General features: G+C 34.6%; 43 protein-coding genes (2 of these 43 cut by a window edge). 5 read left to right on the top strand and 38 right to left on the bottom strand.

The genetic code is table 11. The features are described 5' to 3' along the window. The 3 genes from AC4BBR_RS07555 to AC4BBR_RS07545 all read right to left on the bottom strand — a co-directional run. A protein-coding gene (locus tag AC4BBR_RS07555; protein ID WP_490461924.1) for a PD-(D/E)XK nuclease family protein crosses the window boundary here: on the bottom strand, positions 1-2,510 show its 5' portion. 1,069 nt of this gene lie to the left of the window's left edge; 2,510 of the gene's 3,579 nt are visible here — the first part of the coding sequence; it begins with the start codon at positions 2,508-2,510; the stop codon falls past the left edge of the window. A 137-nt stretch (positions 2,511-2,647) separates the two neighbouring features. Continuing rightward, the gene (gene lepB / locus AC4BBR_RS07550) at positions 2,648-3,187 is read right to left on the bottom strand and encodes a signal peptidase I (RefSeq protein WP_490461923.1); all 540 of its coding nucleotides are present in this window, start codon (positions 3,185-3,187) and stop codon (positions 2,648-2,650) included. Between the two features lie 507 nt (positions 3,188-3,694). Next, complete coding sequence (locus tag AC4BBR_RS07545; RefSeq protein WP_490461922.1) at positions 3,695-4,846, bottom strand: hydroxymethylglutaryl-CoA synthase; 1,152 nt, start codon at positions 4,844-4,846, stop codon at positions 3,695-3,697. Between the two features lie 184 nt (positions 4,847-5,030). Between AC4BBR_RS07545 and AC4BBR_RS07540 the strand changes: the two genes are divergently transcribed. Next, on the top strand, positions 5,031-7,451 hold the full coding sequence (locus AC4BBR_RS07540) for a hydroxymethylglutaryl-CoA reductase, degradative (protein WP_490461921.1): 2,421 nt from the start codon (positions 5,031-5,033) through the stop codon (positions 7,449-7,451). A 150-nt stretch (positions 7,452-7,601) separates the two neighbouring features. Here AC4BBR_RS07540 and AC4BBR_RS07535 read toward each other — a convergent pair whose 3' ends face one another. The 10 genes from AC4BBR_RS07535 to AC4BBR_RS07490 all read right to left on the bottom strand — a co-directional run bounded on the left by AC4BBR_RS07535 (position 7,602) and on the right by AC4BBR_RS07490 (position 19,973). Next, a complete protein-coding gene (locus AC4BBR_RS07535; RefSeq protein WP_490461920.1) occupies positions 7,602-8,894 on the bottom strand; it encodes a hypothetical protein in 1,293 nt (430 codons plus the stop codon). 22 nt (positions 8,895-8,916) lie between these two features. Further along, a complete protein-coding gene (locus AC4BBR_RS07530) occupies positions 8,917-11,691 on the bottom strand; it encodes a hypothetical protein (protein WP_490461919.1) in 2,775 nt (924 codons plus the stop codon). A gap of 28 nt (positions 11,692-11,719) precedes the next feature. Continuing rightward, positions 11,720-12,400 carry a hypothetical protein gene (locus AC4BBR_RS07525; protein WP_490461918.1) on the bottom strand — a complete coding sequence of 227 codons (681 nt, stop codon included), beginning with the start codon at positions 12,398-12,400 and terminating at the stop codon, positions 11,720-11,722. 49 nt (positions 12,401-12,449) lie between these two features. Further along, the gene (locus AC4BBR_RS07520) at positions 12,450-13,259 is read right to left on the bottom strand and encodes a hypothetical protein (protein ID WP_490461917.1); all 810 of its coding nucleotides are present in this window, start codon (positions 13,257-13,259) and stop codon (positions 12,450-12,452) included. A gap of 82 nt (positions 13,260-13,341) precedes the next feature. Beyond that, on the bottom strand, positions 13,342-14,040 hold the full coding sequence (locus AC4BBR_RS07515; RefSeq protein WP_490461916.1) for an LPXTG cell wall anchor domain-containing protein: 699 nt from the start codon (positions 14,038-14,040) through the stop codon (positions 13,342-13,344). Positions 14,041-14,069: 29 nt separating this feature from the next. Beyond that, the gene (locus tag AC4BBR_RS07510) at positions 14,070-15,284 is read right to left on the bottom strand and encodes a hypothetical protein (RefSeq protein ID WP_490461915.1); all 1,215 of its coding nucleotides are present in this window, start codon (positions 15,282-15,284) and stop codon (positions 14,070-14,072) included. A gap of 51 nt (positions 15,285-15,335) precedes the next feature. After that, a complete protein-coding gene (locus tag AC4BBR_RS07505) occupies positions 15,336-16,148 on the bottom strand; it encodes a signal peptidase I (RefSeq protein WP_490461914.1) in 813 nt (270 codons plus the stop codon). 67 nt (positions 16,149-16,215) lie between these two features. Next, on the bottom strand, positions 16,216-16,920 hold the full coding sequence (locus tag AC4BBR_RS07500) for a DNA-binding response regulator (protein ID WP_490461913.1): 705 nt from the start codon (positions 16,918-16,920) through the stop codon (positions 16,216-16,218). A 391-nt stretch (positions 16,921-17,311) separates the two neighbouring features. Continuing rightward, a complete protein-coding gene (locus tag AC4BBR_RS07495; RefSeq protein ID WP_490461912.1) occupies positions 17,312-18,439 on the bottom strand; it encodes a tyrosine-type recombinase/integrase in 1,128 nt (375 codons plus the stop codon). Positions 18,440-18,965: 526 nt separating this feature from the next. Beyond that, entirely contained in the window at positions 18,966-19,973 is a 1,008-nt protein-coding gene (locus AC4BBR_RS07490) for an alpha/beta hydrolase (protein ID WP_490461911.1), read from the bottom strand. Between the two features lie 342 nt (positions 19,974-20,315). On the opposite strand from AC4BBR_RS07490, the gene AC4BBR_RS07485 reads away from it, so the two are divergent. Together AC4BBR_RS07485 and AC4BBR_RS07480 are read left to right on the top strand one after the other, a co-directional pair. Next, the gene (locus AC4BBR_RS07485) at positions 20,316-21,809 is read left to right on the top strand and encodes a helix-turn-helix domain-containing protein (RefSeq protein ID WP_490461910.1); all 1,494 of its coding nucleotides are present in this window, start codon (positions 20,316-20,318) and stop codon (positions 21,807-21,809) included. 907 nt (positions 21,810-22,716) lie between these two features. Then, positions 22,717-23,004 carry a GFA family protein gene (locus AC4BBR_RS07480; protein WP_490461909.1) on the top strand — a complete coding sequence of 96 codons (288 nt, stop codon included), beginning with the start codon at positions 22,717-22,719 and terminating at the stop codon, positions 23,002-23,004. A gap of 645 nt (positions 23,005-23,649) precedes the next feature. On the opposite strand, the gene uvrC is transcribed toward AC4BBR_RS07480, so the two are convergent. The 19 genes from uvrC to AC4BBR_RS07385 all read right to left on the bottom strand — a co-directional run bounded on the left by uvrC (position 23,650) and on the right by AC4BBR_RS07385 (position 49,534). Then, a complete protein-coding gene (gene uvrC / locus AC4BBR_RS07475) occupies positions 23,650-25,449 on the bottom strand; it encodes an excinuclease ABC subunit UvrC (RefSeq protein ID WP_490461908.1) in 1,800 nt (599 codons plus the stop codon). A gap of 101 nt (positions 25,450-25,550) precedes the next feature. Further along, the gene (gene trxA / locus AC4BBR_RS07470; RefSeq protein WP_490461907.1) at positions 25,551-25,865 is read right to left on the bottom strand and encodes a thioredoxin; all 315 of its coding nucleotides are present in this window, start codon (positions 25,863-25,865) and stop codon (positions 25,551-25,553) included. A gap of 126 nt (positions 25,866-25,991) precedes the next feature. Further along, a complete protein-coding gene (locus AC4BBR_RS07465; protein WP_490461906.1) occupies positions 25,992-28,358 on the bottom strand; it encodes an endonuclease MutS2 in 2,367 nt (788 codons plus the stop codon). A 41-nt stretch (positions 28,359-28,399) separates the two neighbouring features. Continuing rightward, positions 28,400-28,948, bottom strand: coding sequence for a CvpA family protein (locus AC4BBR_RS07460; protein ID WP_490461905.1), 549 nt, complete (start codon positions 28,946-28,948; stop codon positions 28,400-28,402). Between the two features lie 17 nt (positions 28,949-28,965). After that, positions 28,966-29,409: a cell division protein ZapA gene (zapA, locus tag AC4BBR_RS07455; RefSeq protein WP_490461904.1), complete on the bottom strand. Its 444-nt coding sequence runs from the start codon at positions 29,407-29,409 to the stop codon at positions 28,966-28,968. 349 nt (positions 29,410-29,758) lie between these two features. Then, positions 29,759-34,111: a PolC-type DNA polymerase III gene (locus AC4BBR_RS07450; RefSeq protein ID WP_490461903.1), complete on the bottom strand. Its 4,353-nt coding sequence runs from the start codon at positions 34,109-34,111 to the stop codon at positions 29,759-29,761. A gap of 330 nt (positions 34,112-34,441) precedes the next feature. Then, positions 34,442-36,154: a proline--tRNA ligase gene (locus tag AC4BBR_RS07445; protein ID WP_490461902.1), complete on the bottom strand. Its 1,713-nt coding sequence runs from the start codon at positions 36,152-36,154 to the stop codon at positions 34,442-34,444. 71 nt (positions 36,155-36,225) lie between these two features. After that, entirely contained in the window at positions 36,226-37,494 is a 1,269-nt protein-coding gene (rseP, locus tag AC4BBR_RS07440) for an RIP metalloprotease RseP (RefSeq protein WP_490461901.1), read from the bottom strand. After that, positions 37,491-38,651 (bottom strand): 1-deoxy-D-xylulose-5-phosphate reductoisomerase, encoded by a 1,161-nt coding sequence (locus AC4BBR_RS07435; RefSeq protein ID WP_490461900.1) that lies wholly within the window; start codon positions 38,649-38,651, stop codon positions 37,491-37,493. Before AC4BBR_RS07435 ends, rseP begins: the two co-directional genes overlap by 4 nt. A 57-nt stretch (positions 38,652-38,708) precedes the next feature. Next, positions 38,709-39,509 carry a phosphatidate cytidylyltransferase gene (locus AC4BBR_RS07430; protein WP_490461899.1) on the bottom strand — a complete coding sequence of 267 codons (801 nt, stop codon included), beginning with the start codon at positions 39,507-39,509 and terminating at the stop codon, positions 38,709-38,711. Next, on the bottom strand, positions 39,506-40,309 hold the full coding sequence (uppS, locus tag AC4BBR_RS07425) for an undecaprenyl pyrophosphate synthase (protein ID WP_490461898.1): 804 nt from the start codon (positions 40,307-40,309) through the stop codon (positions 39,506-39,508). The genes AC4BBR_RS07430 and uppS overlap by 4 nt, the downstream gene beginning before the upstream one ends. Before the next feature lie 586 nt (positions 40,310-40,895). Continuing rightward, on the bottom strand, positions 40,896-42,467 hold the full coding sequence (locus AC4BBR_RS07420) for a PASTA domain-containing protein (protein WP_490461897.1): 1,572 nt from the start codon (positions 42,465-42,467) through the stop codon (positions 40,896-40,898). Next, a complete protein-coding gene (locus AC4BBR_RS07415) occupies positions 42,460-43,134 on the bottom strand; it encodes an ABC transporter ATP-binding protein (RefSeq protein WP_490461896.1) in 675 nt (224 codons plus the stop codon). Before AC4BBR_RS07415 ends, AC4BBR_RS07420 begins: the two co-directional genes overlap by 8 nt. A gap of 12 nt (positions 43,135-43,146) precedes the next feature. Beyond that, positions 43,147-44,613 (bottom strand): ABC transporter permease, encoded by a 1,467-nt coding sequence (locus AC4BBR_RS07410; protein ID WP_490461895.1) that lies wholly within the window; start codon positions 44,611-44,613, stop codon positions 43,147-43,149. 232 nt (positions 44,614-44,845) lie between these two features. Next, positions 44,846-45,403 carry a ribosome recycling factor gene (frr, locus tag AC4BBR_RS07405; protein WP_490461894.1) on the bottom strand — a complete coding sequence of 186 codons (558 nt, stop codon included), beginning with the start codon at positions 45,401-45,403 and terminating at the stop codon, positions 44,846-44,848. Between the two features lie 4 nt (positions 45,404-45,407). Further along, complete coding sequence (gene pyrH, locus AC4BBR_RS07400) at positions 45,408-46,130, bottom strand: UMP kinase (protein WP_010761216.1); 723 nt, start codon at positions 46,128-46,130, stop codon at positions 45,408-45,410. A gap of 277 nt (positions 46,131-46,407) precedes the next feature. Then, positions 46,408-47,289 (bottom strand): translation elongation factor Ts, encoded by an 882-nt coding sequence (gene tsf, locus AC4BBR_RS07395; protein WP_490461893.1) that lies wholly within the window; start codon positions 47,287-47,289, stop codon positions 46,408-46,410. Positions 47,290-47,521: 232 nt separating this feature from the next. Beyond that, the gene (rpsB, locus tag AC4BBR_RS07390; RefSeq protein WP_069640757.1) at positions 47,522-48,310 is read right to left on the bottom strand and encodes a 30S ribosomal protein S2; all 789 of its coding nucleotides are present in this window, start codon (positions 48,308-48,310) and stop codon (positions 47,522-47,524) included. 453 nt (positions 48,311-48,763) lie between these two features. After that, positions 48,764-49,534, bottom strand: a complete 771-nt coding sequence (locus AC4BBR_RS07385) for a TrmH family RNA methyltransferase (RefSeq protein WP_490461892.1) — start codon at positions 49,532-49,534, stop codon at positions 48,764-48,766. A 119-nt stretch (positions 49,535-49,653) separates the two neighbouring features. Between AC4BBR_RS07385 and AC4BBR_RS07380 the strand changes: the two genes are divergently transcribed. Next, complete coding sequence (locus tag AC4BBR_RS07380) at positions 49,654-49,929, top strand: acylphosphatase (protein ID WP_490461891.1); 276 nt, start codon at positions 49,654-49,656, stop codon at positions 49,927-49,929. Positions 49,930-50,049: 120 nt separating this feature from the next. Then, positions 50,050-50,967 (top strand): membrane protein insertase YidC, encoded by a 918-nt coding sequence (yidC, locus tag AC4BBR_RS07375; RefSeq protein ID WP_490461890.1) that lies wholly within the window; start codon positions 50,050-50,052, stop codon positions 50,965-50,967. Positions 50,968-51,014: 47 nt separating this feature from the next. Here yidC and AC4BBR_RS07370 read toward each other — a convergent pair whose 3' ends face one another. The 6 genes from AC4BBR_RS07370 to glyS all read right to left on the bottom strand — a co-directional run. Continuing rightward, positions 51,015-51,584, bottom strand: a complete 570-nt coding sequence (locus AC4BBR_RS07370) for a TetR/AcrR family transcriptional regulator (RefSeq protein ID WP_490461889.1) — start codon at positions 51,582-51,584, stop codon at positions 51,015-51,017. Positions 51,585-51,629: 45 nt separating this feature from the next. Beyond that, positions 51,630-52,439, bottom strand: a complete 810-nt coding sequence (locus AC4BBR_RS07365; protein ID WP_490461888.1) for a TspO-related membrane protein — start codon at positions 52,437-52,439, stop codon at positions 51,630-51,632. Between the two features lie 13 nt (positions 52,440-52,452). Then, positions 52,453-53,226 carry a DUF1295 domain-containing protein gene (locus AC4BBR_RS07360; protein WP_490461887.1) on the bottom strand — a complete coding sequence of 258 codons (774 nt, stop codon included), beginning with the start codon at positions 53,224-53,226 and terminating at the stop codon, positions 52,453-52,455. 1 nt (position 53,227) lies between these two features. Then, a complete protein-coding gene (locus AC4BBR_RS07355; protein ID WP_490461886.1) occupies positions 53,228-55,036 on the bottom strand; it encodes a DegV family protein in 1,809 nt (602 codons plus the stop codon). 7 nt (positions 55,037-55,043) lie between these two features. Next, a complete protein-coding gene (locus AC4BBR_RS07350; RefSeq protein WP_490461885.1) occupies positions 55,044-55,448 on the bottom strand; it encodes a DUF2177 family protein in 405 nt (134 codons plus the stop codon). A gap of 152 nt (positions 55,449-55,600) precedes the next feature. Next, on the bottom strand, positions 55,601-57,671 hold the 3' portion of the coding sequence (glyS, locus tag AC4BBR_RS07345; RefSeq protein WP_490461884.1) for a glycine--tRNA ligase subunit beta. The gene runs 11 nt beyond the window's last position; the window shows 2,071 of its 2,082 coding nt (coding positions 12-2,082); the start codon falls outside the window, past its right edge; the stop codon is at positions 55,601-55,603.

The following is a 57,671-nucleotide window of genomic DNA, read 5'->3' as shown; positions in this document are numbered from 1 at the left end:
AAAACATCTCTTTCTTTTAAACCTAAGCCAAAGCGTGAGAAATATTGATACTGACAACGATAAAAACTTTCCATTCTTGATACAGATGTGTAAATATTCTTAGTATATAATTCATCTGCTAGATGTTCTTGTAGATTTTCGGGCAGATTTTGATGTCCAAGGCTTTCAAAAACATGACGTGCAAGCGTTGCTTGAGACTGTTTCATCAAAACACGTTCTAACACTAGCCAAAAGGACAAAATCCCTTCTTGCGATTCCTTCTTTTGACGCTTGAGATTTGTTAAGTCACTGATCAAGGTTCTATATGTCCCGACATGTTCTAGACTTGCTCGCTCATCATCTAAGATCGTAAGTGCATTTCTTTGTTGCAGATGCACGTTCAAATTATTTTGAATATTTGTTAAGTAGCTTGATACTTTAACATCTTTAACAGTGTCTTTTACACTTGAATAAGATAAATACAATCGTTCTGTTGCAGAAGTAAACATAATATATGCATTAAATGGTTCTTTAGCGATACTTTTTCTCGTATCTTTTAATAAAAATTGTCCATCATCTAAATGGCCATTAACGAACTGTCTTTCTTCATCTGAAAGTAACGTTTTATTGTCAAATTTTTGTGGTAAAACCTGATCCGTCAAGCCAATTGCAAATACCACTTTGGCTTGTCCTGGTCTAGCGAGATCAATCGAACGAATTTGTACCTGATCAATTGCTGTCGGTACTTTATTGTAACGTAATCCTTCAAGACCACTAGAGAAAATTTCTTCAAACAAGTCCAAATCAAATGTCTCTTTACCATAAATTGTCACATATTCATCTAATAAATTCATTAATGCTTCCCAAGTTTGTTCATGATTACGGGCATCTTCTAATTGTCCGCGCTCAATAGCTTGATTCCGCCACATCATCAATTGCTTTTCTATGCCATTATTGACTAAGAAACGATAAAAATGATCAGCTGCTTCAACTCCAGTTTGAGCGTTTAAAATTTGTTTGAAAAAGGTTGGTACACTTTGTTGAATCATGTTTCGCACAGCATTTGAATCTTTTTCAATTAGTTCCGTATCATCTTGCTGTTCTGCTTCAAAATCATATCGGATAAAATGCCAGTCTTTATTTTTCTCCCAATGATACCCTTCATAACCATAAGCCAAAACGACATTTTCAGCTACATCAATTTTCCTGCGCCATTCGTTACGTACTATTCGCCACTGTTCAATAGAAATTTCCTCTTCGATCGGAAAAAACAATTCTGTTCTTAAAAAACGCAATACATCTCGATAACGATAATGGTACGCATGAATAGCAAACAAAGATTGAATAAATTCAACTAAGGGATGTTGTTCCATTGCCATATCTCTATCTAGATAAACAGGAATTTCATGCATCGAAAAGAGCGGTTGAATCATCGTTTCATAGCTATCTAGTTCCCGTGTCAATAACTGAATATCACTGTATCGATAATTTTCTTCAACAACTAATCTTCTGATTTCTTTTGCAATATGATTTATTTCTTCCTTAGGATTTTCTGCACACCAAACTTGCAAATGATTATCACTGATTTCTTGTTTCTCTTTTTTAGGATGATTTTCTTGCGCCGTAATCCAATATTTGCCTAGCGTTATAAGACTGTTATCAGCGGTCAACGATTTACTTTTTTCAACATAATCAGGCAATATTTCCACATTTGAATTTCTAGCTAATTGATACAACTTATGGTAAGTCACACCTGTTTCATAAAATAAATTCATCAACGACGGTGACTCATTCGGGTATTTTTTATCCAACACTAAAGAGATTTTCACCTTGCCACCTCGTCGCATCAGTGTATCAATCAATTTTAATTCTCTTGCAGAAAAATGATGATACCCGTTAATTACGAATAACACCTGACTTAAATCTTTTCTTTCTAGATAGTCTGTCAAATAATTAATAATTTCTGCAGATTTAATTCCATAATTCATCATTGTTGCTTCAAATTTTGAAAAAACTAATTTGATATCTTGTATTTTTAATTGCAAATCCTGTTCTTTATTATTGGAATCTTGATTCGACAATTGACCAAATAACTCGTCTAAATTAATGTTTCCTTCTTTCATTTCCTGATATAAGTCAAATAACTGTTGGATAAATCCCGACTTATTCACTTCTCCACGAAAGACTTTTAATGATTCTTCATTTTCAGATAAAATCTTTCTGAAAACCATTGCAGCTCCTGCTTCCGAAAGAACTTCTGAGCTATAGTACTGCGTATGCTGTAAATAATACCAAGCCAAACGATAAAAACTAAACACTTGAAACCGCATCGTTGCAATTGAATCATTGTGATTTTCTTGGATACTTTTTATTCGTTTAAGTGCACTAATCTCTTGCTCAAATTTCATATGGTTTGGAACTAAATAAAAAACCTCGTGTGAATCATCTTCAGATAACCACTTTACAGAAGCTTGTAAAAGAGCTTCTTCTAAATCCATTTCGCCCGTTCCACGGATAAATTGTAAACTCATTTTGTCACATCCTTTATAAATGTTTCATGTTCTTAGTTTATCATAAATTGAGCGTGAAGACGGCTTTCATTATTTAACAAAAAAACCCTCTTAGTTAAAAGAGAGCTTTCATGTATTATTATAAATGAGACTAATTTCTAAATCGTTCCAAAACGATTTAACGGCCACAAAACAAACTTAACGTCACCAGATATTTTATCCTTATCAATAAAACCAATCATACGTCCATCCTTTGAATTCCGACGATTATCACCCATCACGAAATATTCACCGTCCGGAACTTTCTTCTTGCCAGCAACTTCACTCAATGTAAAGTCTAGCGTCAAGGGTAACCCATCGGTTACTTCCTCTTTGAATTCATCTAGATAAGGTTCTTTTACTTCTTTACCGTTGATATATAAAACATCATCTTTAGATTCAATCGTGTCACCTGGCAAGCCGATCACTCTCTTGATATAATTCTTTTCGGGTTCGTCTGGCGCAGGAAACGTCACAATATCAAAACGTTTGATTTCTGTATTTTTTAAAGCGATAACTCGTTCACCGTCCGCCAGTGTAGGGTCCATAGAATGTCCTTTGACCACAACAGGTGTAAAAACGAACTGTCGCAATAAAAATAGTAACGTAGCTAAACCAACAAAAAATAATATTGTATGTAATAACTCTTTAGACTTCAAATTTCATTCCTCCAAAAACTTGCTTTTTATAGTTTACCACAGAAAAAGAAATTTCTACAGATTTCTTTTCTATTTATTCAAAATTTTAAATCATCGTTAAAAAATTTATGCATTAGGGTTTTATTAATAAAGAAAAAGTTGAAATTAAGACTAATTTTATGAAGGTTGTTCCAATTTTACTTCTTCTGATTAACACAAACAATACTCATTTATTTTAATGTTCAAAGAATAAAATTGCTCTGCTAAGAATAAAAATTGCCACAACTATACAAAGATACATTTATTACAAACAGACGTTTAAGCTATCGTAGGAATGAGCGTGGGACAAAACTAAAGATCAGTTTTGTCCCACGCTCTTGAATTTCTGCATTTACAGTGATTAGAACAAAGTTAAAAAATAAAATGTCTTCCATGACGTGCACATATTGTCCATTCCCAGCAAATCAACAATTTGAAGCTGCTTTGAGTATCTTGATTCAATTAGTTACAATAGATTATTCTTGTAGGTTATTTTTCTTTATAAGATCTAACTGTATTTGAGATAGATGAGATACTAAAAAGAAGTGAATCTTCGTAAACAGCATCTATATTACTGTCTAATACATCATTAAACATCTCTTCATATTCAGTAATAGATAATACTTTTCGTTCAGCTAATTGTTTTTGATGTAGGTCAGTGAGTAATTGTTTCTCGTAATCTTCAACAAGTACCCCACTAAAAAATTCTGCTACAGTACCTGAACCATAACTAAACAAGCCAATCTGATCTCCAGCTTTCAACTGAGTATTATCTAACAACGAAATTAATCCAAGGTATAAAGACCCCGTATATAAATTCCCCACTTGTCGACTATACATTATACTTGCCTCATATTTCGTTAAAATACGTTCTTGCTCTTCTTCCGATTCATCTTCCAAAGCAACTAATAATGCTTTTTTCCCCATTTTTGTATACGGTATATGAAATGTTAATGCATGAAAATCAGCAATCGATTTGTTGTATCTACGGCAGTATTCCTCCCATACTTTTTGAAAAGCTTGGATGTAAGTTTCATTAGATAATTGCCCATCTACCATTGGATAATCGTGACCCACTGGTCGCCAAAAATCATAGATATCTTGCGTTAGTGCGACACTATCATCGTTTAATAGTATAATACTTGGATCTGCCGATACAAGCATAGCAACAGCTCCTACACCTTGTGTTGGTTCGCCTCCAGAAGCTAAGCCGTATTTTGCAATGTCAGATGCGACAACTAACACCTTGCTTTCAGGATGACTTTTAATATGAGCTACTGCATATTGTAAAGCCGCAGTTCCTGCATAACAAGCTTCTTTTATTTCAAATGCGCGAACAAAAGGTTGAATCCCCAACAAGCGATGTAAAACTACCGAAGAAGCCTTTGATTCATCAATACCAGACTCAGTTCCTACGATTACCATATCTATTTGTTCTTTGTCTTCATTCGTTAAAATATTTTTTGCAGCATTTGTCGCAAATGTGACAATATCTTGCGTCTTTTTATTCACTGCCATTTTATCTTGTCCAATTCCAATATGAAATTTATTTGGATCTATCCCTCTGGCTAAAGCTAAATCTGTCATATCAACATAATAAGGCGGTACAAAAAAACTGATTTTATCTATCCCAACATTCATTTTATATCTCCTTTATCAATATTCTCTTTCAGTACTTAGTATAATTTATCATAACTTCAGTCAAAGTAGGTAGAAAAAAGAATCGTTCAAAATTTGTTAAAGTATTTCAGAAGTTTTTTTATTGCGATTTATAGAGTATTCTTTTTTCACAAAGCATGGTATATTTCATAGTGGAGGTGACGTCGTGGAAATCGTAATAATCGACGCTTTGAGAACGCCCATCGGCAAGTATCGAGGACAATTAAAATCATTATCTGCAGTTGAGCTAGGGACAGCTGTTACAAAAGAGTTACTTACAAGAAATACAACAGTCGTCGAACATATAAAACAAGTTATTTTTGGAAACGTATTACAGGCGGGGAATGGTCAAAATCCCGCACGACAAATTGCTATAAACAGCGGTTTAAACTTTGAGATCCCAGCTTTTACTGTAAATGAAGTCTGCGGATCAGGAATGAAAGCCATTAGCTTAGCACGGCAAGCCATTCAATTAGGTCAGGCTGATGTTATTATAGCTGGTGGAACAGAAAGTATGACAACAGCTCCTGCTATCACTTATAAAGAAAAAGAAACTTATTCAAAACCTGCGCCTACTATGATGGTAGACGGCTTAACAGATGCTTTTAGTGGTAAAGCGATGGGCTTAACAGCTGAAAACATTGCTGAGCAGTTTAACATTACACGAAAAATGCAAGATACCTTTGCAGCGCATTCTCAAACGAAAGCGGCCAAAGCACAAGCAGAAGATAAATTTGCACCCGAAATAGTTCCTTTATCCCTCGATGGTAATATTTTTAAACACGATGAAGGGGTTCGAAACGAGACAACTTTAGAAAAATTAAGTTCATTAAAAACTGTTTTTAAAGAAAATGGCTCTGTTACAGCTGGTAACGCTTCAACGATTAATGATGCGGCTTCTGCAATGATACTGGCTTCAAAATCGTTCGCTGAAAAACATCACATTCCTTATATGGCTGTGATTAAAGATGTTACAGAAATTGGAATTGATCCAAGTATAATGGGTATTTCACCGATCAAAGCTATTCAGATCTTATTACAAAGAAACAACATGGACGTTTGTGATATCGATTTATTTGAAATCAATGAAGCTTTCGCTGCTTCTTCGCTTGTCGTTCAAAATGAATTGAAGATTCCTGAAGAGAAACTGAACATTTGGGGTGGTGCCATTAGCTTAGGTCACCCAATAGGTGCAACTGGTACTCGAATTGTATCGACTTTAGCACACCAATTAGAAGACACAAATAATCGATACGGAGTAGCTTCGCTATGTGTTGGCGGAGGTCTTGGACTTGCCATGCTCATTGAGCGCCCACAAAAAGATACAACAAATAAAAAATTTTATCAACTATCTAAAGAAGAACGTTTAACTTATTTACAAGAGACAGGCAGTCTTTCTATAGAAAACAGACAAGAATTGGAAAATATGTCGTTAAATGAAGATATCGCCAATCATTTAATTGAAAATCAAATCAGTGAAATGGCGTTGCCAATGGGAGTTGTTCCAGATGTTTTAGTAAACAACAAAAGTTATCAAGTTCCTATGGTTACAGAAGAACCGTCTGTCATTGCTGCATGTAGTAATGGAGCTAAAATAATTCGGCATTCTGGCAGCATTCAAAGTAACTTGTCTGAAAGTCTTTTACGAGGTCAAATTGTTTTTATGAACATCATAGATTCCATACCCATAGAAGAAAAAATTAACCAGTTCACAGAAGAAATTTTCTCTCAAGCAGAAAAAAGTTATCCCTCTATCGTAAAACGAGGCGGTGGATTAAAAAAAATCCAAGTACGGCATTTTCCAGAAACTGATAATTATTTATCAGTGGATTTACTAGTTGACACGAAAGAAGCTATGGGAGCTAATATCCTCAATTCTATTTTAGAAGGTGTCGCTGATTTATTCCGTCAGTGGTTTGATGATGAAATATTATTTAGCATCTTAAGTAATTACGCAACGGAATCCTTAGTGACCGCAACTTGTGACGTTTCTTTTGCTCATTTAAGCAAAACAGGTGATTTAAAAACTGGAAAAGTAGTTGCAGAAAAAATTGTAGCTGCTTCACGACTAGCTCAGATAGACCCCTATCGCGCTACAACACACAATAAGGGCATTATGAATGGTATAGAAGCTGTAGTTTTAGCAACTGGTAATGATACTCGTGCTGTAGCAGCTGCCGCTCATGCTCATGCTGCCAAAGGGAGTTATCATGGATTAAGTCAATGGGAACTTGTTGAAACTGGCTTAAAAGGCACGATAGAATTACCTTTGGCTATTGGAATAGTTGGAGGTGCAATTGGTATTTTACCCAAAGCCCAGGCTGCTTTAGAGATTTTAAATGTAGGGAATGCAAAAGAATTAGCAGAAATAATCGCAGCTGTCGGTTTAGCGCAAAATTTGGCTGCTTTACGCGCATTAGTCTCAGAAGGAATTCAGCAAGGTCATATGTCTTTACACGCTCGTTCCTTAGCTATGTCTATCGGTGCAACAGGATCAGAGATTGAAATCATCTCGGATAAACTAAAATCGGGATTGATGAATCAAGAACAAGCTTCCGCTTTTCTATTAGAATTAAGACAAACATAAATACATTGTAGAGTCGCTGATTCTTTTTTTCCAATTAATTTATGCGCGGATAAGAAAGAGAGGGACAGACACTAAGAGGCTATCGCCTTTACGAGTGTCTGTTCCTCTCTTTTTCAAAGTCTTATTTCTATTACAAATCATTTACTGAGTTTATCGAACAAAACGCATATTACTTATTCTTCCATAATTTTGCAATGAAAACTGCACTTTAAATTGATCATTGTCAGCATAATCTATTGTTGATCGAGCAATGGTTGAAGATCTATTTTCTGTGTCTAAAGTTAAGCTAATGTTAGAAATAGGTCGCCAAATATTTGAAGGTGTCGGAGTAGTCGTTTTTCCTCTATTCACCCACCCTTCAATAAAACCGCTATCCATATTAATATTCATAAACCCAATACTTGTATTTCTCACAGAAATAGGTGTACATCTATAGTATTGATTATTAAAATCGAATCCTCCCTGATCAATATCAATTGATCCATATTCACCTAAATCAATATTTCTGACATTAATTCTATTGGGAGAGGTCACAGTCAGCTTACCATTGTTTCCCGCAACACCTGTTCCTTGTACAGAAATATTCTGAATAGACAAGACGCTATACAGTGTCCCCGCCCGCATTTTGCTTCCATCTGATTTGATAACGACATTTGCTCCATCAGATACTGATAATGTTCCTTTTGGGGCATAAACACCATTGGCTGTAGCATTAACATTTAGTTTTGCACTATTATTCGCAATTATAGAATGATCTCCATTGAGAACGATACTTCCATGGTTCATTCCCGTTGATCCATAGGTTCCTATGATTGTTAGCTCGCCTGAATTAACAGTCAAATCACCTTTATTCACTTTTATTGGTCCTGAAGTTGTCTCTGCACCTTGATAGTTGATAGATCCCGCGTCAATCGTAAAATTATCATATTTTGATTGTATTTCTAATTTGTTGTTTCCGAATATCGTTACATTTCCTGGGACTTTTACTAATGGTCTATTGCCAGAATAGGTTACCGAATCAATCTCAATTGTTCCCATTTCATTAAAACTATCTTCTATCAAACTTTTTGTTCCGCTAGTTGTAACACTTATATTTTTCAAAACTATTTTAGTAAAATTACCGTAGTCTGTATTTAATCCGTAGCCATTTGTTATTAATCTTCCAGAACCATTAATTTCTAAATCCCCATCCACATAAACATCGTCCGTGAAAAGAATGGTTCCATTCACTGTGATTACAGATTCACCTGATTCTATTAGTTGTTTAAACTGTTTAAAATTGTTGGCTACAACTCTTGATGATTTGGGGGAATTTGTATTCCCGTTCACTTCGCTTGTCGATTCTGCATTCGCCGTCATTGTATTGTTGAACAATAATACCCCCATTGAAAATAGAGCTACAGTTAGAACACTTTTTTTAACAATCCCTTTAGTATATTTCATTTTATTCTCCTAACGTATTTCATTAATTTACTTTTCCGATTTGATTAAACTTTAAAGAACCACTGAACGGTTTTTCAAAGTCCAAAGATGTTTTATTTACAGGTTCGTAAATAAATGTTACATATTTTGTATTTGAGATATCACCAGTCCAAGTAGCACTCGCTATATCTGGTAAGATACTTTGATTTTCATTTGTTACTCCTTGCGGTACAGGAAGTTGATCTTCTACTTTCATTCCGACGAAGCGATAATACATCGGTTGCTCTAACGCGCTGATCGATACGTCTTTCATCGATAGAGCATTACCTGCAACCTTACTTGGAACAATCACTTCTGTAAAATTGCTCGGTAACCCATACTGCCCTCCAAAAGTAACACCAGTAATATTATAGTTATAGCTGACTATTGGTATAGAAAAAGTATAGCCATTATTTGCAGTGATACGAGCATAACCTGGTGTTGGAATAGGTAAGGTTGGTTTTACCACTATCGGTTTTACACTGTTTTCATCCGTTCGCATAACCTGTCTTAAAAATAGATGCGTATCCTTTTGAGTTTCTTTCAATAAGGTCACTTCAGCATCAGTCAATTTTGTATTTCCCGTTGCGTTTATTCCTTCGTAATCTGTATCAAAATCTATTTGAGCTTCATTTTTTTTGATGACTTGATTTCCATCTTCTGTTTTGAAGGTATAGACAGATTTGACATAAAACTCGACTACAACTTTGTCACCAGGATTTAAAGGATAAGGAAACCCTTTTTGTCCCCCTTGATAAGATGGCCATTCGAATTGATCTAATTTAGCATTAGCTACGCTTGACTTCCAAAAATTGTCAGCTTGTTGTCCGGTAATTGGAAAACCCGACTTTACAACGCCACTTGCATTCATTATCTTGATCGTTGTTCCTGAACTTTTATTATTCGAATCATACGGAATGTATTCAAAAGGCGTATCCGTAATAGTAGATAAATCATCTAAAATATTAAACTGAGTAATTTTTTTGTTATCGGATGCATCATTTTCAAATTCGATTGAAAACTTACTCGTTTTTTGGGATACGTCGTTTGGCGGTGTATCTTCGGTATAAACTAAGTTATCAGGAGCAGCAGTTTTCTTAACATTTGTTTTTGGTTCATTATTCAAATTATTGGTTCCACGTCCGGGTATGATTGTAGGTAAAAGGTTTTGATTAACACTCCCGCCAGCTCCAAATCCTGCAACTCCTGTGGAAGACGTTACTTCAAAGTACACAGTATTATCTGAAGTCTTAAACTCTTGTTGAATATTGATCCTAGCTGGTTTTTCAAACCTTGCAATTACTCCTTTGGAACTTCTATCAATGTTAAGATATTTAATTGTTGGAATGCCACTTGCCGCTCCCAATTGAGGATTTATGCCTGAGCGATTAAAATCAGAATCTAAAGCGTATACTGCTGCTGATAAATCCCCTTCTGTAACTGGAGCAGAGGGATTAGCTTCATTTTGGATTGGCTCCCACGTAACTTCCATATAACGCCACGCACGTCCACCTTTCAAAAGTCCTTCTGACTTAGTAGGAATTACTTTATCCCAAATTGGTCCTACTGGCGATCCATCTGCTGCAGAAAAATAATTATGATACGCATTCGATTGTGGCTCTACATTCGTGATAATGCCCGATTTAAACTGTTCTGGCTTGATCATTGCCATATGACCTGAAAGAGGAGATGGTGCATCAGAATAAATGTACTGATTATAGGCACTTCCTATTGGGCCATTTGAACTTGCTTCCGGATTTTGACCACCATTAAAATCAAGTTCTATAGAAACGGCATTTTCAATGTAGTCTGTTTCATATTTTTTTGCACTAAGGTTGCTATTCCAGCCATTTAATCCCCATGTACTATTGGTATTCGCCCCAGCCACTGAATTAGCATAGCTTTTTTCGATATAAGTTAAAGGATACGCTCCTAGTCCAAAACCGCCACCACCAATAGGACCAAACATACTTTCAACTAATGGATCTGACAATTCGTTCCCTGTCGAAGGTTTAAAGTTAGTGTCATTGTGTAAGGTTGCAGTGAATCCTGGTCCGTCAATACTACTGCGATAATAAAATCCCATAACTTGTTTTTTATTTAAATCTAGTTTCTGTCTATAGAGCGCTCCAGCAGGTCTATAACCTAAATATTTACTTGAAATAGCATCAACTTGATATGGCATCGTCCGATACATTTTGTACTCTGCATTGACATTGAGAAATTTATGGCCGATTCCGGCAATTTGAACGTATTGATATTGCCAATCATTTCCAAGATCTCCCGCCTTACCAGTAAAATAATCAGTTCCATATTTTCCTGAGTAAATACTGTTATAAGGAGGCCATTCTCCTTCAAATCCAGAAGGACTACCTAATGAAACCCCATTATACTTATATAGATCAGGTACATAATCATAGTAATGACCTGCATAAATACTAAAAGGAGTAATTGAAGTAGGATTATCAATGCCTTTCTTTATTTTATCAGGCGAAGTAGTTTTTTTTGCAGATTTTTCTGAATCTTGTGTAGACGCTGAAGTAGAAGAAGATGACATTTTTTTCTTATCTAATTCTTTTTCTGAGGTATTGCTTTTTTGATTCTCTGAAGTTTGTGTCGAACTTTGTTTCACTGTTTCTTCTGAAAAAACAACTGAACTTTTGAAAAAGCAAATAGAAGCTAAAGATAGAGCTAAAATTACCATCAAATAAGCTATTTTTATCTTTTTACTTATGAAAAAGAAGCGTGTAAATAGATTCTTATAAGAATGATGTTTCACGTTTGATTCACCTCCAATTCTTTATTGCTTAATTTGCTAATCCGTCTAATCGACTTTTAACGGTTAGATCTGTCGGTCCATTCCATGCATCAATAAACGCTTTTTGTCCATCTCGTTTGCTATATGCACCAATAGCTTCGATTTTAACATCCATATTCAATTGGTAACCTTTAAAATCAGTCATATTAGTCGGTTTAGTCAGCCCATTGATTAAATTATCCGTAGACTCTCCTTTATTAAGGATCGCTAAATAATAATAATAACCGTCACTGCCAAGATACCATTTCGTTCCTTGACTGTTCAAAGCGATCGTATTCTTCCCTGCAGAGTTGTCAATTGCAACAGGCAAAACCGAAGACTGTTTTAAGAGATCGTTTCTTTCTTGACTTGATGTTTCCGCTTTTTGAAAAGTCGGAATCACCAAAGCTCTAACAAAGACTGCTGTCTCACCAGTATTGGTTGCTTTTGCTTTCTTACTTGCTAACATATTTTCTGTATTACCATTTGGATCAGTTACAAAACCTTGTTCATCAAGTATGACTTGCGTTGTTGGTATCGTTAATATATTTTCTTTTTGATCTTCACTGACTTGCAAAGCATAAGCAATACCTACTGAAAAAAATAGTAATAAAACCATACTGCCAATCACGATAAGAAATTTTTGTCTTTTTTTCCCTCTTTTTCTTTTTTTATTAACAAAACAATTCATTGACCCACCTACTTTAATTTTGTTAATCAGCTTTAGGTGCTCTATCTTATTACCACGAATCATTTTTCGGTATTCCTTCTACTTTAACCGTCAAATCATATAAAGAACCTTTAACATAATTTGGTGTTTCATTGGATAAAGTTAAGCTTCTTAACAATGGTGTTTTTGTCTTTTCTCCTGGCTTGAGTACAGTGGAATAGTAGAAATAACCATTCTTATAATACCAATAGTCTCCTCCACCATTTTGATTTGATTGGACGTAGGGTCCAAAATTAATTTTAATCCATTTTGAGATTTCAGTTTCTCGGTTTGCTCCATTAAATCCAATTTCTGTAGCACCTGTACTTGGAAATCTCTTATGCCCTTCATAAAAATGTTCTTGATTCTTTTCATCTAAAGCTTTATACTTCTGTCCTACAATCCAAGTCTGACTATTCTTTTTTTCTATAGTCGCTGTGCCATTTCCAGCTTCATATAAATCACCATAATTATAACTTTCTTTAGCATATTCAGACCTTGGGTAAACTTCATAAGTCATTTTAAATTGTAACGATACTTCTTTTAACGATACTCTAACTTGAGCATCCGTCTCACCAGTATTGGTTATGTTCACTTCTTTTTTTGTTTCTATGTCTGGTGCCCAATTAGGCTCAAAATTTTCTTCAATTTTTACTTCTAAACGCTTCTCTGTTCCTTCAGATTGGATGTGGTTTTTAGCCCACTCGGCATAACTAGTCCATGCTAAGGTCGCCCCGACAACTAATACTAAGGAAAATAATAGCGAAAAACTACCGAAGAAAAGTTTATTTTGACTTAATCTCAAGCCTATTTTAAAAAAACCTTTTTTTCTATTCTTCAACGTTTCACTCCCTTTCTCTGAATCAAATTCTTACAATGCTTGTAGAATTTCAAAAATCAGATAAGAATCAACCGTATATTCTTTAACGGCGCCTATTCCTATTCCTTTTTATCGTTGCGACAATCACTAAACTAATAAACAACAAGCCTAGGATGAAACCTAAAAGAATATTACTTACATCTTCACCCGTTTGAGGTAATATACCGAAAGGCTTAGATAGCTTGGGATCTTGTTTTAATTTAGTGTCTTCACTTGCATAAAATATCAAATAAAAGTCAGATTGGCTTATTTCACTCCAATCATCGGCACTGTCATTTCTTACAAAGAAATCCGCTTTCAACGTTTCTGTTTGTCCTGGTTTAAAATTACCTAGATCAATGGCTATATTTTTTGCATCCGGTAATCCATTTCCAATTAAATCACCAGAATATAAAGTTTTACCATTCATTGTCATTGTGACAGAAATCGCTCTATTCAAGTCTACTTTACCTTCTTTTAAACTTGAATGTGTCTCATCTCCTTCAGAAAATCTTAAAGACAGGCGATATGTTTGATCTTCAATACCGTAATTACTGATCATAATATTTCTTTCAAATGTTAGTCCAGGCTTAATTTCATTATGTTCGATAAAATATTTTCCCTTTGCAGTCGCATGGAACCCATTTTCATCCGCAATAACTAATCCAGGAGGAAGACTCTCCGCGGCATTTGCGGAAAGTCCGAATCCAGTGAATGTGATTAGTCCTGCGACTAAAATGATAATAGCATGAATTCGCTTCATAATTGTTCCTCCCAGAAATTGTTACTTAATTATTCGGCCATGCCTGATAAAGCTGTAAAGTAAGCTTTTGCTTGAGAAGACATATTACTCCAACCTGATGAACCTGATCCAATTTGAGTGCCATCGAAAGTAATATCTAGGGCAGCTTTACTTGCTGGAATAGAATCTAGACCCACCCATAAATCATAAGAAGACAATTTCCAAGTATTATCTACAGCACCAATATTAATGTTTTCTAGAACTGAAGATTCTGTTTTAGCACCATCTGCAAGAACTTTATCATAATAGAAATAACCATCATTATAGAACCATTTCCCTTGTGGTGAGCCTGGAATAGTTGTTACAACACTTGGCATATCAAATGTGATATCGTTAGTTAAAGCAGATACCATAGCTGAGCTTGGAGCTGGAGTTGTTGTACCGACTGTTCCTGAAAATCCTGGATAATTTGTGCTATTAAGATTTACATTAGGTGTTTTCCAGTCATTTGCTGTATCTGTATAAGTAGATGCATATGTGTAATATTTAACATCACTTAACTCGTAGCTACCTGTTGCGCCTGTTCCATCTTTCAAAGTAGCTTTTGCAGTAACTTTTTGTTCAACAGTTGCACCTGTAGAATCTGCCCATTTTGTTCCATTGATTGTTGGAATTGTATACTCTGGCCCGGATGTTTGGAAAGCTTTTGGTAAAACAACATTGCTATTATTTGGATCATCTGCATAATATATCAATCCGCTTGTTTGGTTTACTAACATTGTGCTATTTCCATTGACGAATAATTTCAAATTAGCTGGTTTAGTAGTAGATGAACCATTTCCAGCAAGAATTGTTACTGGACCCGTAACTTCTGTCCAACCTGATGCATGAGAAGCAGGATTTACAATTACAGGAAAACTAGTTTTAACTGGTGAGTATGGTGTATCCCCAGCAGTGGTATCTCCTGAAGTTAATTTACTCAACATTTCTTCAAATGAAACGCGAACAATAACATCATTTCCTGATGCATTTTGAACATCAACTTTCTTTTTGATTTTTGCATTTGCATCTAGCTCTTGCCCTGGTGGGAAGACCTCGACAATATTTACTGATCCTTTTTCATACCCAGCAGATTGCATGTGATTTCGAACCCACTCAGTGTAGGATGTGAAGGCAAATGTACCTGCAACTACCAACAAAATAGCGGAAGCTGCTGCTAGTGACCCCACTTTCTGTTTTTTACTTTTGTTTTTCCATTTTTTCATTGAAAAAACCTCCTATGTTTTTTATTTATAAATCCTCGAAATTCAAGGAATTTACACTGATTTGGATGATACTGTTGGAAGACTTAAATAGTATTTTATGGTTAAACTAAAGGCGAAAATCGCACAAAGTAAAACAAGAACTATTATTAATTTGTCTCGGATAAATTGAATAATTCTTCCTATATAATCAATATGAAACATTACTTTACCAACATATTGATTTGATCGAATTGGAGAATCGGGATTATTGTTGGCATCACCTTGTGTAGTAAAGAATAGACCTTCTTCTCCATTTAATTCTTTATCTATTTTGATCAACCTATGAGTCAAATATACTTCTTGCTCGCCTTCAAAAGGTTTATAGGTAATAACGTCTTCCACTTTCAATTCTTCTGGTGGAATGCTTTTCAAAAAAATCATCGCTCCTGCTTCAAATCCATCTTTATACTTTGGTCGATCTTTTTTTTGAGCCATTGAATTTGTTTTAACTGTCATAAATCGGTAGCCAAAGAATGATTTACTATCGCTATCATTGAATGCAAACATCACAGCTCCTAATAGCATAACTGCAATAAAACCATAAAAAATGAGGTTCCAACCTTTTTCTAAAACCTGATTTCTTTTATTTCTCTTGATAACTGTTTTCTTTTTCCTTTTTTTCTTGGGTCTATTTCTCTTCATTTCAGGATTTATCGTTTGTTTTTTTTCTTGACTACTTTTGTGTGAGGTTCCTTTTTTTTTCCGATTTTGATTCACACGTTCTTTCTTTGACTTTTTAGTAGAATTGTCTGAATGAGTCATTTTAGGAGATAAATTCCTTTTATGAGGATGTTTTCTTTTTATTTTTTCCTGTTCATCTTTCAATGTTTTTCTCCTATAAATTCAAGTATAGTTAGTAATAATTCGATTTATTTTGTCCTTAAATTAGAAACTATTCGACATATTGATAGCCTATCGAGCGAACTGTTTTAATATATTTCGGTTGCATCGTATCTGTTTCAATTTTTGCCCTTAATTGAAAAACTAAATTGGCAATTTGATATGTAGAATTCTTGTATGGCTTATTCCATACACTTTCATAAATTTCTTTATATGTTACTGTTCTACCAGCATTATCCTTTAATAATTTCATTATTTTATATTCTAATTTGGTCAATATCACTTGCGTGTTTCCCTCAATTATCATTGAGCGATTGCTACTATCTAGTACAGATAATTTTTCTTGTTTTTCACCAAAAAATGCGAAAGCTGAGTCCGCTGGATTCCTATCCATCTTACTTTTTTTGTTTCTTTTCAAAGTATTTAAAATAATCAATCGAATTTCTTCTGTCGAAAGTTGATCGCTAAAATTGCCATCTACCCCTAGTTGTAGATAAACAATAGTTGAAATAGTGTGTTGCTTTGTTGAGATTGTCCAAATAAGACAATTCAACTGATTTTTAATTTTCAAAATTAACTTACAGACCTCAGGAAACTTCTCTGGATCATCATTAAAAATTAAAACACCATCAATCTCTTTTTTTAGAAAATAAGTAGGTGACGTATCCAGTTTAGTAACTTCGCACTCCTTATTCAGAGCCTCTAGATATGAATCTAACTCAAAAGTAGATACGTCTATATAACATATTTTATACATTGTCACACCTCCGTTTATTTACTTTCCAAGATAAATAATAGTAAATTTCTTTGTATCATCAATTTTTCAAGGGTTATTATTAGCAAGTTTATAATTTATCGCTATACTAGTAATTAAGTGTATTTTTCTTTATTCTTTAAAAATAAAGAAAATAGGCGAAAGCTATTCTAATCACTTAGTTAACAAACCGCTTGACGGTAATTTAGACGGCTTATACAAAAAATATTAAGGGTCAGGCAAAAGTAAAAAGTACTTTTGCCTGACCCTCTGAAATCAAATAAAACATTCTAAAAATTGAAATCTTCAATATTCGAACTTAAATGCCTTTGTCATAATCTCTAAAATTTGAATGATTGTTTAGTTTTACTAAATTTTTCTCTTATTCAATCATTTAACTTTCAGATTTAGCAGAACTCCATAATAAATCAAGTGCTGAAATAACTGCTCGCCGATTTTCAAACATTGAATCGCTATATGTATCTAAAGTTAACTTTGCTGAGTTGTGGCCAAGCAATCGACTTAAACTGGCTATATCTGCTCCTTGCTCCAAACATCTTGTAGCAAATGTATGTCTTAACACGTGGAAATGAATGTCTTTTACCCCAGCATCCTTTAAAACTTTTTTAAAGCGATAGTTTATTGTTCTAGGCTCTACGCAACTTCCATTAAATGATATTACATACTCACAATCAGAAATTGCTTTTTTATCCATTAAATATTTTTTCAAATTATTGGAAAGTGGAATTGATCGCTGGGAACTTCCTGTTTTTGGACTCCCTTCAATCAAAACAGTTTTTTGTTTTCTATTTTTTGCTTTTGATATTCGGTAAACTGTTCTTTTTATACGTATGATTTCATGTTCGAAATCAATATCCTCCCATTTAAGACCACTGATTTCGCCTATTCGCATGCCAGAATAAAGCGCCACTAAAGTTGCTGAACATTCTTTCATTTTTAAAGCAGCTTGTTCCAATTTATGTTGTTCATTCAATGATAACGCATGAGTCGGTTTTACTTTCATTTTTGGTACGATTACATGTTTTAATACATCTTGATCGATATAACCTAGTGCTTGCGCATCTTTTAGACTTTTTTGTAATAAATTAAAAAGATTACGAATAAAGCCTGAAGATAACTCTTTTTCTTCTAAAAAATTTACAAAAGACTGTATCTTTTGTTTATTAAATTGTTGCATTCTAATTTTACCAAAGTAAGGAATCAAGTAATTTTGTGCCATATTTGAATAAACTGAATATGTTGTTGGCTTCACTTTCTTTTTTAAGTTTTTCTCCATCCATGATACAAACCACTCGGAAAAGTAAATATCATAAATAATATTCGATTTAGTCTTTCCAACATAACTTGCTTTTAGATGAAATAAATGTTCTTTTACATCTGAGTATTTTTTCCCATATATGTAACCATACTGAATTTTTCCGTTAGGATTCCGATGTTTTATATATCGTCCTTCCCAACGTCCATCTTTTCTTTTATAAATATTTTCGCCTTTTCTAGCCATAGAATTTCATCCTAACTGATTATTATTTTGACGATTTTTTTGACGGCTTATTTCAAATAATCGCTAATTAATTTTCAAAAAAAGTATTTTTCTATCATTTTTTTAAGTTTACAGAGAAAAAAATGATAGAAAAAAATGATAAACCATATTGACTAATGTTTTTTTATCTATTATGATGAACATGTTAATCAGTTCTCTCATTCAAAATACATCTTTATTTTTAAAGAATAAAGATATCTGGATAAGCTTCTCCTTTAATATATTTCAATGAGCATTAAAGATAAATTCATCTTTAATGCTTTTTTATACAGAAAAGATATAGACAAAAGTGGCACTCACTTTTGTTTCATAACCTAAAAGCGAATAAAAAGCAGTTTTAGAAGTATATCTTTTGAAAAGAAACTAAACATCACAAAGATATGACGATTGATTTCCGAGAATTCCTTCATATTTATCAAGGTTAAACACTTCGGTTCTGACTTCTTTCTACAAAACTAATAAGAATCATTTTGTTTGCATTGAAAATTTAATTACTATAATTATTTAAAAATTTTATAGACTCTCTAAATGCCTGCTCCGCTTGCTCAGTTTGCATGTTTAACTGGTAGCCATGACCAACTTTTTCGCTCTTTTCAAAAAACAATGTTTTTACCTTTACATTGTTCTGTTCAAGTTTCTCACTATAGTTTTTAGCTTGAGCCGTAAACGTATTTTGATTTCCATCTGTTATAAACATTGGCGGCATATTTTTTGACACATATTGGTCTAGGTCGTAAAGCTTGCCTAATTGAGCATCAGAACGCCAATATCGATTATTGGTTAAGGCCCAACCTAACTCAAAAACACCTAATCTTGTAAACAGACGATCTTTCCCTAAAGTCTTTAATGAAGTCAAATCAAAAGGTGCACTATATAATAAAATACCGGATATCTCTTTTCTTATTATTTTTTTACTACCAATTCTTTCAGCATATTCAGCATTCTTCATCAAGGTAATTACTTGTAACGCTAAATAACCTCCTGCAGATGAACCAGATAAAAATAGTTTATTGCCATCCAAATCATATTTTTTTGAAATATCATCCACACTATTTATTGCATCGCTGATTTGATAGTTTTGTTCGACTATAGAAGATTGAGGAGCTAAAAGATAATTAACTGAAATGAAAGCAAAACCTTTTGAAGCAACTGCCGGGCCTAAGTATTTGGCCATATCCTTATCCCCTGTGATAAAACCGCCACCATGAAAAAATAGAACTACTGGTGGATTTTTAACATTTTTTGGGGTATATACATCTAAAATACTATTTTTGTATTTTGACTTATAGGTTAACTCTTTATGACTATTCACATTTTTTTCCAACTCCTTTTGATTTTTTAATGGGGTTATAGTTGATTTATTTGGTAATGAAGTGATTAGCGAAACAAAAGGTGATGGTGATACATATAACAAACAACAGACAACTAAAACTACAAATAATAATGAGAATATGGTAACCATTAACAATCTTTTCAAAATCGATTTTCTTATCATATAAATACTCCTTTGAATTTCCCCAAACATAGTTCAATTACTATACATTCAATTTGAATCATCGTGGCTTACTGTTCTATCCAATAACTATTGTAAAAAAACATTTATCTGACTATATTTCTAATATTATTTTCCTTTCAAATTATCACATAATTTTAATGTAATAATTGTTCATTTTTTTATATAGAATAGTTAAAATAATGATATTTTTTTGTATTTGAAAATGAAAATACTTCTTGACAAGTTACGATAGTTGAACGAATTATATTAAAGAGAATCTTTTATTGAGTTCCTTAGTTTGTTATGTTCTAAATTTTATAGTAGAATCAGTTAACGTTAGCGTTGAAAAAGGAGGTTATAACTATATATTACTTAGATGAATTATATGATAGTGTTCTTAAAAAAAAAATTGATATCATGGATTGTTTATTTAATTCCACCGAAGGAACTACTTACAATGAACTAATTAAACATCTTGATTTATCCTCTACGACAGTGTTTAAGTATATTAAGGAGATAAATGTCGATTTAGCATCTTTTGCTCATGAAATCTCTATTAGAACGAATGAAAATGGTACTCTTTTTCTAGAATATTCAGATATCTTATACTACAAACAATTCAAGAGAAACCTGATTTTTGAAAATTGGAGTATAAAATTATTCTTACGATTGTTATTGGGCTACAAAGTAAATAGAGTAAAATTTATTCAAGATAATTTTATTAGTGAATCTACTTATAGAAGATCAATAGCGACTATAATTAAACTAGTATCACCTTACAAATTAATAATAAAATCAAAAAAAGGAGCTCATTATTTAGTTGGTGACGAAAAAAATATACGGCTATACGCGAGTAAAATATTTTGGCAATTATTTCATGGGGAAGTATGGCCATTTGAGGAAATAGACGAGGAATTAATAACTAGTATTATTAAAACTAAAAAAGTAGAATTTTATATAAACAATGTCAATATTATTAACATTAAACAGACAATGTATTCATTATCCATACAAATGATTCGATTTAATAATGGATACGAAGTAGATAGACCAGAATCTCTAAAATATGAGGCTGATTATATACATTCAAATTTCCATTCAAATAAACTTGAATCTAAACTTTCAAAAAATGAAATAGAATATTTTTTCTTACGTTTGTTTAGCTATCCTAGATTTATGAATACAAAGCTAGGAGAATTGTTTATTGAGAATGCTAAAAATAAAACAAGCTTTCTCTCAAGACTTTCAGTTGAATTCTCCAATCATTTTTCAGCTGAGTATCTTCTTCTCTCTCCCGAAGAACAAAAAAATATTGAATACAGCATTTACTCATGCCATGTAAATATCCTACTTTATCCTAAGTGGAATGACAATAACTATAGATACTTTGAACAATTTCCAATATTAAAAAAGAATATGAATGCTATAGCCTTTCATTTATCAGAAAAATTTAGCTTATCTAACATGGTTGACAATAACTATATTTTAAATCAATATATGTTAATTTTCAGTCAATTAAAAGATCTGAGTTATTTCGAACCAACTGTAAGTATACTATTAAACACAGAATTCGGTATCTTTGTTGAAAATATTATAATGAAAAATTTGTACGGTAGACTAAAGCCTTATTTAAATATTTCGATTTACACTTCAATTGCTAGTTTTGCTGATTCAAGTTGTGATCTTAAAATAATTATTACTACTAGTAAAACGCCAGAAGTAATTGAAGAATTCAATCCAGAAAATATAATATATATTAATGAATTCCCCAGTGATGAAGATTATCACTTTATTTACACAACAATAAAATACTTGATAACGAGTTTCTCCAAATAATAATCTAAAAAAATAGAAAGAACTTATTCAGTATGAAGGGAACCATGCTTTTTTTAGCATAATAACATGGAAATCCGTTTTTTTTGCTAATGCGCGTCTCCACAGATACGCTTCAAGATGTTTTTTCTATTTTACATATATTAAAAATATAGCCGTAAAAAGTTGCATTTACCACTTTTTATGGCTAATACTTATTTCCATTTTTCATACTCGAAAAAAGATAACTAACCTAATTCTCTTTCCATTTTCGTTACTTGGTTTTTTCATTCTCTTCTTTATTAATTTTACGTTTTATCCTTTTGAGATTAATCTTTCCTGTTAGTCATTTTTTTATCCAAGACTAAAATATGTGTAAAAACTGGTTAATCATCATTTCCCATATTCAATCAAACTACCTCAGAAAGTAGCATTAAAATAAACGATTGGTTTTACTACAATCTTCTCTTAACATCTAGAGATGCCGATTCTAAATTGCAAACGTTCTTTTGTCGATAAAAAAGGGAAGAAAACTGAAGTATAATTTGTTCTTTTGCTTGAAATTAGGTACATTTACTTCGTATGATATAATAGTTGAAAAAGGAGTTTACCATGAACGCCACTATTATGCATGCGATTCATACTATGCTTATTTTGATTTCACTAACCGTATTCATTCCATCTATTTTTATAATTCGATATGGGCGAAAGAAAAAGAAATCTGCCCTATTCTGGTTAGGAATCCTTTCGCTAGCTCCTATCTCCTTTTTAGCTTATATGATTTACATCACGCTTATGGTTCTTGTTTTGTTTGCAGTTCAACAGTAGAATCACACTTTTCGATTGTCGGAAAGAATTACACCCTCATTCACATTTCAACTTTTTTTAATTTTATTAATAATGTATAATCTATAAATAGGAGAGTGATTATATGTCAACATACAAATGTAGTTGTTTTTGTAAGTCTGTTCAATTTGAGGCTACTATAAAAAATTTAGAGTTAGTAGTTTGTCATTGTTCCATGTGTAGAAAGCTAACTGGTTCTACTGGATTTGCCAGTTTAGAATTTGCTAGTGATGTGACTTTTTTATCAAAAAAAAACTGTCTATATTTAACTCATCAGAATCTGCAGAACGTGGTTTTTGCTCAAATTGTGGAACAACTCTATTTGACCACTTTAAACCAGCTAAAGCATTTTTCGTCCCTCCAGCTATCATAGAAAATTTGCCTGAAAAGAGCGTACAATTTGTTGAGGAAATTTACTTTGATAATAAGCCGCCTTACTACACCTATACAAATAATACTAAAAAAATGAACGAATCTGATTTTAAATAACTTTCGTAAGCGTAAGATACCATTGATTTGATGTCTTTTTATTCTTTTAGGTAATCAACAGTAGCACTTACCATGCATGATTTATTTTTTGTTTCTAATATCGCTTTTCTTTTTTAGGTCTTTTTTTATTACTCATTTGTTAGCACTTTTTCTTTCTGAAGATCTAAAATACATTTTAACTGCTCGAGCGCTCAATTGTTTTTCTCTAATTACAATAGAAATTTCAAGCTAAATGGTCTTGTCGTAATCTGTTTATCTTTTAGACGCTTATATTTCTATTGAGTGCTATTTTCTCAAAAGCAAAAGGCCACCTTATAATACTCGACAGCCCTTTGCTACAATTTTTAACAGCTCTATTTGGCTCAATCACTATTAATTAATAAAATAGGAGCTTGTATTTCCGTTTCATTACCTAGTACCTCTCAAATAACATGTTAAGCAATCGTATAGTTTAAGATTCATTTAATAGCAATCAGTGAACCCTTTTTTTCAGTATAAAAAGCGTTTTTTATACTATTCTAAACAATCTTTATATTTTGCCTTCTGAATCAGAGTCTTCCTGATGTAAATGATCGTACACATTTTTAGCTACATTTTTTGGCAAACCAGACGCATTCAATTCCTCAATCGAAGCTTTAGTAATATTTTTTAACGACTTGAATTGTTTCAACAGTTCTTTTTTTCGTTTAGGTCCCAATCCCTCTATATCATCTAAGCGGGAAGCAAAGCTGTTTTTACTTCGTAATTGCCGATGAAACGTAATGGCAAAGCGATGAACCTCGTCTTGAATACGTTGTAATAAAAAGAACTCTTGAGAATTTCTTTCTAATGGAACAACGTCTAAATTAGGACCAAAAAGAAGTTCACTTGTTTTGTGCTTATCATTTTTAGCTAATCCTGCAATCGGAATGTCTAACCCTAATTGATTGTCCAAAACTTCTCTTGCAGCGTCTATCTGTCCTTTCCCGCCATCAATTACAATTAGATCTGGAAAAGGTAGGTTCTCTTTTAACACACGTGAATAACGACGATAGATGACTTCACGCATTGAAGCGTAATCATCTGGACCTTTGACGGTCTTGATTTTGTATTTACGGTATTCCTTTTTATCTGGGCGACCATCAATAAAAACGACCATTGCAGAGACTGGATCTGTTCCCATGATATTCGAGTTATCAAACGCTTCAATTCTTACTGGAATAGGGATATTCATCGCATTACCTAGTTTTTCGACTGCACCAATTGTTCGTTCTTGTTTTCGTACAATCAGATCAAATTTTTCCTGTAAAGCAACTGTAGCATTTTTGCCGGCTAACTTCACTAATTTCTTTTTTTCTCCTCTTTGGGGTTGCAAAACTTTTGTCGAAAGCATTACTTCCACACTTTCAGTATCGATATTATCTGGTATTAAGACTTCTCTTGGAATAAAGTGTTCATTTTCTTGATAGAATTGTCCGATAAATGTTAAAAAATCCTCTTCTTCTTCGTTATAAAAAGGAAAAATTGAAACGTCTCTTTCAATTAATTTGCCTTGACGGATAAAAAATACCTGAACACACATCCATCCTTTGTCCACTGCATAACCAAAAACATCACGATCAACTAAATCTGCATTTGTCATTTTTTGGCGAGTCATAACTGTTTCGATTGCTTTGATCTGATCTCGATATTCTGCCGCTTTTTCAAATTCCATATGTTCAGCTGCTTCATCCATTTTTCTTTGTATCTCTTCTTGAATGACTGGGTGCCCCCCATTTAAAAAGCGTTTAATCTCTGCAACCATTTCAGTATAAGTTAATTTAGGAATATCAAAAACACACGGAGCTAAACACTGACCCATGTGATAGTAAAGACAAACTTCTTTCGGCAATACTCGGCATTTTCTTAATGGAAAAAGTCGATCTAGCAATCGTTTCGTCTCGTTTGCCGCCCCAACATCTGGATAAGGACCAAAATATAACGCTTTATCTTTTAAAACTTTCCTAGTAATTAATAATCGAGGATAAGCCTCATTTGTGATTTTGATAAAAGGATAACTTTTATCATCTTTCAACATGATATTATACTTAGGGTCATTTTTGTGAATTAAATTAATTTCTAGAAGCAAGGCTTCAATATTTGATTCAGTAACTATATATTCAAAATCTTCAATCTCACTGACTAATCGTTCTGTTTTCGTATCATGACTACCAGTAAAATAAGAACGCACACGATTTTTTAATACTTTCGCTTTCCCAACATAGATAATTGTACCATTTTTATCTTTCATCAAGTAACAACCAGGTTGGTCAGGAAGCAGAGCTAATTTATTTTTAATTCTATCGTTCATAGTACTTCCTCTCTTCTTTCTTGATAAATTACATTATAGCATTTTCTTGAAATTTAGGCATAAAAAATAGGATGAAGAAGCTCTCCATCCTATGTCTAATTCTACAGATATTTTTCAATCATTGCGCGTAGCTGCTCTTTTGAATGAACGCCCACTGCTTTTTCTACAACTTCTCCATCTTTTTTCAATAGTAAAGTTGGAATACTCATGATACCAAAAGAAGCTGGTGTTTCTGGATTTTCATCTACATCCATCTTCGTGATTTTTACTTCACTTTCGTCGTACTCTTCACTTAATTGTTCTAAAATCGGGGATTGCATACGACAAGGACCACACCACGTCGCCCAAAAATCGATCAAAACAAGACCGTTATCTGTTTCAGTTGAAAAGTCTTTATCTGTAATTACTTGTGTCATATTATAGCCCTCCTACTTATTGAAGCTGAACAGGTTTAGCCTGAATAGCTGGGTAATCATTTCTAGATTTATTATATCACTCGTTTGTTCACACGACTAGTTTTTTGCTTACTAAAGGTAAGCAGACTATTTGAACTTTACAATTGTAGCTCCATTACCGCCTTGGTTATTTGGAGCAAATTCAAAACTACTCACGCTACGATGATTTTTTAGGTAATCAGTAATGCCTGTCCTCAAAGCCCCTGTACCCTTACCATGCACGATAGTAACTTGAGGGTAACCCGCTAATATGGCAGCGTCTAGGTATTGATCAACTTCCGCTAATGCTTCTTCATAACGCTTCCCACGTAAGTCTAATTGGTTTGCTACATGACTGCTTTCACTTGATCGAACTGCAGTTACTCTTTGCCTTTGTTCTTTCTCTGGCGCTACTGGGGTCATGTCATTTTCGGCAACAGACATCTTTAAAATTCCCAATTGGACTTGCCATTCATTATCGCTGGATTTGCGAATCAATGTTCCGCGCTGACCGAATGTGTTAACGATGACTTCATCACCTGATTTTAGTTTCTTCTGCTCTTTTGCTTTTTTTAAAACCTTATTCTTTTCCAATTTCGCTTCATCTTGGTGAAGCTGGGAAAGTTTAGATTTGGCATCAATTAATTGATGTTCTTTAATTATGCCAGGGCTGCCACTGTTCAGCTGCATTTTACGAATATCAGAAATAATATCTGCCGCTTCTTCTTCTGCTTGTGATACAAGTTCATTCGCCTTTTTACGAGCTTTAGTCATTTCTTTCTCTCGTTCATCGAAAAAGTAACCATGAGCTTCTTTCAACTCTTGATGCAGCTGCTCTGCTTCCTCTACATAATGACGAACTTCTAAATATTCTGTTTCTGCCATTTTCCGACGATTTTCTAAATCAGCAATCATTTCATTTAAATCTTGACTCTCACCATCCATGATATGCTTTGCTTCATCAATGATTTGTGAATCCAAGCCCAAACGTTTTGAAATTTCAAAGGCATTACTACGTCCTGGAACGCCTATTAATAAACGATAGGTCGGACTTAATGTATCTACGTCAAATTCCATACTAGCGTTAATGGTTCCAGCACGATTATAACCATAAACTTTTAACTCAGGATAGTGGGTTGTTGCCATTACATAAGCACTTTTACTACCTAATGCATCTAAAATTGAAATTGCAAGAGCAGCTCCTTCTTGGGGATCCGTTCCTGCCCCCAACTCATCGAACAATACAAGGCTATGATTGTCTACTTTTTTTAAGACATCAACAATATTTGTCATATGAGAAGAAAACGTACTCAGACTTTGCTCGATAGATTGTTCATCCCCAATATCAGCAAAGACTTCGTCAAAAATACCCATGCGACTTTCTTCGCCTGCTGGAATCGGCAACCCAGATTGCCCCATCAATTGTAATAAACCCAATGTCTTTAAGGTAATTGTCTTCCCACCTGTATTGGGACCAGTAATCACAATAGCCTGATAGTCTTTTCCAATCGTGATATCATTAGGAACCGCCTTCTCTTGATCTAATAGTGGATGTCTCGCTTGTTTAAAGTAAATATGATTCTCCTCACTAATTTCAGGAACGACAGCTTTTAGTTCTTTACCAAAACGAGCTTTGGCATTTACGAAGTCTAATTTCCCAATAACATACGCATTGTGCATAATATCATTTCGATGTGGAACTAATTCAGCAGATAACTCTGATAAAATCCTCTCGATTTCATTGCGTTCTGCGATTTGATGTTGACGTAAACGATTGTTCAGATCAACAATTTGTTTTGGCTCCACAAATAACGTTTGACCTGAAGCACTTTGATCATGGACTACTCCACCAAACACACTTTTATATTCTTGTTTAACTGGAATCACATAGCGCTCATTTCTCATCGTTACGATTGCATCACTTAAATATTTGGCATTTTTCCCTCTAACGATCCCATCCAATTGTTCACGAATCGTCTGTTCACTTCTACGAATATTATTTCGAATGATTTTTAATTCTGGCGAAGCCTCATCGGTCACTCGCCCCTCTTCATCGATAGATTCTTTCAATCTGCGACTCAATTCAGGTAAAACAATCAACTGATCGATCCAAGCATAAAGTCTTAGTAATTCGATTTCGCTATCTTGTAAATCATTAAAAAATCGTATAACTTCCGAAGTCGTAGACAATACACGACCAACATGCGCTAATTCGACACCATTCAAATCTGCACCAATTTCGATTCGTTTCATATGAGGCCGTATGTTCTCTAATTTAGGGATTGGGATTCCGCCACGTAAACGCTGGATTTTTAATCCATCTTCTGTCTCTTTGAGCCAAGATTGAATAGTAGCTGCCTCATTTACAGGAAGTAAGTGTTCGATTTCTTCTAAACCTTGTGCTGTGACAACATATTGAGAGATAAGCTGTTTGACCTTATCAAAACCCAATGTTGTTAGAATTCGTGTATTCATTTTTTCACCTTCTGTTCTTGTAATCCTTGCATTATTTTCTCTTATTGAATCATTTGATCAATCCACAAATGATAGATTTGTTTAGAAAAAATAGGCGTGTCTTTTATGATGTATCGAGCTAATCCACTATTTCTGAATTGATTTTGAACTGAATCTAACGGCAACATCGATACCATACTTAAAATTAGAAATATTCCGATGTAAACAACGATCAAATTTATTAAGCCACCTGCTAACCAGTTCGCTTGTTTCAATACAGGTACAAAGACTAATCCATGAGCAAAAATAGCCAACAATCGTACCACTAACCAACCTGCTGCTAGAATAAGTAAAAATGCAACAGCTCCGTAAAACGCTTGATCTAAATCCAGCGTAAGCTCTTGTTTGAAAAAGACCAATTTTGTTTCAGCCGTTGGAGAAGGATAAGGGATGAATAATTCTAGATGAGAAGCTAAACTTTTATAGTAGGTTTTCGCTATAAAATACGAACAAAAATAGCCAAATGTATATAAAACCTGTAAAATCAGCCCGCGTCTAGCGCCTGTATAAAAGCCAATAGCGAAAAATAATAAAATAAGTAGTGTTAACATCCTGTCATCCTCTCAGATTATTGATCTTGAGTACTCTTGCTTTGAATCTGTTGTTTTCGATTTTCATTTAAAATTTGTTGTGCTTCCATATGATTATGTATTTCTACATCTTCTTGTCCCTTTTTCTTCAAAACACCTCTAGCTTCTTCTTCAATTGCTTCGATACGTTTGATACGATTTTCCAATTCTGCTAATCTTATTGTTCGTTTTTTTAACTCAGTCACTTCTTGTTCTAAGTTAAGTACTTTTTCTTGTTTTTTTAATTGATCTGAAATGGCATTGATCGCAAGTAAAACAGATGCTTGTTCATCATTTGTTTGTGGTGAAATATGTTTAATCTCAGCTAATTGTTCATTGACTAATTTTGTTACTAAATCCATATGTTGTTTGCTTTCTTGTCCGATAATTGTATACGTATGATCGGCAATCACAGCTTTATATCTTGTTTTTTCTTTGACCATGATAGTGTTCCCTCCTGTAGTGATCCATTAAATGCTATTGTACCATGAAACTTATCATTGCGTGTCCTCTAATAAACCCTTTCTTATTATATGCTACTGAACAGAAAAATTAAAGGTCTAGTAGCATTATTACAACTTTCATTAGATTTTTACTTGTAGCTATTATTTTTCCCTTAAATTTGAAAAATGATCAACATAATAATACTGGGACAAACGTTTATTTCCGATGCCTTGAAATCATTGTGCTTTAGCACTTACAATTGCGAAGCCTAGTGGTTGCTTCTACCGTTTATTCGCATTTAGGGTGCGAAACAAAAGTGAATTTACTTTTGTCCCACACCCCTTATTGTTATAACATATCAAACAATGATAATTGATTTTCATCTGGCAAATCTTTTAATACGCCATTTTCAGTCATATACTCAATCAAGGTTTTTGATACTTTTCCTCGACTTGCAAGATCTTCCTTGGATAAGAAAGGCTCTTCTCTTGCTTCAACAATTGATTTCGCCACGTTAAGACCCAAACTAGGAACAGCTCTAAATGGAGCAATTAACGTATCTCCATCAATCATAAAATTCTCCGCATCAGATTTATATAAATCAATCATTCCAAATTTGAAACCACGTTCGATCATTTCGTTGGCAAGCTCTAAAACAGTTAATAGATTTTTTTCTTTTGTAGAGGCTTCCAGCCCTTTATCTTGAATCTCTTTCATTCGAGCTTTTACCGCTTCTTTCCCTTGTGACATCGCAACTAAATCAAAATCGTCTGCACGAACAGAGAAATAAGCACAGTAATATAAAATCGGGAAGTACACTTTAAAGTAAGCAACACGCAAAGCCATCAAAACGTAAGCTGCCGCATGAGCTTTTGGGAACATATATTTAATTTTTGAGCAAGAATCGATATACCAATCTGGTACATTATTTTCTTTCATAGCAGTCAAATATTCTTCTCGTAATTCATCTGGAATTTTATTCCAAAGTCCTTTTCGCACTGTTTCCATAATTTTAAAAGCCATACCACTATCTAATCCTGCATGAATCAAGTAAACCATGATATCATCTCGACAACCAATCACTTCTGCTAGCGTCGCTTCTCCTCGACGAATCAATTCTTCAGCATTCCCTAACCAAACATCCGTACCGTGAGATAGACCGGATATTTGTAATAATTCAGCGAACGTTGACGGATGCGTTTCTTCTAACATCCCCCGTACGAAACGAGTACCAAATTCTGGAATTCCTAAAGTGCCTGTTTTAGAATAAATTTGCTCAGGCGTTACGCCTAATACTTCCGGTCCAGCAAAAATCCGCATCATTTCAGAGTCGTCAGTTGGAATCGTTTTAGGATCAATTCCAGACAAATCTTGTAACATCCGAATAACAGTGGGATCATCGTGCCCTAGAATATCCAGTTTCAGAATATTATCATGAATTGAATGGAAATCGAAGTGAGTCGTTTTCCATTCAGAATTTTGGTCGTCAGCAGGAAATTGAATTGGCGTAAAATCATAGACATCCATGTAATCTGGAATAACAATAATTCCCCCTGGATGTTGTCCAGTCGTCCGCTTAACACCAGTAGAACCTTTCGCTAAACGATCCACTTCAGCTCCTCTAAAATGTAGATTGTGGTCACGTTCATACCCTTTTACAAATCCATAAGCGGTCTTATCTGCAACTGTACCAATCGTTCCCGCACGGTATACATATTCCTCACCGAACAAAACTTTCGTATAGTTGTGCGCTTCAGCTTGATAATCTCCTGAAAAGTTCAAATCAATATCGGGTACTTTATCCCCATGGAATCCTAAAAAGGTTTCAAACGGAATATCATGACCATCTTTAAACAATCTCTGACCACAGTTTGGACAATTTTTTTCTGGCATATCAAATCCAGAACCATAGGATCCATCTTCAAAAAATTCAGAATGCTTACAATTGATACAATGATAATGCGGTGCCAAAGGATTGACCTCCGTAATACCTGTCATCGTCGCTACAAAACTCGAACCCACAGATCCACGGGAACCAACTAAATAGCCATCTTCCATACTTTTATGCACTAATTTTTGTGAGATTAAATAGATAACCGAAAACCCATTTCCGATAATACTATCCAATTCTTTTTTTAACCGTTTTTCAACAATGTCAGGCAAAGGATCTCCATAAAGTTCTTTTGCACGAGTATAACTTAAGTTTCTGATTTCATCTTCCGAACCTGGAATTTTAGGTGTATATAAATCATCTTTAACGGGTGTGATTTCCTCACACATATCAGCAATTGCATTGGGGTTTTCTACAACGATTCGATGAGCACTCTCTTCACCTAAAAATTGAAAAGCTGTCAGCATTTCGTCTGTTGTTCTAAAATGAACAGCTGGTAGACTATGACGGTTCAACGGGTTAGCCCCGCCCATAGAACCTACTAATATTTTACGATAAATACTATCTTCTTCATTCAGATAATGAACATTCCCAGTTGCGACAACTGGTTTCCCTAATTCATCCCCGATTTTTACTAGGTTACTAATGATTTCTTCTAAATCAGCCTCGCTTTTCACTAATTCCTGTTCAAGCAGTGGCGCATAAACCGCTTTTGGCATGACTTCGATATAATCATAAAATTTCGCACGATTTTTGGCTTCTTCTACCCCTTTTTGCATCATAGCTTCAAAGATTTCGCCATTAGAACATGCCGAACCAATGATTAAGCCTTCCCGTAATTTACTTAACTGAGACCGAGGAATTCTTGGAATTCTGAAAAAGTAGTTGATATTAGACATCGAAATCAATTTAAATAGATTTTTCAAACCAGCTTGAGTCGTTGCTAAAATCGTTGCATGGAAGGGTCTGGCACGTTTATAAGAATCACCTTCTCCAATATGCATATTCAATTCATCATGATAATTCATATCATGATTTTCTTTAGCATCTTTCAAAAAGATCCAGCATAAATGTCCCGTTGATTCAGAATCATAAATCGCTCGGTGATGTTGTTCTAAGTTAACACCAAACTTCTTTGATAGTGTATTTAAACGATGACTCTTGAATGTTGGATGTAAATAACGAGACAGTTCCAGTGTATCGATAACGGGATTTTCTGCTTCTGGGATATCGTATTTTCCATAACTCGTATTTAAGAAGCCCATGTCAAATGATGCATTGTGGGCAACCAGAATCGTGTCTTTTGAAAATTCTCTGAATAAACGAAGCACTTCTTCTTCAGATTTTGATCCTCGTACCATCTCATCCGTAATCCCAGTCAAATTAATGGTTGTTTGAGATAGGGGATGACCTGGATCGATAAATTGTTCAAATGTGTCGATAATATTCCCTTTGTGCATTTTGACAGCAGCAAGCTCAATGATCGTATCATAAACAGCTGACAATCCTGTTGTTTCCACATCAAACACGACATAAGTTGCTTCACTTAATTCAATATGTGCTTCGTTATAAGCGATCGGTACACCATCATCAACGACATTAGCTTCAACACCGTACAATATTTTCACACCAGCTTTTTTCCCTGCACTATGCGCATCTGGAAATGCTTGTGCGCCGCCATGATCGGTGATCGCAATCGCTTTGTGTCCCCATTTACCCGCTTGCGCTACATAATCAGCCACGTTGTTTGTAGCATCCATCGTACTCATATTGCTGTGTAAATGAAGTTCGACACGTTTATCGCCTTCTGGTGCATAGTCTTTACGTGGCGCATGTTTGACTTCCATCAAATCTTGACAGTTCATGACTAGATCTCGCATAAAGGTATCTTCTTGAATACTTCCGCGAACCCGAACCCAGCTATGTTTTTGAATGGCATCAAAGATTTGTTCATCTTTTTCACCATTCGAGAATTTTTTAACGATAAAAGAGGATGTATAATCGGTAATTTTTAAAATTAAAATTTTCCGTTTTGATCGTAACTCCCGTACTTCTACATCAAAGACAAAACCTTCGATTGTCACTCGGCGTTCTTCTTCCAAAATATTGCCCATTGGCATGATTGGTTCATCATTTGGTATATTCCGACCAAGACGGATCGGTCCTTCAAGTGCTGGACCTTGTTGTTGCTGTTGTTTTTTCTTTTGTTCATGCTTAATCAACGATTCTGCAGCTTGTTGTTGGAATGCAGCATCTTGTTCTTGTTTGCGCTCTTCAAATAATGCCAGTACACGCTTCGCTTGCTGCTCATCCATTTTAGGTTCAATATGAAATTTTTGAAAACCATAATGAATATACAGTTCTTCAATGATCGGTAAATATTGTTGCTTTAAATAAGGAATAACTGCATCATTATCCACTGGTAAAATAATTTTTTTATCTTCGATGATTGGCGTTTGTGTTTTGATTACACGCTGAACAAGAGGCGTATCACATTGACTGTTCAATAGTGCTAGCTGCCAATAATCCGTCAATTGTTCTTCAGTAAATTCATTTTTATCCGCTGAAATTTTGACAGATACTCCAGCAATTTGTTGAAAAGCAAGTTCTAATTGCTGCACAAACGATTGATACAGCATTACCGGTAATATTTCAGTGAAACCCAGATGGAATTCCCATAAGCGGCTTTGTTGATGAACGACAACTTTGTCAATTCTACCTTGTTGAATGAGTGGATGCTGCCGCTCTTGTTCATTTAATTGAATTTGATCAACCAACTTTGCAAATAACTCTTGTGCCTTGTCTGCCACTAATGAACCTCCTTATTTTAAAAGCGGAATGAGCTTATTCAGTTCTGTCTGAAAAATAGGAAAAATTAACTGTGGTGCTCCTTGCCACTTTCAATTTTTATCTTTTTTCCGAAGAACTAGCTCACGTAGCCACATGTGTTCAAAACTTTTAGTGTATAACTTGATAAGAAAGAGGCCCTTAGACATTTCTGCCAAGTGCCTCGCTATTACTAAGTATACTATTTTTCCTGATGAAATACAATCTTACTACCAGATGTAACTCCATTTTATTTAGCTAGTAATCATAAAAAATGTTTACAAAATCTGATCGATTTTATAAACATTTTAAATTTATCCTTTATCTGCATTCAACAAAATAGATAATGTACTTTCAAGCTCTTCTTTACGAACCTCAACCATTTCTCCAGTTTGTTTGATTTTCACTTCAACCACACCATCAACAGCTTTTTTACCAACTGTGATACGGATAGGACAACCAATCAAGTCTGCATCAGCAAATTTCACGCCAGCTCGTTCATTGCGATCATCAACTAATACTTCATAGCCAGCCGCTGTCATCACTTCTTCCACTTCTTGCGCTAATTTCATTTGATACTCGTCTTTTATGTTCATTTGAACAACATGTAAATCAAATGGCGAGATACCTGCTGGCCAATTAATGCCGTTCTCATCAATATTTTGTTCTACAATCGCTGAAAGCAGACGACTAACACCAATTCCATAACACCCCATGATCACATGTTTTTCTCGACCGTTCTCATCTAGAACAGTGGCGCCCATTGATTCACTATAACGAGTACCAAGTTTAAAGATATGACCAATCTCGATTCCTTTAGTAAATTCTAAAACACCATTTCCATCTGGAGAAAGATCACCCTCTTGAACAAAACGTAAATCTTCGTAACTAATCGGTGTAAAATCACGTCCTGGATTAACATTACTAAAATGGAACCCAGTTTCGTTAGCTCCAGTGATTGCATTCGCTAAATCTTGGACATGTAAGTCAGCATATAATTTCACTTCAGTAGACATTTCTACCGGACCCACTGAACCAAAATCAGCATTTAAGTATTTACGAGCATCTTCCTCAGTTGCTTCCTCTAAAAAGTCAACACCTAAGAAGTTTTTCAGTTTAACCTCATTCACTTCGTGATCTCCACGTACTAAAACTAAGACAGGTTCTTCGTCCGCCATAAATAAGACTGACTTGATGATACGTTGCGGTTCAACAGCGAAAAACTCAGCAACTTGTTCGATTGTTCCAACATTTGGTGTTTCTATTTTTTCGATATCCAATTGTGTTTCATGTGATTTTTTTGGTGTATAGAGGCTTGCAGCCATTTCTAAGTTTGCTGCATAATCGCCATCCGTTGAAAAACAAATCGTATCTTCTCCAATATCAGAAATTGCCATAAATTCTTTAGAATCTTTTCCACCCATAGCACCACCATCACCGATGATTGCTTTAAAATTCAAACCACAACGCTCAAAAATTGATGAATAAGCTTTTTCATAATCTCGGTATGATTGATCCAAACTCTCTTCATCCGCATGAAAAGAATAGCCATCTTTCATAATAAACTCTCTACCTCGCAACAAACCAAAACGTGGACGTTTTTCATCACGGTATTTAGTTTGAATTTGATAAAGATTTAATGGTAGACGTTTATAAGAATTTACTTCATCACGAATCAATTCTGTAAACGTCTCTTCATGTGTTGGACCAAGAATGTAATCACGCTCATTACGATCCTTTAAACGATAAAGATTTGGACCATACGTTTCATAACGACCAGATTCCTTCCACAATTCTGCTGGTAATAATGTAGGCATCAACATTTCAATGGCATCAATCTTATCGAATTCTTCACGCATGATTTTTTTTAATTTCTCAAGTACCCGATTTGCGAGAGGTAAATAAGAGTAAATCCCTGCTGAGACTTGACGAATATAACCTGCTCTCAGTAACATTTGATGACTTAATACTTCCGCATCATTTGGTACCTCTCGTAAAGTAGGGATTAACATTTTAGACTGTTTCATTAGAACTCTCCTTTGTTTAAACGAATTGTTGAAGCTATTCAAGTGATTCGTTATAAAATCCAATTAATAATTTAAAAGAAAAATCGTTGAATATCATTCCACGTTACTAATACCATCAATAACATAATAAAACCAAAGCCAACTAGTGTAATTATTCCTTCTTTTTCTTGACTTAATGGTTTTCCTCTAAGTCCTTCAAAAATATTTAAAACAATCTTCCCACCATCCAAAGCTGGGATCGGAAGTAAGTTGATAATCCCAAGATTGACTGATAACATAGCCATTAACCAAACCACAGTGCTCAATCCTGCTTTCGACGCTTCTGCAGACATCTGGAACATCATTACTGGACCACCCAATTTATCTAAACTGAATCCCGTAAACAACGATTTAAGTGCTTGGAAAATTTGCATAGAACTACTTAGCGTTGTTTGAACACCTCCGACTAGTTTATCTGCTAACCCAGTCTTCATAGGTGGTAAAATACCGATAACACCGATTTCCTTGTCACCTGATTTTTGACTTTTAGGCGTAATACCAACTTTTCTCGTTTTCCCATCAGATTCAACGGCTAAATTCACTTCTTTATCCGGGCTGTCTTGAATAATTTTAGTAAAATCATTCCAATTAGTAACAGATTTTCCATCGATCGATAAAATTCTATCATCTGTTTTTAAGTTTACTTTTTCTGCCGGACTATTCGGTTGAATGCCACCGATCAAGTTAGTATTTGTATACGTTACGCCACCTTGCATGAAAATATAAACTGTAAACAATATAAAAGCTAGAATAAAATTATTCATTGGTCCAGCAAAATTCGTCAGCATTCGTTGCCAAAGTTTCGCTGATTGGAATTGTACATCAATCGGTGCAATTCTAACTTCTGTTCCATCTTGTTCTATAACAGTTGCATCATGGTTCACTTTATACGTGATCTCTTCAGATTCGTTTCCATTAACATATCCTTTAATAAATAGATCTTTTTCCAGATCAGCTTCCAACATTTCTATTGGAATACTGTTTGTTAACTGAACTTTTTTACTTGTATTAATCTTTATGACTTCTTCTTGTTCATTCAATTCAACAGAAAGAGTCATTCCGGGGGCTAGCTCCGTCTCGTCTTCACCCATACCAGCCATACGTACATAACCGCCAATTGGTAGAATCCGAATTGTATAAGTTGTTCCGTCTTTTCCTTGATGTGCAAAAATCTTTGGACCCATACCAATCGCAAATTCACGTACTAAAATACCTGAACGCTTTGCGAAGAAAAAATGTCCAAATTCATGCACTAATACAAGAATTCCAAAGACAATAATAAATGTAATGATTGTTCTCATAACTGACCTTCTTCCTTTATCCATCTTTCTACGATAGTTCTTGTTTGTTTATCGATTGCGATCACTTCTTTCAAAGTGATTTCATTAATTTCTGCATAGTTGTCAACTGCTTTTCGGACAAATTCTTCAATTTGAAGATATGAGATTTTTCCGTCAATAAACGCATTTGCCGCAATTTCGTTCGCTGCATTGTAGACCGTTGGATACGCTCCACCTTTTTTCCCGACATAAAACGCTAACGCCAACATTGGAAAACGTTCAAAATCCATCGGTTCAAAATTCAATTGACTAATCTGTGTTAAATCGAATGCTTTTTCATTTTTTATAGGCAGACGAACTGGATACGTCAATGCATATTGAATCGGCTCACGCATGTCGCTTGGTCCCAGTTGAGCCAAGTATGCACCGTCTTTTAAGACAATCATTGAATGAACAATGCTTTCTTTATGTAAAACAACTTTTATTTTATCATAATCTGTCCCAAATAACCAATGGGCTTCGATAACTTCTAACCCTTTATTCATCATTGTTGATGAATCTATTGTAATTTTTTTACCCATTGACCAGTTTGGATGCTTTAATGCCTGTTCTAACGTAACAAATTTCAGCTCTTCTCGCGTCAAATCTCTAAAACTACCACCAGAAGCCGTAATTACTAATTCTTCCAAGTTTTCTTTTATTTGACCTTCTAAACATTGAAAAATTGCTGAGTGTTCACTGTCGACAGGTAAAATGCTGACATTATTTTTTATTGCCGCTTCCATGACCCATTGACCCGCCATGACCAAGGTTTCTTTATTCGCCAAAGCAATATCTTTTTTTGATTCGATTGCTGCCATTGTAGGATTTAAGCCAACACTTCCTGAAACAGCTGTTAATACAACATCCACTTCTTCAAGTGTTGCAGCCTTTATTAGACCTTCTTCTCCTACACCAAATTCAACTTCTGGGAAGCGTCTGGCAAACGTTGTTTTTAATTGTTCTGAGCCCACACCAACATATCGCGGTTTTAATTGTTCAATCAAAGCCGCACCTTTTTCAGTGTTCGAATGAAATGTTAATGAAACGATTTGGAACAAATCAGGATAAGCGGTAACGACATCCACTGTACTTGTACCGATAGAGCCAGTAGCACCTAATAATGCGATTTTTTTCATAGTAAAAAGAAAAACTCTGAACACTCAGAGCTTTTCACCTTCCCTTCTTGTTTGAAATTAAAATAGTCCGAATAAATGCATGATCGGAAAAACAAAAAGTAAGCTGTCAAAACGATCCAATATGCCACCATGTCCTGGTAAAATCGTTCCAGAATCTTTTACATTATAGTGTCGTTTAATAGATGATTCAACTAAATCACCAAATTGACCGACAATCGAAAAAATTACAGTTATACTAAGCATAATAGGTAATTTATAAATAAATAATTCTTTACCAGGTGTAAACGTCAAAAATAAAAGCGTTACGACAACCGCACAAAGAATACCACCTAATGAACCTTCGATTGTTTTATTGGGTGAAACTTCCGGCCATAATTTTCTTTTTCCAAAACGTTTACCAATAAAATAAGCACCTATATCTGTTGACCACACAACAAATAATGCATAAAGCAACACAACGAAACCAGTATGTCTAGCACTCACAAAATTTTGGAAACCAACCCCTACATACAAACTTGTAATGACTGGAAAGCCAGCTTGAGAAATTGTATACATGTTTTTTGAAGCAACCAAGCCACCTAATAAAATTATAACTGTTAAATAGAACAAAATAAAATTATCGGCTTTTTCAGGTAAAAAGAAAAACCATTGGTCTTTTGGTAGAATCAAAAAGACTGCTCCTAAAGCTGAAAGCACACCCTCAAAACTAGTAATTTCTAACCCTTTCATTCTAAACAGTTCATACACCCCTACAACTGCTAACAGAGCAGCAGCTAACTCAATCACTATTCCCCCATACCAAATAATTGGTATAAAAACGACTAATGCTACGACCGCTGTAATAACTCGCTGTCTCATTTATCTTCCTCCTCAGCTTCCTTTAAGCCGCCAAAACGGCGATTTCTATTTTGAAACGATGCCAGCGCACTTTCTAATAACGCATCGTTAAAATCAGGCCACAAAGCATCTGTAAAAAACAATTCACTATAAGCAATTTGCCAAAGTAAAAAATTACTGATTCTTTCTTCACCACTGGTACGAATTAATAGCTCTGGATCTCTTAAATCTTCTGTTAAGAATCCTGTCATCAAGTGATCGGCAATCATTGTTTCAGTGATATCCTCTGGCGAAAGCTGATTATTTGCCGTTTTTTTAGCTATTTCTTTTACCGCGGTAAGAATCTCTGCTCTTGATCCATAGTTTAAAGCAAAATTTAAGATCATACCAGTATTATTTTTAGTCTGTTCAATTGCACGTTCTACTGCATCTTGGGTATGGGCTGGTAAAAACTCTTTGTAACCCATCACTTGAACTTTTACATTTTCTTTAATTAGTTCTGGTACAAACGTATCAAAGAAGTCTACTGGTAGCTGCATTAAAAAACTCACTTCATCTGTTGGACGCTTCCAGTTCTCAGTAGAAAAAGCATATAAAGTCAAAACTTTAATCCCTAATTTACTTGCATACTTTGTAACTTTTTTTACCGTATCCATACCTTCTTTATGTCCAGCAATTCGTGGCAGACGCCGATTTTGAGCCCACCGTCCATTCCCGTCCATGATAATCGCTAAGTGTCTAGGGATCGGTCCTTCACTATCAAATACCAACGTACTTTCTTTTTGTATGTATTTATTCTTTTGTGGAAAAAAACGTAACATATTTTTCCCTCCATTCCAAAAATCTATCTAGACTATTATAGCAATATCTTTCAGAAATGCCTATGCAAATGAAAAAAATTCGTCATTATTTAATAAAACTATTCGGAAATCGCCTAAATTCATGTGAAAATCAAGTTTAATATACTTGTTATAGCCTACTTTTTTCAAATAGAAAATAGAAGAGTGTGGAACAAAACTGAAATTGAAGTGAGACCTAATAGTTAGACTATAATCCGAATAGTATAGAACATCTAGCATAAACTAAAAAGAGCATATTTAGTAATTTTTCCAATGATTTAAGTCTTCAAATCCTAACCTCTACAATTTTCACCCACTTATGTATCAATGAATCAAAGCGATGAGCCAACGCTATGTAACTTCCTTCTCCTTTTAGATAAGTTTCAACTGCCTGTTTTTTAAAATTATACTCAAATTTAATCATAAAAACCCCCTAAGTTAGACCAAACAATCTAACTTAGGGGGTACACTTCAAATTACAGTTTTACTCCACTCTCTAAATCTGAATAATTCGTGAGAAAAAATCAGCCCATCTTCTTTTTAAATTTTTTTCTGATCAAATGACCTTTTATTCAGAAGTTTTATTTTCTGCAGGTTTTAGATTTCCTTTACTGATACCAATTTGAACAACAGAGTTGATCGGAATAAATTCATTATACTGGCTCATCTTAACAACCGTTCCTTTTGTCACTGTTGAATCGACATAGTAAACCTGATAGGTGATATTAGCACCTTTAGATTGATATTCATCATAGAAAATCTTTTGAAGATCTCCTTCTAAAGTATTGTCACGTAAATCTTTGATGTATGGTTTACCGATTGAATAAACCACTTGAATTACAGGTTTTACATCTTTTTCTGTATATTTTTTTCCGATTTCTACGGATTGACTAATAAATCGACCATATGGAACTTGATCATTAAATACTTGTTGCATTTGAACTTGCAATCCATTTGCTTTGGATTCCGCTTCTTCTGCTTTGAATTGCGAGAAATCTGGAACTATTAAAGCTTTCCCAGTTGAAACCGTAATGGACATCGTTTCTTTTTTTGCAACTTTCGTATCTTTTCCAATACTTTGCGAAACGATTTTTCCACTTTCGACTTTCTCTGAATCAGCTTCTTCGACCTTTAGCGTAATTTCATTTTTCTTGGCCCAGTCGGTTGCTTCTTCTTTTGGCTTCCCAGCAAAATCAGGCACTGAGATATCTTTTTCAAAGACTTCTTTTCCTTTAGAAAAATAGGCTTTTGCTTTGTCTTTACGTTTATAGTTTTCAGCTTTTACATCTTTGTTAGTTATTTCAAATTTTAGATAGTCACCTGCTGGTACTTTATCACTGTACTCTTCAATGATTGCTAAATTATCAGCTTTTTGTTTACTGATCCAGTTTTTCGCATCATTCAATTTCATTCCTTTAAAGTCTGGTAGTGAAACTGCTTCTTCTGGATCCGCTCCCAGGCTAGCATCAACAATTAACTCTTTACCTTTTTTAATTTTTTTGTTCTTTACTGTTTGATCAATAATCACATTTGCCTCTTTGTCAAAATTGTATTTTTGCTCCACTTGAAGTTTCACACTATTTTCTGTTGTCCATTCACGAACTTCAGACAGTTCTTTGCCTTCAAAATCTGGTACTTTAACATGGGTCATTTGGTAATAACCAAAACACAATAATGAAACCGTTACAAAACTTCCAAGACCGATGTAAATAAATTTTTTGATTTTTTTCTTTTTATAGGTGGGATCAGTTTCAATCACTTCTTCAGGGTTCTTTGATTGATTCACCGACGCCACAATGATTGGCTCATTGGTTTTAACTGGTTCGTATTTTTTCTTTTTTGAACGCTTTTTAGTATAGATCAACTCTTCAAGTTGCTCTGGTTCAACGGATACACTAGAAGCTGTTTTATTTTTCTTAGTATAATTAGACGTGTTATCCGGATTGTTTTTCGGTCCATAAAACACTTCAGAATGGCTTTCACTTTGCTGTGTAACTGGGTTTTCTTTATTTATTGAACCTTTTTCTGATTTTGTTTTCTTCGTTACTTCCCATTTACTCATTTTATCTTTTTGTTCATTTTTTTGCTGGCGGGTTTTTTCATAGTTACCGCCACTAAAATTTGAAAGAAAATCACTCATATTTTTTTAACACACCTTTTTTCAGGTAATAGGTCTCATCAGATTGCCCAGCGATATCATTAGAGTGAGTCACAACAATAACACACTTATTATGAACCTTAGCTAGATTTTGAAAAATATCGACAATCTCTTGTTCCATCCCTTCATCTAAATTTCCGGTTGGTTCATCAGCTAAAATGATATCTACATTTGTCGCTAAAGCACGAGCAATGGCCACACGTTGTTGCTCACCACCAGAAAGCTGATTCACTAATCGATCCGCTTTTTCACTTGTGATTCCAATGTAATCTAGAAGATTATACGCAACTTCTTTTTGATTAGGTGGCAGTTCATTATCAGTAATCGACATTGCAACCAAAACATTTTCCAACGCTGTCAGGTAAGGAACTAAATTATAGCTCTGGAAAATAATACTGATATCGTCACGACGGTATTTTTCGTATCCAATTGTCTTGATATCTTTTCCATTCACTAAAACTTGACCTTCTTTAGGCGTATCCAAAGCACTAATCAGAGAAAGGAACGTTGTTTTTCCTGAACCAGATTGTCCTAAAATGGTATAGAATTTTCCTTGTTCAAAAGCAACATTGGTGTCTTTTAAAATAAAACGGCGTTGATCGCCATCTTGATAAAAATAACTAAGATTTTTTGTTTCTAAAATTGCCATTTTCCTTACCTCCTACATCATGATTTTCTTTGGGTTTAAGCGAACAATATACAATAATGGTAAAATGGCTGCCAGTAACACTGTACCTAAACCAACAACTAAATAAGTGACGATATATCCCAATGAGAATTTCACTTCATAAGCATTCATAATATCATCTGTTGTAAGATCAGTTGTACCTAATCCGTCTAATCCTACAAACATATTCATTTGATCATTTGTACTATTCAATATATCACTATTTAATAAGGATTCTGAAACCATTTTCCCTAAAAAATTCCCAGTAATTAATGAAAGAATCAATGCAATTCCGCTTATGATCAACATCTCAATAATAATTTGTCCCATAACATGACTGCGTTTATCACCTAAAGATAGATAAATCCCTAATTCGTGCTTACGATCACGCATAAATAATAAAACAACAAGAGAAATGATCAATAATGTTGCTATGACTGCAATCATAACTACATAACCTGAAATTTGAGACATTTTCTTCATACTTCCGCCAATTTGTTCGTATTGATCCGTTGATGCTTTCACTGCATATAAGTTAGGTAACAGGGGTTGTGTCTCTTGTTTGAATGCTTCTACATCATCTGGACTGTTTAAAATATAAACAGGTGTATAATATTCTTCTTCCCCATCTTCTGAAATGTAGGGGTTGTCAGAATCCACTTTTTTTAGCTTTTCTGTAGCATCTTTTTTGATTTCCACTACTGTTTTATTGGGTAAATAAACTGTGTTGAGTTGTTGTAATGACATATATTGTTGGTTCATTTTTTGATCTTCACTTTTCTTGTCTTCTTTGTCTTTCATTTCTACCGTTGTCGGTTCAAAGATCCCTATGATTTGAATAGGTACGTCTATCTTAAATAATTCTTTTTCTTCACCGCTCTCGCTATAATCATAGCCTCTAGTATCCATAACCATTTGGTCCCCAACAGATAAGCCGTTTTCCTCAGCAACTTTTGAAGAAATCAAGCCAACATTTTTACCATTATCAATATCTTCTTGAGTGAATACTTTACCCTCAACTAATTTAATGTTTTTTTCTTCAACATCTAAAATTTCAGGGTAGTTTGAGCCTTTTAAGTTAAAGCCTTCCATCGCTCCTCCGGATTGCTCTGAATCTAATGAAACACTTTTCAAATTTTTCGTCTGTGCCATTGCCATGGCATTGTAGTCATAGTATTTTACATAAGGAGACTCTCCTATTTTTTTCATCAAATCTACTTTAAGTTGTTCAATTTTAACATCTTCTTTGGCAAACTCATCCTGATTATTTTCATAATCGAGTTGAATCGTAGCCATACCACCTAGTTGCTTTTTGACACTTTTTTCAACATTTTGTGTAGACTGTTGAATCGCAATAGAACCTGCGATAACATTTCCCAATACAAATATCACTGCAAACAAAATGAGTGATTTCCCCTTTTTTCTAGTAACGCTACATAATGCACGTTTGATAAAATTCACTTTCTCATCTCCTCTTTTGAAAAATATATAGCTAATATCATTATTCCATAACACATAAGGTTTAACAAGATTTTTTTTAACACACACGTTTAAACTTCTAACCATTAGTGTTTATATGTTTAAAATTAAACGTTTTTTTCATTTAAAATAACAATTATATTTAATAAAACAAAAAAACAACAAAAAATCATACATTTAAAATGTGATTTTTTGTTGTTTTATATCATTTTTATTAAACTTCTAAAAGTTCTTTTTCTTTCTCTGAAGTGATAGTGTCAATATTTTTTACGCTATCATCTGTTAATTTTTGCGCTTCCTTTTCTAAATTACGTAATTCATCTTCTGTGATATCATTACTTTTCTGTTGTTTTTTTAATTCATCAATAGCGTCACGACGAATATTACGAACAGCGATTTTGGCGCTTTCAGCAGCTTTTTTTACGTCTTTTGCTAGTTCTTTACGACGCTCTTCCGTCAGTTGTGGAATAACTAGACGAATCACTGTACCATCATTTGTTGGGCTAATTCCGATATCACTAGCTTGGATTGCTTTTTCGATATCTTCAAGTGAATTTTTATCAAAAGGCGTAATCATCAACACACGTGCTTCTGGAATGTTGATTCCAGCAAGTTGGTTCACGGGTGTAGGTGCGCCGTAATAATCAACTTGAATCCGATCCAGAAGACTTGCGTTAGCCCGTCCAGCACGGATTTGACCAAGTTCACGTTGCAAACTTTGTTCCGCTTTGCTCATTTTTTCTTTTGCTGTTGCTAGTACAGTTCTACTCATTTTTTTATTTCCCCCTTACAGTTGTTCCGATATTTTCTCCAAGACAAGCTCGACGAATATTACCAGTTTCATTTAAATTGAAGACCACTAATGGTATATCATTATCCATACTTAATGAACTTGCTGTTGAGTCCATTACCTGTAATCCTTTTGAAATGACATCTAGATGCGTTAATTCTTCAAATTTAACTGCATTTGCATCCAATTTAGGATCGGCAGAATATACACCATCAACATTGTTCTTAGCCATTAAAATCACATCCGCATCAATTTCTGCTGCACGCAAAGCTGCAGTAGTATCCGTTGAGAAGTAAGGATTTCCTGTACCTCCTGCAAAGATTACGATACGGCCTTTTTCTAAATGTCGTTCTGCACGACGACGGATATATGGCTCTGCGATTTGACGCATTTCGATTGATGTTTGAACGCGTGTTGGAACTCCTAGATTTTCTAATGTATCTTGTAATGCTAAAGCGTTCATTACAGTTGCTAACATTCCCATGTAATCAGCTTGTGCGCGTTCCATACCCATTTGAGCGCCGATTTGTCCACGCCAGATATTTCCACCGCCAACAACGATTGCCATTTCGATTCCTAATTCATGAACTTCTTTGATTTCTTCTACAATTTCTTTGATTGTTGGAGGTTTAATTCCAAACCCTTCTTCTCCGGCCAAAGCTTCGCCACTTAACTTTAATACAACACGTTGATATTTAGGTTTTACCATTTTTGATTTCCCTCCACCATTTGTCTAAGAACATTTTAACACACTCTGGGTATTCTGCCAGTCTATTTCTTTGATTTGCTTAAAAAAAGAGGCTGAGACAAAAGTGTTTAGCTCCGAGAAATAAGAGGTAATTCACGAAAATTGCACTTCAAATTTTGTGATTTTCAGCTTATTTCCGAAGGAGCTGCTTTTTCTCGCCGTTTATTCGAATTTAGAGCGCGAAACAAAACTGATTTTTAGTTTTGTTTCGCGCTCAACTGTTACGTAAGTAACAGATTTATTTTTTGATTTGGCTCATTACTTCGTCTGCAAAGTTGTCTTCACGTTTTTCGATTCCTTCGCCAACTTCAAAGCGGATGAATGATTTAACTGTTGCACCTTTAGAAGCAACATATTTTTCAACTGTCATATCAGGATCTTTAACGAATGGTTGATCTACTAAAGAAATTTCAGCTTTAAATTTATTTAAACGTCCAACAACCATTTTATCAACGATATTCGCTGGTTTCCCTTCGTTTAATGCTTGTTCCGAAAGAATCGCTTTTTCGTGTTCTAATTCTTCTTGAGGAATTTGAGATTCATTCACATAACGAGGATTGATCGCTGCCACGTGCATTGCAATGTCTTTCGCAACTTCTTCGTCAGTTGTTCCTTCTAGTACAGTTAATACAGCAATACGTCCACCCATGTGTAAATAAGCTCCGAATGCGGCATTGTCATCTTTTTCAACCAATTCAAAACGACGGAAGTTAATTTTTTCCCCGATAACCGTTGTTGCTTCGATTAATTCAGTTTCTAGCGTTCCTTTATCTGTTTTAAGAGCTAAAGCTTCTTCCATAGTTGCTGGTTTGTTTGTTGCAATTTCAGTTGCAATTTTCTTAACCAGCTCTTGGAACATTTCGTTTTTAGAAACGAAATCAGTTTCAGAGTTCACTTCAACGATTGCAGCAAAGTTACCATTTGAAGCAACGTTTGCTAAACCTTCTGCTGCAACACGATCATTTTTCTTAGCTGCTTTAGCCATGCCTTTTTCGCGTAAGTAATCAACAGCGGCTTCCATATTACCTTCTACTTCTACTAATGCTCTTTTTGCATCCATCATACCGACACCAGTCATGTCGCGTAGTTCTTTCACTAATTTTGCTGAAATATCTGCCATTTTTTTGTTCCTCCTAAGTTTTAAAAGCGTAGCAGGCTCGTTAAACTCTGACAGAAAAATAGAAAAATAAAACTGAGGTGCTTTTTCCTCATTTATTTTTATCTTTTTTCCGAAGAGCTAGCCCTCTTAGCTAGATAATATAATTATAAAATTATTCGTTTTAAAAAAGCTATCTCAAAGGAGAAACAGGCTTTTTTTCGCCTAGCCTTCGAGACAGCTCCGTTATTTTAAATTATTCTGCTGAATCATTGCTGCCTTCAACAACATCAACAATTTCTTCGATTGAAGTTGCAGCTTCTGGAGCTTCTTCAACAAAAATTTCTTCTACAGCTTGATCTTCACCTTGGTTTCCTTCGATGAAAGCGTCAGCCATTTTAGCAGTAATCAATTTAACCGCACGAATCGCATCATCATTTGATGGGATTACTACATCGATTTCATCTGGATCACAGTTTGTGTCAACCATCGCTACGATTGGGATGTTCAATTTTTGAGCTTCTTGAACAGCAATACGTTCTTTACGAGGATCCACGATGTACATTACATCTGGAATTCTTGGCATATCTTGGATACCGCCTAAGAATTTTTCAAGACGTTCACGTTGTTTGTTTAAACCAACAACCTCTTTTTTAGGAAGAACTTCAAATGTTCCGTCTTCTTCCATTTTATTGATATCTTTCAAACGTTTGATACGTTTTTGGATAGTATCCCAGTTAGTCAATGTTCCACCTAACCAACGGTGGTTTACGAAGTATTGACCTGAACGAATTGCTTCGTCTTTGATCGCTTCTTGTGCTTGTTTTTTAGTTCCTACGAATAATGCAACACCGCCGTCTTCAGCAACATTTTTCATGTAATCGTAAGCAGCATCTACTAATTTAACTGTTTTTTGTAAGTCAATGATGTAGATTCCGTTTCTTTCTGTGAAGATGTATTTCTTCATTTTTGGGTTCCAGCGACGAGTTTGGTGTCCAAAGTGTACGCCGGCTTCTAGTAATTGTTTCATAGAAATTACTGCCATGTGTTGTTTCCTCCAATTTGGTTTTTATTTGTTCCCTCTCCAGTTCTCATATTTATAAGGAACTACTAAAAGTAGCACCGCCTTACAAATCAAATCTGGATGTGGATTTAGTGTTTTCACACTGTTATTTAGTATACATGATTCTTGAAAAGATTTCAACATAATGATTATATTTTTCTGTAACTTTCTCAGTAAAGGAATTGATTTTTGATTATTCATCATGCTTCAAAAATTATCGGATCAATTAGTAGTTGAATCGTTCTTGTATCAGGAAGAACGTTTTCCCGACTTACTATACCTTTCTTACTGTACTGTTACAAGCAATAATTATAAAACAACACAAAGATAGTCGTTTTTCATAAAGCTTTCTTTATTTGCATAATATCTTATATAATAAATCAAAGGTGCGTATAGACATATTTTCTATTTCAGTACCATAAACTTTTTATTTAGCTAGCCATTTTCCAAATGGTACATTAAAATACCTGCTGCAATCGCTACATTTAATGATTCAGCTGCACCTTTAATAGGAATGTAGATATTTTGATCTGTTTTCGCTAAAAGTTCACTTGAAACCCCCTGCCCTTCATTTCCCATGATTAAGGCATACTTCTCGGTTCTTCTGATTTTTTGATAAGAAACTGCATCAGGATTTAGTTCTGTTCCATAAACAGGTATGTTCACTTTTTGGAATTCATCAATTATTTCAGCTAGTGACTTACGTATTACAGGTAAATGATAATTACTTCCCTGCATGGCCCGCAACACCTTGGTATTGTATATATCAGAACTACCTTCTCCTAAAACCACACCTGAAAGACCTGCTGCATCAGCAGTACGAATCATCGTTCCAACATTTCCTGGATCTTGAACGTTATCTAACAAAAGCCAACCACCTGAAAATGGTATATCTTTCTCAAATTCAGGAATCCTCACGATGCCAATCATTCCTTGAGGAGTCGGTAATTCTGAAAGAGATTCTAGCACTTCATCAGAAGCATAGATCAATTTTTCTTGTGGCTGATCGTCTAGCCAAACCGACCATTCTGATCGACCTCGATGATTAAAGAGAATCCAATCAACCTGAGCATTTGCCTTAACAGCTTCTTCAATCAAATGAAACCCTTCAATTATGTACTGTTGGTTCTCTTCTCGATATTTCTTTTTATGTAATTTTTTAAAATCCTTAATCATTGCATTTTTTGTTGATAAAATTTCTTTCATTTTCACACCTCACTTAGCTAGTATAGCATGATTTTTTTTAATCAGGTAGTCACTAATTTACTTGCCAGATCTTTGAAAAATCGCTATCATTAATTTAATAAAAAGTGAGGTGTACAAGAATGAGAAAAGTACGCATGAATGTTCAAGGAAAAGTTCAAGGGGTTGGCTTTCGTTACATGACAAAGATGGTTGCAGATGAACTAGGCATATTTGGAACTGTTAAAAATGAAGAGGACGGCTCAGTTTCAATCGAATCCGTAGGTAAGGATGAAACAATGAAACAATTCATTCAAAAAATTAAGGATTCTCCAAGTCCTGCAGGTCGTGTGACGTATGTAGATATTCAAGAAGATCCGTTAATGGAAGAATATACCAGCTTTAAAGTTACAAATTGATTTAATTCGGAAGAATCTTTCTCAGTCTTAGTGTAGATTCTTCTATTTTTTATTGAAAAAAAACGCTTTTTCAAGTATAGTTAACCTTGTGCAAATTTTTTTAGAAAAGGAAAGAATAAAATGCGAAAATTAAATAAGTGGCTCCTCGGTTCCAGTCTATTCACTATAGTACTCTTTTTATCTGGATGTGTAAAAACTGGTTCAGATGGACAGCCAACTGGTGAAGGAATCATCTATAATTTACTAGTAAAACCAATGAGTAGTGCCATTACATACCTTGTGGATAATTTCAATTGGAATTACGGCTGGGCAATCATTTTTATTACGATCATTGTTCGTCTTATCATTATGCCATTAGGATTAAACCAATCGAAAAAAAGCATGATCCAAACGGAAAAAATGCAAGCGATCAAGCCTCAAATCGATGCCGCTCAAGCAAAAGTAAAAGAAGCAACGACACGTGAAGAACAAATGCAAGCGCAAGCTGAAATGCAGCAAGTTTACAAAGAAAACAATATGAGCATGATGGGCGGCATTGGGTGTCTGCCATTATTGATCCAAATGCCAATCTTCTCAGCCCTGTTCTTTGCTGCTCGTTACACAAAAGGAATTGCCGATGCATCATTTTTCGGTGTCAACCTTGGACAACCAAGTATTATATTTGTTGTCTTAGCTGGTGTTGCCTACTTACTTCAAGGATACCTTTCAACGATCGGTATTCCAGAAGAACAAAAGAAAACAATGAAATCTATGTTGATTGTGTCACCTTTAATGATCGTATTTATGTCCATCAGCTCTCCCGCTGGTGTAACATTGTATTGGGTAGTCGGAGGAATTTTCAGTAGTATCCAGACATTGATTACAAATCAATTTTTAAAACCAAGAATTAAAGCACAAGTAGCAGAGGAATTAAAACAAAACCCACCAAAACAAGTGGTTGTCCCTCGCAAAGATGTCACACCAACAGAAGAAAAAACAATTGCTCCTCAAAATGCTTCGAAAAAAGGCAGAAATGCGGGAAAACAAAATAGAAACTAAATAAAAATAAGAACCAACGCAAGGTAAAGATTGCAGTTGGTTCTTATTTATTTAGTTTCCGCAATCCCAAAAACAAAAAGGTCAACAACTTGAACGATACTTAACGACGAGTTATTCTGTTCTGTTTTTATATACGGAGATAATGTATTGAGAAAATGTGTTGTTGCGATCTCTGGTGACAAACCAGTTCGCATAACAAAATCACTTTCTTCAAAAAGATTTAACAAAGGTACTTTATATGACTGATTCCAAAGTGAAAATAATTTCTGCTGAGTCTCATTAGTTAACTTCTTCCTAAAATCATGCATCATCAAATCAAAATCAAATGGGTGTTTTGTTTTTAGACACTCAGCGAACTTTTGTAATTTGCAGATCGTTTCAAGTTTTTGATCTTCAACAATCTCGACTAATTCTTCGTTTACATCATTTAACAGACTTTCAATAACACCGACGTAAACTTCTTCTTTGTTTCTAAAATGATGGTATAAATTGGGCTGGGTTACGCCAGCCAATTGCGCAATTTGTCTTGTAGATGTACTTTGATATCCGTTATCCATAAATAAACGTGTTGCTACTTGAATAATTTTAACTCTCGTGTTTTTCGTCTCTTTATCCATTACCTAGCCACCTATAGTTGATTTCTTTACTATTTTAACAGAAACTTATCTTAGATGGCATTCTTTTTTTCTAAATAGTAAAACCAATTCATAAACACAGACAATTGCTAAAATGATTAAGCAAATAATCACTGTAATAATGATTGTTGGATATGTTCCATCCCAACCGTCCACTGATTGATGCTTGCTCAAAATACCGTAATAAGCCCACAATGTTGCTAAACCATAGGAAATATCACGATTGCGAATAATCGTTGCACAAATGATTAGCAAACCGACAAGTAATATAGCTATCGTCCATAAAACTTGATTTTTTTGTAAGAAATCAATATTTTTGTCTACTAAAAGAGCAGTAATATTGGCTATCGTAGCTATTGTAATCCAACCAAAATAAATACTGAACGGCAACCTTACAAAAATGTAATCCTTTTTAGTCAACGCTATATTCACTAAAAGACGATTCACATAAATCAATACAAATAGTAAAGCCAACATGATCACAATAGACAAATCAATTTGAAGATATTGCCATGTGAGTAACCAGATACTATTTAATATAGACGAAATTATAAATGAACTTCTTATTTTTTTACCGATTTGCTTTCTAGCTAATATCGACTGGTTTGTTGGTTTAAACCATTGGTAAATGACGAAACCTGCTAACAAGAAGTAAATGACTGACCAAATTGCAAAAGTTAAACCCGCTGGCGCAAATAAATTTGGATACGTATCCGAAACCTCTTGTGTTGTCATCCCGTTAAAGGGTAACAAAACCGCAGCAGCGTTTGTAGCAATCATTATAAGATAAATAATCGTTACGAACAGTTTTACTCTTAAAGATTCATTTTTGTTCAATCTAATACCTCCTTCATAATCCTTTTTTTCCGATGAACGGTATAAATTTAGGTGTTTTTCTCGCATAAGCAATAAAATCTGACCGATCTTTGTATTTCTTTTCGAGTAATGGTACACCCGAAACAAATAAAAGCAACAAGGTAATAGTTATAGGACCGATGATGCCCCAAATATTTCGTGTTTCATTTAAACTCACTAGAAAAATTCCCCACCAACTAAGAGCTTCACCAAAATAGTTAGGATGCCTTGTCGTCGACCACAATCCCGTTGTTAAAAGCTTTCCATGATTACGACTGTCACGTTTAAATTTTGTCAACTCATAATCGCTAATCGTTTCAAAACCGAAACCTATCAGCCAAACCAAAATACCTAATCCGTTCCACCAATAGAAATCATTGACAGCGCTTGTCATGACAAAAAGAATTGGCATTGAAACAACTAACAAAAGAACACCTTGTAAAACAAATACATTTAAATACGCTTTTAGTTTTGCCCAATGTTTTCCCCAACGTTTTCTCATATTTACATAGCGATAATCTTCTGGTTTCCCGATATTTCGTTTGGCTAAATGGAAAAATAAACGTAGCCCCCAAATGCTCACTAATAGTAAAACAATCGTGCTAACAATTGTTTTTTCTGGCATTACCAAATAACCAGTAATGGCTACAAGAACAAACCCAATTCCCCAAGCTAAATCAACAATAGAATTGTTATGAAGAGCTTGAGCTAAAAAGAATAACGCAGTAAAATAAATAAAAATCACGCAACTAATGATCAAAATCGTCATACTAAATTCCTCCCTCTTCTATTTCAATCGCCACAGCTACGCTTCCTTGGCCTGCGCTCATCGCAACGACTGTTGAGATATCCATCATGTAACTCGGCTGAAAACCAAGCTGTTCTATCAGTTTGTTCTGCCACTGTATTGCTCGTTCTTGTGAATTAGCATGAATGACAGCATAACGTTTTATCTTGCTTTTCTCATGTAACTTTCTTAACTGATGAATAATTTTTCTTTCATTGCCTTCCAGACTAAAAGCAAAATCACTTAATTTACCTTCCCCTTGCTCGTTTAAACTAACAACAGGCTTAAGATTGATCTTCTTTGCTATTTTCCCAACAAATTGAGGAATCCTTCCAGACTCTATCATTGGATCTAAATCATCTACACTAACTAACACTTTAAGTTGGCTCCGTTTATTTTTTGTTCGACTGACAAGCTCGTCAAAAGATAATCCCTCTTGAATCCACTCATTTGCGCTCATTACTAATAAGCCTTGCGCTGCGGAATTTTGTTTAGAATCAATCACTTCAATTTTAGTAGTCTTTGACGTTATATGCTTAGCTGCTTTCTGTACTGTATGAAACGTTCCACTTAATTTATCTGCAACTGTAATGACTAGAATTGCTTCATATCTAGTTTCTAAAAATGAAAAAAGATTCTCTACAACTTTTAATGTTGGTTGAGAGCTGGTTGCTCTTTCAGTCTGATTTTTGTTTAGTTCAAAAAATTGATTGCTTTGAATCGTTATTTTGTCAATATAGCTAGTATTACCAATCAAAATATTCATTGGCAGAACATGAATTTGGTTGTTTAATACATAATCAGCAGGTAAATCGGCAATTGAATCCGTCACTAAAGCAATTGAAGCCTTCTTTTGTGTATTTACTCGATATTGTAGTAACATATCATCCGCCTTTTGCTGTACTGGCTGACCAATTGTACTTAAATAATTCAATACTTCATCAGGTTGATTAGAATGAATATGAATTCTAGCTTTTTTACGATTCATAGCAACAATTAATGAATCTCCAAAAGAGCTCAATTTTTCTTGAATGTCACTTTTCGATTGAGTTACTTGATCCAATAAAATTTCGGTACAATATCTATACTCTGGTTCTGATGTGTTTTGATGCAATAATTCTGTACTATCTATTTTTATTCGATCATTCAAATTGATAACCGTTTTGACCACTATATCTTTATTGATAAAAGCCTGAGTAAACCCCTCTATGAAGACATAAAAACCCTTTGCGCCTGCATCAACAACTTGATTTCTTTGTAAAACTTTTAGTTGCTTAGTTGTATTTTCTAAAGCTTCTCTAGCTTTAACAAGCGCATCTGGCAACAGCTCTTCTAAACTATATACCTGTTCATTTTCACTCATCGCTTCTGCCCATGAGCGAATAACTGTAATGATTGTTCCTTCAACTGGATTTGCAATTGCCTGGTAAGCTTCTCTGATTGCTAATTTCACACTTTTTACAAAACTGCTAACAGAATTTTTTTCCTCTAGAAGCAACAGATTATTATAAATTCCATTAAAATATTGGGCAAAAATAATTCCTGAATTCCCTCTGGCTCCTACTAGGGAAGCTTCTGCAATTTTCTCAAATACATCAACGACTGACGTAGTTTCATTTTTTGTTTCTTCGAGAATAGTTTGCATTAACGAGGCCAAATTACTGCCTGTGTCCCCATCTGATACAGGAAAAACATTAATCTGATTTAGTTCTTGTTTCTCGTTTATCAGCTGAATCGCACCTTGTTGAAATGCAAATAGCAACTCTTTAGAATCAATCGATCGACTTTCCATACGTTACTTACCTCCAATTAAAATGCTGCGCTATATAGACAGTTATGCCACAAGTAGCTGCAGTGACAAATCCTCCCCAAATTAAATCAATCACCGTTATAAAAATTGGCCAGTCCTTGATTGTAGAAAGATTTGTTAAATCGTACGTTCCGTAACATAAAACGCCAAGCAACGCTCCCGCAGAAATGGCATAAATCAAACTATCCTTTTCAATTGCTGGGTAAATAACGAAAAATAGAATACCAATAAGATATAATACGTAAAAAATAGCTGCTGGAACAATTTTTGTTGGTCCTAACAGATAGCCTAAATACTCTTGATAAACTTTTTTAGCAATGAAAAGTAGCCAAATAAAATCTAATACAAGAAACGTAAAAGCTGCAACACTAAACAATTTCACAAAATGATTCATTTCAATTCCTCCTCGTAAAATAAAACGTAGCACGATCACCTTATCAATCGATAAGTTAATCGTACCACGTTAAATTTATTTATGAAAAAATTTAGCTTGGAAAATATAGCCCTATACTTCACTTCGTAATGTTGCACAATAGAATTTTATTCTTATTTAACAATCAACAAATCAAGACTAGCCAACGATAAAGACATTTTAGCAATTCGATTAAGTTCTTTCAAACGATTAGCTTTTACTTGTTCGTCTTCTACCATGACCATTGTTTCTTCAAAATACTGTTCGATTAACGGTCGTAAGTCTACTAATGCTTGATAATTTTCAGACATTGTATTTTCATTGAATTTCTCTTCAATTTTATTCACTGCTTGGTGTAAAGCTTTTTCCGCATCGTTTTCAAATAAAGCCGCGTTTACTTTACTTTCTTGATTTAATAACGCACGACCTTTTTTGGCTAAATTGATTACTCGTGTTAAAGCCTCCATAGAAGGTCTAAACTCTTTATCCAGTAAATGATTTTTTAGAATCGTTGCTGATGAAAATAGTTTTGCTAAATCTTTTTGCTCAGATGAAATTACTGCATCAATCACATCATGGCGCACATTTTTCGTTGTCAATAACTGACGCAGACGTGCTTTTACAAAGTCGATCACTTCCTCTTGTCCACTAGTTAATTGAATACCGTATTTTTGACTGTCTGCATTAACAGCTGCATCGATATCCATCTGTAACTGTACAAGAGGGAACTGCCAACCTTTATTTTCAACGATTCGAATCACGCCATACGTTTGGCGACGTAATGCATAAGGGTCATTAGAACCACTAGGAATCATCCCCACTGCAAAGAACGAAAATACGCTGTCTAGTTTATCAGCGATTGCTAATACTGCTCCGATAGCTGAAACCGGTAATTCTCCATCACTTGACGTTGGTAAATAATGCTCACGAATGGCTTGAGCCACAGCCGGTTTTTCACCTTGAAGTAATGCATATTTTTCTCCCATGATCCCTTGTAATTCTGGGAACTCACCGACCATATTCGTTACTAAATCAAACTTATAAATGTCAGAAGCACGCTTCAAATCAGTCAATTCAGCTTCTGACAAGCCAACTTCCTGCCCGATAATCTGTCCAATAATGCCTACTCGCTGCATTTTTTCATAAATCGTTCCGATTTTTTCATGGAACGTAACATTTTTTAGTTTATTAACACATTCTTCTATTGATAACTTTTTATCTTCACTATAGAAAAATTCCGCATCCTCTAAGCGGGCGATCAACACTTTTTCATTTCCTTTGATGACATTTTCAATATGAACACTGTTTCCGTTTCTGACTGAAATGAAATGTGGAAGTAATAATCCTTGGGCATTACGGACATCAAAATAACGTTGGTGTTCTTTCATTGATGTTACTAACACTTCATCTGGAACAGAAAGATATTTTTCGTCAAAAGCACCAACAAAAGCAGTTGGATATTCAACCAGATTATTGACTTCTTCCAGTAATTTCTCATCTAGATCAAGCTTCCAATGATTTTTTTCAGCTAATTGGTTTGCTTGATCAACGATCATCGATTTTCTTTCGTTAGGATCTACAATCACAAATTGTTCTTTCATTTTTTCTTCGTATTCGTTTGAATGATCGAACTCAACATCGTCCCCTAAGAAACGGTGTCCACGAGATTTGTTTCCCGTTGATACATCTAGAACAGAAAATGGAATCACTTCATCCTCTAATAGAGCAACAATCCAATGAATCGGACGAATATACTCAAAATCATAGTCTGCCCAGTGCATCGTAACTGGAAAAGTCAAACTTGTAATAACATCTTTCAATCCTGCTAATACATCGATTGTTTTTTGTCCTTGATTATGCTTAGTCACATAGACATACTCTACACCATTCAATTCTTTAAATGTGATCGCATCGGTCGTCAAGCCTTGTCCTCTAACAAACCCTTCAGCAGCCTTACTCCAATTTCCTTCAGCATCTTGCGCAATTTTTTTTGCAGGCCCTTTGACTTCTTCCTGCGTATCTTCTTGCTGCTCAGGTAATTGTGTCACCCGAACGGCTAAACGACGAGGTGTCGAGAAGCTTTGGACTGTTTCATACGTCAATTGATTTTCGTCTAAAAATTTTACTAGTTTATTTTCTAGTTGTAAACGGCTTGGGCTGACAATATGAGCTGGCATTTCTTCCAAGCCAATTTCAAGTAATAGA

The sequence above is a fragment of the Enterococcus sp. AMC1251 genome, assembly GCF_058216535.1.
This window is presented reverse-complemented; position numbering and strand designations above follow the sequence as displayed.

What these genes read in the sequence shown, in the direction of transcription:
- AC4BBR_RS07445 (WP_490461902.1), bottom strand. Translation starts at nt 36,154, where the DNA reads ATGAAACAGTCTAAAATGTTAATCCCTACTTTACGAGAGGTACCAAAT.
- rpsB (WP_069640757.1), bottom strand. Translation starts at nt 48,310, where the DNA reads ATGGCAGTAATTTCTATGAAACAATTACTAGAAGCCGGCGTACACTTT.
- AC4BBR_RS07430 (WP_490461899.1), bottom strand. Translation starts at nt 39,509, where the DNA reads ATGAGACAGCGAGTTATTACAGCGGTCGTAGCATTAGTCGTTTTTATA.
- AC4BBR_RS07465 (WP_490461906.1), bottom strand. Translation starts at nt 28,358, where the DNA reads ATGAATACACGAATTCTAACAACATTGGGTTTTGATAAGGTCAAACAG.
- AC4BBR_RS07480 (WP_490461909.1), top strand. Translation starts at nt 22,717, where the DNA reads ATGTCAACATACAAATGTAGTTGTTTTTGTAAGTCTGTTCAATTTGAG.
- AC4BBR_RS07435 (WP_490461900.1), bottom strand. Translation starts at nt 38,651, where the DNA reads ATGAAAAAAATCGCATTATTAGGTGCTACTGGCTCTATCGGTACAAGT.
- uvrC (WP_490461908.1), bottom strand. Translation starts at nt 25,449, where the DNA reads ATGAACGATAGAATTAAAAATAAATTAGCTCTGCTTCCTGACCAACCT.
- AC4BBR_RS07420 (WP_490461897.1), bottom strand. Translation starts at nt 42,467, where the DNA reads ATGAGTGATTTTCTTTCAAATTTTAGTGGCGGTAACTATGAAAAAACC.
- AC4BBR_RS07385 (WP_490461892.1), bottom strand. Translation starts at nt 49,534, where the DNA reads ATGAAAGAAATTTTATCAACAAAAAATGCAATGATTAAGGATTTTAAA.
- AC4BBR_RS07490 (WP_490461911.1), bottom strand. Translation starts at nt 19,973, where the DNA reads ATGATAAGAAAATCGATTTTGAAAAGATTGTTAATGGTTACCATATTC.
- AC4BBR_RS07495 (WP_490461912.1), bottom strand. Translation starts at nt 18,439, where the DNA reads ATGGCTAGAAAAGGCGAAAATATTTATAAAAGAAAAGATGGACGTTGG.
- AC4BBR_RS07355 (WP_490461886.1), bottom strand. Translation starts at nt 55,036, where the DNA reads ATGGAAAGTCGATCGATTGATTCTAAAGAGTTGCTATTTGCATTTCAA.
- AC4BBR_RS07370 (WP_490461889.1), bottom strand. Translation starts at nt 51,584, where the DNA reads ATGGATAAAGAGACGAAAAACACGAGAGTTAAAATTATTCAAGTAGCA.
- tsf (WP_490461893.1), bottom strand. Translation starts at nt 47,289, where the DNA reads ATGGCAGATATTTCAGCAAAATTAGTGAAAGAACTACGCGACATGACT.
- AC4BBR_RS07415 (WP_490461896.1), bottom strand. Translation starts at nt 43,134, where the DNA reads ATGGCAATTTTAGAAACAAAAAATCTTAGTTATTTTTATCAAGATGGC.
- AC4BBR_RS07525 (WP_490461918.1), bottom strand. Translation starts at nt 12,400, where the DNA reads ATGAATTGTTTTGTTAATAAAAAAAGAAAAAGAGGGAAAAAAAGACAA.
- yidC (WP_490461890.1), top strand. Translation starts at nt 50,050, where the DNA reads ATGCGAAAATTAAATAAGTGGCTCCTCGGTTCCAGTCTATTCACTATA.
- AC4BBR_RS07380 (WP_490461891.1), top strand. Translation starts at nt 49,654, where the DNA reads ATGAGAAAAGTACGCATGAATGTTCAAGGAAAAGTTCAAGGGGTTGGC.
- pyrH (WP_010761216.1), bottom strand. Translation starts at nt 46,130, where the DNA reads ATGGTAAAACCTAAATATCAACGTGTTGTATTAAAGTTAAGTGGCGAA.
- AC4BBR_RS07545 (WP_490461922.1), bottom strand. Translation starts at nt 4,846, where the DNA reads ATGAATGTTGGGATAGATAAAATCAGTTTTTTTGTACCGCCTTATTAT.
- AC4BBR_RS07515 (WP_490461916.1), bottom strand. Translation starts at nt 14,040, where the DNA reads ATGAAGCGAATTCATGCTATTATCATTTTAGTCGCAGGACTAATCACA.
- zapA (WP_490461904.1), bottom strand. Translation starts at nt 29,409, where the DNA reads ATGGTCAAAGAAAAAACAAGATATAAAGCTGTGATTGCCGATCATACG.
- AC4BBR_RS07510 (WP_490461915.1), bottom strand. Translation starts at nt 15,284, where the DNA reads ATGAAAAAATGGAAAAACAAAAGTAAAAAACAGAAAGTGGGGTCACTA.
- AC4BBR_RS07460 (WP_490461905.1), bottom strand. Translation starts at nt 28,948, where the DNA reads ATGTTAACACTACTTATTTTATTATTTTTCGCTATTGGCTTTTATACA.
- rseP (WP_490461901.1), bottom strand. Translation starts at nt 37,494, where the DNA reads ATGAGAACAATCATTACATTTATTATTGTCTTTGGAATTCTTGTATTA.
- AC4BBR_RS07500 (WP_490461913.1), bottom strand. Translation starts at nt 16,920, where the DNA reads ATGTATAAAATATGTTATATAGACGTATCTACTTTTGAGTTAGATTCA.
- trxA (WP_490461907.1), bottom strand. Translation starts at nt 25,865, where the DNA reads ATGACACAAGTAATTACAGATAAAGACTTTTCAACTGAAACAGATAAC.
- frr (WP_490461894.1), bottom strand. Translation starts at nt 45,403, where the DNA reads ATGAGTAGAACTGTACTAGCAACAGCAAAAGAAAAAATGAGCAAAGCG.
- AC4BBR_RS07350 (WP_490461885.1), bottom strand. Translation starts at nt 55,448, where the DNA reads ATGAATCATTTTGTGAAATTGTTTAGTGTTGCAGCTTTTACGTTTCTT.
- AC4BBR_RS07360 (WP_490461887.1), bottom strand. Translation starts at nt 53,226, where the DNA reads ATGACGATTTTGATCATTAGTTGCGTGATTTTTATTTATTTTACTGCG.
- AC4BBR_RS07535 (WP_490461920.1), bottom strand. Translation starts at nt 8,894, where the DNA reads ATGAAATATACTAAAGGGATTGTTAAAAAAAGTGTTCTAACTGTAGCT.
- uppS (WP_490461898.1), bottom strand. Translation starts at nt 40,309, where the DNA reads ATGTTACGTTTTTTTCCACAAAAGAATAAATACATACAAAAAGAAAGT.